The following is a 46,825-nucleotide window of genomic DNA, read 5'->3' on the forward strand; positions in this document are numbered from 1 at the left end:
TTTATAATAGGTGTGTGCTTTAAGCGAAGAGGGTAGCTTCGACCTGCTCGATGCGCTCCTTGAGAGCGGGCTCGAGGGAGAGGCGGCCTTCGATAGCCTTGCAGCCGTGCATGATCGTCGTGTGGTCGTTGCGGTTCAGTAGCTGGGCGATCGTATTGTAGGACGCGCTGGTGTGCTTCTTCACGAGGTACATCGTGACCTGGCGGGGCAGGGCAAGGACGGCCTTACGTGAGGGTGTGCGGAGCTGTGCCTTCTCGACGCCGAAGACGGAGCAGACGGTATCGAGGATGGACTCGGGTGTCACCTCACGGCGCTCGATGGAGACGGTACCCCCGACGATACGGCGCGTGGCCTCGAGGTCTACTGCACCATGATCGGAGAACTGCGAGTGCGTGATGATCGTACGGATAGCCCCCTCGAGCTGACGGACGTTGTCCTGCATGCTCTCGGCGATGAACTCCACGCACTCTTCTCCGAGCTCGACTCCGCTGTCGGCGACACGGCGCTGGAGGATCTTGCGGCGAAGCTCCAGGTCGGGGCGGTCAATGCGTAGCATCATCGCGCTCTGGATACGCGTCATGATACGCGTCTCCATCCCCTTGAGGTCCACAGGAGGGACGTCGCAGGTGACGATGATCTGCTTGCCGAGGAGGTAGAGGTGATTGAAGATATCGAAGAACGCCTGCTGCGTCTTGGTCTTACCGATGAGCCCCTGGATATCGTCAATGATGAGCATATCCATCTGCTGGTAGAAGTCTACGAACATACCACGCTCGGGACCGCGCATCAGGCTGTCACGGACGAACTGCGCTTCGAACTTCGAGCTTGACACGTAGCAGACACGCATCGTGGGGTGGAGCTCCATAGCGCGCTGCCCAATAGCCTGCGAGAGGTGGGTCTTCCCTACGCCACTGGGGCCATAGATGAAGATGAAGTTCAGCGGAGCCTGCCCAGGGCGTGCGGCCGTAGCTTCAGCGATGCGCAGGGCCTCGCGGTTACAAGCACTCTCGTAGAAGGTCTCAAAGCGGAGGTCGGCACTGAGGTGAGACGTATAGTCTTGTGTGCGCGCCAGCTTAGGCTGAGGTGCAGGCTGAGCCGCCTGGGCGGGTGTCAGGTAGATCTCGAGGCCCTGAGGAGAGAGGATCTCGTTCTGAGCTCGTACGAGTAGGGTCTCATAGGTGCGTACGAGTTCCTCGTAGAATGCCTTCGAAGGGACCTCGAGCACGAGCGCTTCGAAACGCCCCTGCTCATCCTCGCGCGTCTCGATGCCGAGCGGGCGGATGGGGGCGAACCAGCGCTGGAGCGTCTGGGGGTCACAGGAGCCGGCTATGATCTGGAGGCATTGCTTCCAGAGCTGCTCCCCTGAAGAAGGAGGAGTTGTCGTTTGCATGAGGGGTTGCCTTGCGTAGTCGTGGACCAAGGGCATTACTATATTTAGGAGCGAAGCGGGGGCATCGGGCGCGGTGATAGGCGCTCGTGCTGCTGGGCCTCAGTTGCTATGGGGTGAGGAGGTTATCCACAAGGTGGTTTTGCCCTTAATGTGCTATACATTAGTCGTATAGTGTGGTATAGGGGGTGTCTTGTGTGACCTCTTATCTGGTGCAAAGTTTGGCAAAAGTGCGGAGAAAAAAAAACGGCCTTAAGGCTTGCTTTTCTCATACTAATTCTATGGGTTTTGTTCTCAAGCGATTACCACCTTCCTGCAGAAGGAGCTTCTGTGATGTCCTCCTAAGCGCTTATAAATCAAGCGATCTATCCGCTATGCACAGAGCTACTCACAGAGTTATCCACATGATGTCGTCGGGGTAAGATGTTGAGGATAAGTCTTCTTCTTCTTTTGGGACAAAAGATTTCCACAGGTGGGTTACTGCTTGCTTTAGGCGGGGGAGTGCAAGCTTTTCCGCGGAAGAGGGGTGGGGAGGAGTGTAGAAGGATGGCTGTGAGGTGTTGAGGATGGGGTGAGTGCGTGCGGAAGAGGGGTGGGGGCGCGGGTGGTATGGCGAGGGTGAGAGCGTGGCAGGTGGGTGACGCAGGTGGCGAGGTGTGGACATCGACTACCGGCGGTAGTGGTAGTCGATGCCGAAGAGGGCGCCGGCGAAGGTCATCACTTCGCCATAGGCAATGAGGACGCTGGAGTGAATCTCTCCAGGTGGGGCGGTGACGAAGGCTGCACCGAGGAGGAGCATGCCGAAGAGGCTGAGCAGGGTGGCGATGACGAGCTGAAGTGTCGCCTTGGATTTATTCGGTTGCATGGCTTATTGGGCTGATGGAGATGTCGTGATATTCCCTCTGGGCATCGAAGCAGGGGCATAGCTTGATCCATTCGTCAGGGGTGATACGGCCGTCGCCGTTGCGGTCGGGGCTGAGGTCACGGTGGCCGAGGATGGTAGCTTGTGGAGCGAGCGTGTGGAGGTGCGCAAGGAGCTGGCGGAGGGCTGTGTGCTGCTCGGTGGTGCGGGTGTCTGCTGGATGCCCCGCCTCATCTAAGCCACCCTCATAGCAGACGCCGTAGCTTGAGCGGTTGTAGCCTCGTGCGTGAGCGCCTATCTGCTCCAGCGGGCGCAGAGGAATGATAGCGCCCGAGCGACGGATGTAGAAGTGATAGCCTGCCGAGCGGAAGCCACGGGCACGATGGTCACGCTCCAGGGCTTCGGGCGAATAAGATTGGCTGGCGCGCGTGGCACTGCAGTGCACGACGATGTAGCGGATGTCGGTGGGTCTCATCGCTTGGTCCTCCTATAAGTAAGGTAGATGGCTCCGAGAAGGAGGGGAAGGGTGACGCCGAGGGCTAAGGGGCGTAAGGGGCTCGCTGGTGCCTTGTACGACGTGATGGTCTTCCCGCTTGCTTGGGTCGTGGAGTGAAGGCTATCTATCTCCCGTAGAGCGCCCGTGGTGGTCGCCTGATGACGCCCGATCTGTCGGAGGTGGTAGTGCGCTACCCAGCCTGCGCCCTTCGTCTTGGAGGAGGCGGTAGTATCAGTGTGCGGAGGGAGGAGCTGCACGATCTCGGTGAGGTCCAGTGTGAGGGTGTCGAGGGCGTGCTCCTGCTGGGTGGTGTGTAGGGTGCGCTGTAGCTCGCTCGTGGTGTGGCTCTCGGTCGTGCTCTCGCGTGTCGTGCGGTGGTGTGAAGCACAGCCATAGAGCCCGATGAGGAGGGCTAAGGTAAGGAGCCTCGGCTGCAGAATGGTGGTGTACATAAGTCAATCAATAAAGAGGAATACAGCCCCTCTCTGGGGGCGCTCCGCCTACCTTGGGGGAGCGATACAAAGGTAGTAGGGCGGGGTGGGGGCGGCGGTCTTTATTGGTCGTCTTCGTCGGTGATGGCTCGTACCTGCGTTCTCCTTCGGTGGTGTGCGTGGCGGAGGAGGGCGAGGGAGGCGGTGCATCGCCTGACTCTGGTTGGGCTGTGCGGGGCGTGCGCGTGGTGTGCAGTCCCTATGAAGGCACTCGATCGTGCTGGCAAGGTAGCGGAGGGAGCCGTGAAGGGGAGTGCCGTAGGGTATAGTATATATAAGGTTACGCGCGCGCGAAAGGGCGTGGCTTTATAGTGGGGAGATATAAGACTCGGGGGCTACACCATCAGCTAAGTGCTGGGTGTAGCCCCCGAGAGGAATGGTTGCCCTATGGGCGGTGTCGCTTACTTCTTAGCGCGGCGAGCACGGATGACGTGGCGAACTTCTTCGAGCTGCTCTACGCGACGCAGACGTTCGGGTTCGCTCTCTACGAAGAGCTCTTCCTTCTCAGCGGGGCGGACGTAAGCGAGGGCTTCACCCTTGCGGATGTTAGCACCCTGAGCAGCGACCTCAGCGAGGCGGCCGGTGAAGTTCGAGATGACGGGCTCGAAGTAGCCTGCAGTCGTCTGGATGTAGCAGAGAGGCTCACCCGTCTTGATGAAGGTGCCGAGGGCTGGAGCCGTAGAGTAGTCTTCGGGGTCTACCTCCCAGATGATCTGACCGGAGGCAGGAGCTTCGATAGGCTCGGTACCCTGGCGCTTGATCTTCACTGCATCTTCGGCACTGTAGCCCTTCTTGACGAGGGCGTCGGTCTTGGCCTTGTCGAGCTCAGCCTGGAAGCGTTCCTTAGCTGCACCGCTCTTGTAGTCGCGGTACTGAGCTTCGTGCATAGCGAATTCGAAGAGTTCTTCGTCGTCTTCGCCGAGCTCCCAGCCGTTCTCCTTCATCTCAGCGCGGAACTTATCCAGCGCATCGGGGTAGTTGAGCTGAGGATCTTCGGTGGTGAACTCGAAGCCCTTTTCCTTCGCCAGGTCGATGATCTCCTGATCGAGCTTGCCGGGCAGACGGCCAGACTTCCCGAGGATCATACCCCACGTGTTGTTGTCGATAGCCTCCCAGCGGCCCTTGCCGATGGTGAGGTTGTAGACGTTCATCAGAGCGACGTTCTTGACGTACTGGCTGAATGGCGTGACGAGTGGGGGATAGCCGAGGCGAGGCCATACGTAGGCGACTTCGTCGAAGAGGCGGACGAGCAGGTCGTCGACGCTCAGCTCGGGTTCGCCCTTCTTACGCAGGTGCATATTGATACCAGCGTGTACGCCCTTGAGGTCAGCCATCATCGAGCCCATCATACCACCAGGCAGACCGCAACCTACGAGGAGCGAAGAGGTCAGCATGTTCGAGGGGTTGATGAAGTAGCCGAGGAAGTCATCGATGAACTCCTGCGTGAGGGCGCGAGCCTTCATGTAGGCGTCCATGTTGATGTCAGCGACCTTGTAGCCAGCGTCGATGAGCATCTCGCGGATGGTGATGACGTCTGGGTGGATCTTACCCCAAGAGAGGGGCTCCATAGCTACGTCGATGACGTCGGCGCCGTTGTCGCAGACCTCGAGCATGGAGGCTACGGAGAAGCCAGGGCCCGAGTGACCGTGGTACTCGATGATGACCTCGGGGTGCTTGGTCTTGATCGCCTTCACCAGACGGCCGAGGAAGCGAGGACGGCCGATACCTGCCATGTCCTTGAGGCAGATCTCGGGGGCGCCAGCTGCGATGAACTGGTCTGCCAGATCAGCGTAGTACTCGACGGTGTGGACGGGGGAGTGGGTGATACAGAGCGTAGCCTGTGGGATCATCCCAGCTTCCTTCGCGTAGTGGATGGAGGGGATGACGTTGCGGGGGTCGTTGAGCCCGTCGAAGATACGGGTGATATCGACACCCTGGGCCTTCTTGACCTTGTACATCAGGCGACGTACGTCAGCAGGGACGGGGAACATACGCAGGCCGTTGAGACCACGGTCCAGCATGTGCGTCTGGATGCCAGCTTCGTTGAGGGGCTTAGTGAAGGCGCGGACGGCCTTGTTGGGGTTCTCCCCGTAGAGGAGGTTGACCTGTTCGAAGGCCCCCCCGTTGGTTTCGACGCGTGCGAAGCAGCCCATCTCGACTAAGACGGGGGCGATACGCTCGAGCTGGTCCTTGCGGGGCTGGTACTTCCCTGAGGACTGCCACATGTCACGGTAGACCAGGCTAAGTTTGATTTCTCTCTGTGCCATAAGGGTGAGTTATTGATAAGGGATTATTTCGTGTATTATTTCTCGTGTGTGGTGGGCCTACGCTGGCTGGTCATATCGAGTGTGTGTAGCCATTGTAGGGCGATGAGGCTGGCGGTCTCGGTGCGCAGGCGGCTCGCTCCAAGGGTGATGGGCTGGCACCCGCGGCGGGTAGCCTCCTCGATCTCCTCGACGGAGAAGTCTCCTTCGGGTCCGACCATCAGGAGCGTCTTCGCCTCGGGGCGGAAGAAGTGATCGATGGTACGGCGCTCGGGGCCGACGGTGCTACGGCAGTGGGCCATAAGCCGAAGGTCATAGTCCGCTGTCATCTCGAGGAGCTGGGCAAAGGGCACGTCGGGGATGAGGCGAGGAAGGAGGGCCTTGTGGGACTGCTTCATCGCGCTCTGGATGATGCGCTCCAGACGCTCGGCGCTGGTATGCTTGCGCTCGGAGTGCTGGGTGCGGATGAGGTAGACTTCATCCAGACCTACCTCGACCATCTTCTCGAGCGTCCACTCGAGGCGGTCGATGTTCTTCGTGGGAGCGACGGCTACGGCCCAGTGCCCTCTCCAGTACTTCTGCCAGGGCTCCTCGCGCTCTATCGAGAGGAGGCAGTGACGGCGGTCTACGCCTGAGACGCGGGTCTCGAAGAGGGTGCCACAGCCATCGGTGACGAGGAACTCATCGCCTACCTTCGCGCGCAGCACACGTATGGCATGCTGGGCTTCTCCCTCGGGAAGCTGGAGCTCCTCACGTAGGGCTGGGGCATAGAAGAGCGGTAGGTCTTTCATCTTTGTGCTCATTGATTTCCTCGTACCAAAGTTACGCTTTTTACCGCGGAATAAAGAAAGAAAACGGCAATTGCACACTATTCATCTCGGTGTGCTAAGGCATCGCACGCCCAGCTCCCCGATATACCTCTCCGAAGTGACACGCAAGCCCTTCACCTCATCGCGAATATTTCTCTTATCCAGCGGAGGAAAAAGTGTCCTTCTCGTGAAGAAAAAAGTGCCTTCACGTAGTGGTTTTTCTCTATCTACGCACGTAGTCTTAAAGACCAGGTACGCAAATCCAAAGATCCACGTACGTAGCTATTAGATCCACGTACGTAGTCCAAACTTATCTACCACTCGTCCACAACTTTTATCCCTACGTGGAGCAACAAACTAATAGGAGGTCACTTCACAAAGCTATATATGAATCAGTCCAATGCTATATAGCTTCGTCGTCGAACCAGTAGTTGTTTGAGGTGTGAACGAATAGTGGTTTGAGTGCAGACCAATTATAGCTCGGAGCAGTGACTGATATAGGTTGCTTTGCCCCCCTCGAGAAGTCGTGTCCACAACTACTCTTCTCGGGGGCTTAGACCTCCGCTGCTGGAGGTGGCGATATGCCCTCATCGACTCGTCGCAAGGGGCTTCTCTCGGGTACCTCCTCGCATTTCGCTATCTTTGCACCTTATAATAAGGTATATAATCAATACGCATAATGGCCCTACAATGTGGTATCGTAGGCTTGCCCAACGTCGGTAAGTCCACCCTCTTCAACTGCCTCTCCAACGCGAAGGCGCAGTCCGCTAACTTCCCCTTCTGCACCATCGAGCCCAACGTCGGGGTCATCACCGTCCCCGATGAGCGCCTGACAAAGCTGGCCGAGATCGTCCAGCCTCAGCGCATCGTCCCCACGACCGTCGAGATCGTCGACATCGCTGGTCTGGTGAAGGGCGCGAGCAAGGGCGAAGGGCTGGGAAATAAGTTCCTGGCCAACATCCGTGAGACGGATGCTATCCTGCACGTGCTGCGCTGCTTCGATGACGACAACATCACGCACGTCGACGGCAGCGTCGACCCCCTGCGCGACAAGTCGATCATCGACACCGAGCTGCAGCTCAAGGACCTTGAGACGGTCGAAGCCCGCCTGCAGAAGGTCTACAAGCAGGCACAGACGGGCGGTGACAAGCAGGCTAAGCTCGCCTGCGACGTCCTGATGCGCTACAAGGAAGCTCTGGAGCAGGGCCTCAATGCCCGTACCGTCAGCTTCGAGACGAAGGATGAGCAGAAGGTCGCTCGTGAGCTCTACCTGCTGACCAGCAAGCCCGTACTCTACGTCTGCAATGTCGATGAGGCCTCCGCTGTCTCGGGCAATGAGTATGTAGAGCGTGTCCGCGAAGCTGTCGCCAGCGAAGGGGCCGAACTCCTCGTCGTCGCTGCGAAGATCGAGAGTGAGATCGCCGAGCTGGAGACCTACGAGGAGCGTCAGATGTTCCTCGCTGAGATCGGTCTCGAGGAGTCGGGCGTGGCGCGTCTGATCAAGGCCGCTTACAAGCTCCTCGATCTGGAGACTTACTTCACCGCTGGGGTGCAGGAGGTACGTGCCTGGACCTACACCAAGGGCAGCAAGGCGCCTCGTGCCGCTGCTGCTATCCACACCGACTTCGAGAAGGGCTTCATCCGTGCCGAGGTCATCAAGTATGAGGACTTCCTCCACTACGGCAGCGAGTCGGCTGTCAAGGAGGCCGGGAAGATGGCTGTCGAAGGCAAGGATTACGTCGTGCAGGATGGGGACATCATGCACTTCCGCTTCAACGTCTGATGCCCCACTACGACATCATCGTCATCGGGGCTGGCCATGCCGGCTGTGAGGCTGCCGCTGCTGCGGCACGCCTCGGCTCTCATACGCTCCTTATCACGCCCGATATGAATAAGATCGGGCAGATGAGCTGCAACCCCGCTGTGGGCGGTATCGCCAAGGGACAGATCGTCCGCGAGATCGATGCCCTCGGGGGGCGCATGGGGCTTATCACCGACCGCACCTCCATCCAGTTCCGCATGCTCAATCGCAGCAAGGGCCCCGCTATGTGGAGCCCTCGCGCACAGAGTGACCGCATGCGCTTCATGGAGGCTTGGCGTGAGGAGCTGGATAGTGAGCCGCTACTCGATCTGTGGCAGGATACCGTCACGCGCCTCACCCTCGAGGAGGGTCGTGTGCGTGGCGTAGAGACCCAGCTGGGCGTGCACTTCTCTGCCGATGCCGTCATCTTGACCGCGGGGACCTTCCTCTCGGGGCTGATGCACTTCGGTGAGCTACAGATCACGGGTGGCCGTATCTCCGAGCCAGCTACCTACGGTATCTCCGAGCAGCTGCAGGAGGCGGGCATCCGCACCGACCGCATGAAGACGGGTACGCCCCCACGTATCGATGCCCGTAGTCTGCACCTCGATGAGATGGGAGTGCAGGAGGGCGAGGACGATCATCATAAGTTCTCCTACCTCGATACGCCTACGCGCTCGACGCTGCGTCAGCTCCCCTGCTATACGCTCTATACCAATGAGGCCTGCCACGCCGTCCTGCGTGAAGCCCTCGATCGCTCACCGCTGTACAATGGCCAGATCCAGAGTATCGGCCCCCGCTATTGCCCGAGCATCGAGACGAAGATCGTCACCTTCGCCGACAAGGACCGTCATCAGCTCTTCCTCGAGCCCGAGGGCGAGCGCACGAATGAGTACTACCTCAATGGCTTCTCCTCCTCACTGCCCTTAGAGGTGCAGCTCGAGGCCCTGCGACAGATCCCCGCACTGCGTGATGTGCGCCTCTATCGCCCAGGCTACGCCATCGAGTACGACTTCTTCGACCCCACACAGCTGCACCATACGCTCGAGAGCAAGGTCATCGCAGGCCTCTTCCTCGCTGGTCAGGTCAACGGGACCACCGGCTACGAAGAAGCCGCAGGCCAAGGGCTCATCGCGGGTATCAATGCTCACCAGCAGGTGCACGACCTCCCTCCCTTCACGCTCAGCCGCTCCGAGGCGTATATCGGGGTGCTCATCGATGACCTCGTCACGAAGGGCGTGGACGAACCCTACCGTATGTTCACCTCGCGCGCCGAGTACCGCATCCTCCTACGACAGGATGATGCAGACGTGCGTCTCACGCCCCGTGCTGCCGAGATCGGCTTAGCTGCGGAGGAGCGTGTGCGCCTTCTCGAGGAGAAGATCCGTCTGCGCGACGAACTCATCGCCTTCATCTCGGGCTACTCCATCCGTCCCGACAAGATCAATCCTCAGCTCGAGGCGCGTGGGCTCGCTCCGCTTCGTCAGGGCTGTAAGCTCATTGATCTCGTCCTGCGCCCCCAGCTGACGCTCTCCGACCTCAGCGAGATGGTGCCCGCCCTCCGCCGTGCCATCGAGGCCATCCCTTCGCGTCGCGAGGAGATCGCCGAGTGTGCTGAGATCCTCATCAAGTACAGCGGCTATATCCAGCGTGAGCGTGAGCAGGCCGAGAAGCTTGAGCGTCTGGAGTACGTCTTTATCCCCGAGGGACTTGACTATGCCGAGATACAAGCGCTGAGCACGGAGGCACGGCAGAAGCTCGACCGTATCCGTCCCCGCACCATCGGCCAAGCAGCGCGCATCCCGGGTATCTCGCCCCACGATGTGAGCGTCCTGCTCGTCCTCTCGGGCCGCTAACCCACCCAACGACACCGCCCACGCTACCCCTCGGTAGCGTGGGCGGTGTCGTCAGAGGCTTGTATCATTTGGTATAAAAGATTATCCCTACATTTATGATATCATATACCAAGCAAGACAGCTATGCAACAAGAAAGGAACCTACAGAATGCACTCTATGAATGGGCAGAGCGTGTAGTCGGTGTGTACAATCCCATCGCTCGAAAAGAAAGAGTGAACTATTACACACAGTCTAATCTAAGTCTGCTCCATTCATCTCCTGAACTTCTATTGCTTGGGATTAACCCTGGATCGGCTGGTCGTGATGGGAAAGAACTCACTGCGAAAGAATTTCTCCAGGGGAATCCAGACTACCACACGAAGGGCTCGTGGACGATGTGGCAAAGACTGTGTCGCCTGTTCGATCAAGGAAATATGCTTGAGATGCTTCAAAAGGAGGAGTCTCTCGTGTGGAGTAATGTCTTTCATCTTAATTCTAAAAAAGAAAGCGGACTAACCAACCCCATGAAAGCCCCCGAGGTGGTGCGGCTAACACGGGATTTAATACAAATACTCCAACCTCAGCGGGTATTATGTCTCGGTGGAGCGAACTGCCTCTATCAGCTTTTTCCCAAGCACGAGACTACTTTAGAAGCTCTGATTCCAGGCCTACTGTGGTATACGAGAATCGGCTCTACTCCTGTCTACGGCATACCCCATACGAGCAGTTGCTATACCAATGAGCAAACAGATCTGTTAGGTAAGGTCTTAGCATTCCTATTCCATGCTTCTGAGGCTGAGCATACAGCAGAGACAATTGAGTCTAAATTCTCTCTGGAGCTCCGAGCCTATCGGGAGCGCATGAAAGGCAGTAGCGCAAAAGTCTTTCTCCTGGAAGTTGGGCGCATCGTCAAAGAGGAGATCGCTTTAGCGTCATCTGATGATAAAAATGTGATCTACCTCAACGATTACCTTCAAGTGCGCATTGCGGAAACGAAAGATCGCTCGCTGAATATTAGCTATCGAAGCGGCTATAACAAAAGTTGCCCTTTAAAGGATGAGGTTGTAGCGTGCTTGGAGCAGAGGGAAGCTTGGGATAAGAGAAAGTACGTTCCATTTAGGAATCCAGGTGCTCCTGCTAATATTTGCCGTCTCAGATTGGATCCAGACCTCAAGAATTATATCTCCAAAGAAAACGGAGCGTATGAACTTGCTCAACTGATTAGGCAAGAGTTAGAGAGCTTGGCGGATGCGCTTGGTGAGATATTCAAGGATTAGCCTCACATAAACAGCAATTGGGGGATAGAACGCTTGGTTCTATCCCCCAATTGCTGTTTAACCAGTCGAGTGCTCCTTGCTTAGATGCTGTATTTCTGGATAAAGCTCCTGACGGTGCGGCCTTCGGTCTCGTCCAAATACTTCCATGCTCGTTCTTTAATCGACTCAGGGATGCCGTAGAGAGCTTCGGCAATACCTCCGGCGATGCAGCCGATGGTGTCACTATCTCCACCGATGCTGATGGCATTGCGAATGGCATCCTCAAAGTCCTTAGCCTGGAGGGCGCAAATGATGGCCTGCGGTACACTATCTTGGCAAATACCGCCATCACCCTTACCATCGATGCCCTGCCACGAATAGCGTCGCTGCAGTTCTTCGACGGACATCGAGAGGTCGTAACCGAAGTCTCGCTCTATCCGTGCTCGAATGTCCGAAGCCGTATGCCCCTGCCGCGCCAAAAAGATACACAGAGCCGTCGCCTGCGCCCCCTTGATGCCCTCTGGATGATTATGCGTACAGCTCGCCGAGACTTTGGCCGCCTCTAAGACCTCACGCTCGGTCTCAAAAGCCCAGCCCACGGGAGCAATGCGCATCGCACTACCATTGCCACAGCTATTATACGGCTCATGGATGCCTTGGCGTGCAACCTTGCTGCTCCATGCCTTAAACATACCACCGTAGCCTCCCATCGGATAGGGGTACTCCAGGGCATAGCGACTATAATAATGGCTCACATCCCCTCCGTGCAAGAGCCAATCAGCAGTCGCGATACACAGGATGGAGTCGTCTGTACGCTCCATCTCAGGCTGAAAGAACTCAAAGTCCTTCGTCTTGATGTTAGCAAACTCGTAGATGCTTCCTACGATGTCTCCAACAATTGATCCTAACATAGCTGTAGCTCTTGTGTGATTTGGGTGAGGTGTTGTTGATACTTTGGGCGTAGCCTCAGCCCCCTTGCCTGAGAGGTTCTCCGAGGTAGATGCATTTGATGACAGAGGTTTATTCGTATGCCGCTCCGTGCAAAGTTAGCGAGTTCTTCTCTTAGCCCTTACCCCTTGGAGCTTCGGCTTAGAGCTTCGTCGTCGTCCTGCCTTCGGCTTTTTCCCCTAATTTTGTAGTGCTGGTCCTCCACGTGGATGCTGTCGCATCCCGATGACACCGACACCTATAATATATATGTGTATGAGACGAACCGATACATCTGCTGCGCTCTTCGAGCGCGCCTCGCAGTATATCCCTGGCGGGGTCAATAGCCCCGTGCGTGCCTTCCGCTCGGTAGGCCTCACCCCCCTCTATATCGATCACGGCAAGGGCGCCCACGTCTTTGACGTCGATGGCAACGAATACATCGACTACATCAGCTCCTGGGGACCCCTACTCCTCGGGCACGCTTACCCTCCCATCCAGGAGGCTATCCGCCGTGAGCTGGAGAAGGGAACAAGCTACGGGGCGTGCAATGCGCGTGAGGTCGAGATGGCTGAGCTTATTTGCACGAAGTTCTTCCCCTCGGTAGAGCGTGTGCGCATGGTGAACTCGGGGACGGAGGCGACGATGAGTGCCGTCCGTCTGGCACGTGGCTTCACGGGTCGCGACAAGATCATCAAGTTCGAGGGCTGCTACCACGGCCATGCCGATACCTTCCTCATCTCGGCAGGCTCGGGGCTGGCTACCTTTGGTCAGACATCGAGCGCTGGTGTGACGAAGCACATCATCGAGGACACGCTGGTAGCTACCTACAATGATATCGAGAGCGTGCGCCGCACCCTCGAGGCGCATCGTGGGAAGGTCGCTGCTATCATCCTCGAGCCGATCATGGGCAATATGGGGCTCATCCCTCCCGCACCAGGCTTCCTCGAGGAGCTGCGCCGTGTGACGGAGGAAGAGGGCGTGCTGCTCATCTTCGACGAAGTCATCAGCGGCTTCCGTGCTGCCCGTGGTGGTGCGCAGGAACTCTATGGTATTCGTCCTGACCTCACCTGCCTCGGGAAGATCATCGGTGGTGGGCTCCCCGTCGGGGCCTTCGGTGGTCGTGCCGACATCATGGATCGCTTGGCTCCTCTCGGCGACGTCTATCAGGCTGGGACGCTCTCGGGCAATCCGCTCGCACTCGCAGCAGGTATCACGATGCTCCAGACACTTGCCGAGCCGGACTTCTATACCCGTCTTGAGGAGAAGGGACAGGCCTTCGAAGCAACGATCCGTCCTATCCTCGACCGCTACACCGACCGCCTCTCATACAATCGTGTGGGCTCGCTCTCGACGATCTTCTTCACACCCGGTGGCGTGCACTCGAATGCCGATGCTAAGCGCTCCGACACGGAGGCTTATGCCCGCTACTTCCGTGGCATGATCGAGCGTGGGATCTACCTGCCCCCCTCGCAGTTTGAGTGTATCTTCCTCTCGATGGCCCACAGCCGTGAGGACTTCGATCGCACCGCTACCGCTATGGATGAGGTGCTTCGTGAGGTCTTAGGCTAACGGCTCTCCCGCCTATTCATCCCTACCTATCCCTATGCAATACCTACAGCTGACTATCAGCTACCACTACGATAGCGCCACCACGTCCCTTCGTGATGAAGATCTTAGCGACTGGCTCATCGCCGAGCTGGGACCCTTGGGCTTCGATAGCTTTGAGCAAGATGCCTACGAGCTGAAGGCCTTTATCCCAACGGAGCAGTACGACGCTGACGCGACCCGCGAGCTCCTCGATGGCTTTCCCGTCGCAGGCTTCTCCTATACGCTTACAGCGGAGGAGCTGCCCGACATCAACTGGAATGAGGAGTGGGAGAAGAATTACTTCCAGCCCATCCTCCTCGGCGATGGCGCGTGCCTAATCCGTGCGCCCTTCCATGATCCACGTCCCGAGGTGCCTCTGGAGATCATCATCAATCCCAAGATGGCCTTCGGTACGGGCAATCACGAGACGACCTCCCTCGTCGGGGAATGGATCCTCTCGCACGACGTCTCGGGACAGCGCGTCCTCGACATGGGCTGCGGTACGGGTATCCTTGGCCTCATTGCTCTCAAGCGTGGCGCGCGTCACCTCACGGCGATCGATATCGACCCTTGGGCTTATGCCAATGTGCAGGAGAATGCCGCACTCTCAGGCGTCACCATCGACGAAATGCTCTGCGGAGATGCAGCCCTCCTCGAGGGACGCGAAGGCTACGACCTCATCTTGGCGAACATCACGCGCAATATCCTGCTCGAGGATATGCCCCGCTACCGCGAGGTGATGCTCCCTGGCGCACGCCTCATCCTCAGCGGCTTCTACGAGGAGGATATACCGCTCCTGCGTGCTCGAGGCGAAGAGCTTGGCCTCACCTTCGTCAGCAGCGAAGTGCGTCAGCGCTGGATCCGTGTCGAGCTGCTCCTCCCTGCTTAGCCCACGAAAGACGAACATTCACACCCTACATTATGATACATAAGAACCTCTTTGGCGCCCTCGCCTTGACTGCGCTCACGCTCACCGCACCCGTGGCAGCGAAGGCCGCTCCACAGCACAACCGCCCCCGCATCGTCGTCACGATGATGGTCGACCAGATGACGTGGGACTACCTCTACCGCTATCAGGCTCGCTTCGTCGAGGGTGGCTTCAAGCGTCTCCTCACGCAGGGCTTCAACTGCGAGAATACCCGCATCAACTACCTCCCTGCCTATACCGCTATCGGGCACAGCTCCGTCCACACCGGTAGTGTCCCCTCGATCCACGGTATCGCAGGGAATGACTTCTTCAAGGATGGCAACCCCATCTACTGTACGCAGGACACGACGGTAAGCTCGGTAGGTGTACCCAACGGCGTCAGCGGGCAGATGTCTCCCCGCAACCTCCTCACGACGACCATCTCCGATGAGCTGCGTATCGCTACGAACTTCCGCTCGAAGACCATCGGTGTAGCTATCAAGGACCGCGCCTCCATCCTCCCCGCAGGCCACACGGCTAACGGTGCTTACTGGCTGGACGACAAGACGGGCAACTTCATCACCAGTACCTACTATATGCAGGACCTGCCCGAGTGGGTGAAGAAGTTCAACGCTCGTGGTCGTGTCGCTGAGCTCCTCAAGGATGGCTGGAATACGCTCTATCCTATCGATACCTATCGTGAGAGCACGGCTGACTCTGTACCCTACGAGCAGCCCTGGGATAAGGACGGCAAGTTCCCCGCTACACTCCCTCTCAACACCGCCGAGCTGGCGAAGGTCAAGGGCCCTGGTGTCATCCGCACTACTCCTATGGGGAATACGCTGACCTTCGAGATGGCTAAGGCTGCTATCGAAGGGGAGAGCCTCGGCTCGCGTGCTGATGAGACGGACTTCCTCGCTATGAGCCATTCGGCTACCGACTATGTGGGGCACCGCTACGGTACCTTCGCTGTCGAGACGGAGGATACCTACCTTCGTCTGGACAAGGACCTCGCTGACTTCTTCCGCTACCTCGATGGGCGCTTCGGTCGTGACGGCTACCTCTTCATCCTCACCGCCGACCACGCTGCTGCGCACAACCTCACCTTCGACCGCGATCACAAGATCCCCGGGCAGGCCTTCCGTAGCGACTTGGCTCGCCGCATCGCCGACTCCGCAGCCTGTGCTTACATCGGCCGTGATGCTCAGGTCATCCGTGGGTATATGAACTATCAGGTCTTCTTCCGTCAGGACCTCATCGACTCGCTTGGCGTCAACCGCCACGGCCTCTATCAGGCTATTTGCAAGGCGCTCAAGGACAAGCTTCCCGGTGTAGCCTATGCTGTGCCTGCCGAAGAAGTGGCTATGGCTACGATCCCCGATGCGATCAAGACGCGTATCATCAACGGCTACCGCAAGGGGCGCAGTGGTGATGTCTTCATCGTACCCGATCCAGGGTGGTACTCGAAGTCTGGCACTTCGCTCCCTCAGGGTACGACGCACGGCGTATGGTCTCCCTACGACACGCACATCCCCCTCATCTTCATGGGGCATGGCGTCCGTGCAGGCCATCTCTATCGTGAGACGTATATCACGGATATCGCTGCTACGCTAGCTGCTCTCCTGAAGACGCAGTATCCCTCGGGTTGCATCGGGCATCCTATCACCGAAGCCTTCGCGCCCGCCGCGACTTCGGCTGCCCCCGCTGCCTCCACGACGCGCCGCAGATAGCCTCTTTTCTCCGGAGTAACCACCTTACATCCGCGCCCGATACCCCAGCTGGTATCGGGCGCGGATGCTTTGTATAGGGGTGCCGATAGACTTTCTCTATGGAGGTGGGAAGTTCGTGGAGCTATATTGAGCTATCTTTGCAATCCATATCTCTATTTATCACAAATGAACAGGAAAGATTACGAAATCATGGCCCCCGTGGGCTCCTATGAGTCGCTCATGGCGGCTATCAACGCGGGTGCTGACTCCATATACTTCGGTATCGAAGGCCTCAACATGCGCTCGAAGAGTGCGAATAACTTCACCACCGAAGACCTCTATAAGATCGCGGCGATCTGCCGTGAGCATGATGTCAAGAGCTATCTCACCGTCAATACCATCATCTACGACGAAGACCTTGAGCTCATGCGCAAGATCATCGACTCGGCGAAGGATGCCGACGTGTCGGCTATCATCGCTGCCGACGTCGCCCCCATGCTCTACGCGCGTAGTATCGGTGTCGAAGTCCACCTCTCCACCCAGCTCAATATCACCAATGTCGAGGCGCTGCGCTTCTACGCGCAGTTCGCTGACGTCGTGGTCTTGGCACGTGAGCTGAATATGGATCAGGTCGCTGCCATCCATAAGGCGATCATCGAAGAGCCCATCGTCGGCCCTGCTGGCGAGCCCATCCGTATCGAGATGTTCGCCCACGGCGCCCTCTGTATGGCGGTCTCGGGTAAGTGCTACCTCAGCCTGCACGAGCAGGGTAAGAGCGCTAACCGTGGCTCTTGCTCGCAGATCTGCCGCCGCTCCTATGAGGTCAAGGATAAGGAGACGGGTATTGAGCTAGAGATCGACAACCAGTACATCATGTCCCCCAAGGATCTGAAGACGATCCACTTCCTCAATAAGATGCTCGATGCTGGTGTGCGCGTCCTCAAGATCGAGGGCCGTGCGCGTGGTCCCGAGTATGTCGATACCGTCGTGCGTGCTTATCGCGAGGCCGTCGATACTTATTGCGCGGGGAACTTCACCACGGACAACGTCGAGAAGTGGGACAACCACCTCGGGCAGGTCTTCAATCGTGGCTTCTGGGACGGCTATTATCTCGGCCAGCGCCTCGGCGAATGGACGTCGAGCTACGGCTCTTCGGCTACGAAGCAGAAGGTCTACGTCGCTAAGACGACGAAGTACTTCGGTAAGGTCGGTGTCGGGGAGTTCGCCGTCGAGAGTGGCGAGCTGAAGGTCGGTGATGAGATCATCATCACGGGCCCTACGACGGGGCTTGTGCGCTTTGTCGTCGAAGAGATCCGCGTGGACATGGAGCCCGTAGAGAAGGCCGTCAAGGGTCAGCTCTGCTCGATCGCTGTGCCTGAGAAGGTGCGCCCAGGCGACCGCCTCTATCTCTTCACCGATCGCAAGGTCACGCAGTAGTCGCTGCCCATTGCTTCATCTCCCGCCCGTATCTGGCGGGCTAATGACACATCCCCTACGGAGCAGCTCCGTGGGGGATGTGTCGTATATGGGGTGGGGTAGTGGCGGTGGGGGGATATTGATCTCTGCGGGGGAGTGGTGTGAACCTATATTGGTCGCTGTGCTGACCAATATTAGGTTGTTGCTCTGCTTTGGGATAAAAGTTGCAGACGAGTGGCAGATAAGTTTGGACTACGTACGTGGCTCTAATATCTACGTACGAAGATATTTGGATTTGCGTGCCTGGTCTTTAAGACTACGTACATAGACAGAGGAAAACCACTACGAGAAGGCGCTTTTTCCTTCATGAGAAGGACACTTTTCCTTCCGCAGGATAAGAGGAATGCTTGCGATAAGGCGAAGGGCTTGTTCGGTCTCTTCGGAGAGGCATATCAGGGAGCTGGGCGTGCGATACCTTAGAGCTCTAAATAGAGGACAGGGCTCTGCGCGACCAGTACTGCTCGCTTTTGCCTCCTCAAAGGTGCTTATGCCTCAGTGCCTTGCAAGGGTGATTTTTCTCCCCGCTTCGGATACTTCCCCCGTCCGCTATACCTCGCTACCCGATCTACACGAATGGTTTTCCTCGCAGCTATGGTGTGGAGAATATCCGGATATACCGCTTGGGAAGCGTAGTCAAGTAGCCTAGATGTACATAGGTAAGGGCGATGAATTTGCTCAGGGTGTTTGGTGGATAAATAATTTGTTATACCTTTGCACTCGCAACTGAATGCTGCTCATGTGGTAGGCGGTTGACATTGGGAGGCCCATTCGTCTATCGGTTAGGACGCAAGATTTTCATTCTTGAAAGGGGGGTTCGATTCCCCCATGGGCTACGATAACAACAAAAAGAAAAGATACAAATGGCAAATCATAAGTCATCCATCAAGAGAATCCGTCAGACCAACGCTCGTCGTCTGCACAACCGCTACTACGCCAAGACGGCTCGTAACGCTGTGCGTCGCTTCCGTGCGCTGACCGATGCTGCTGAAGCTCGCGCAGCTCTGCCCCAGCTCAGCTCGATGCTCGACCGCCTCGCTGGCAAGAAGATCATCCACAAGAACAAGGCTGCAAACCTCAAGAGCAAGCTCGCTAAGCAGATCGCACGCCTCGGCTAAGAGTAGCCACTCTCCCCATCTGCTGTCAAGCACCTCTCTCTGAGAAGATGTGAGACAGAATTCAGGCGGCCCCTTCGTCTATCGGTTAGGACGCAAGATTTTCATTCTTGAAAGGGGGGTTCGATTCCCCCAGGGGCTACCAAGCAAGAAGCACCGACATCCTCCTCGTGAGGTATGTCGGTGCTTCGCTTTTATATACCATGATATGGGCACGATGTGCTTATGATGCAGAGGGCGTGTGACCTCGTTAGGAGCGAGGAGTCCTGCGGTAAAGGGAGTAACCCCCTACATAGCAGGCGGTAAGAGTGCGCTCCGAGGGAAATTCCGTATCTTTGTAGAAGCTCTATGCCCTACCAGCGGCGGGGCTACTACGGCGCCCCCTCGGGGGAGTCGCTTCAAAAAGTATAATCGATAGACGAATGAAATCAAGACGAATATTGTATATCTCGCAGGAGATCTTCCCTTACCTCCCCGAATCCGATATCGCGACGACGGCACGTCAGCTGCCGCAGGGGATTCAGGAGCTGGGCAATGATATCCGCATCTTCATGCCCCGCTTCGGTGTGATCAACGAGCGCCGCAATCAGCTGCATGAAGTCATCCGCCTCTCGGGGATCAACATGATCATCAATAACAATGACCATCCACTGATCATCAAGGTCGCTTCACTGCCGACCGCCCGCCTGCAGGTATACTTCATCGACAATGATGATTTCTTCAAGCGTAAGACCGTCTTCGACGTCGACCCCAAGGTGGGCAACGACAACGACGAGCGCTCGATCTTCTTCGTGCGTGGTGCCCTCGAAGCCATCAAGAAGCTCCGCTGGATACCCGATATCATCCACTGCCACGGTACCTTCACCGCGCTGGGTATGCTCTATCTGAAGAAGTACTATCACGATGATCCCTGCCTGAAGAAGGCCAAGATCATCTACTCGCTCTACGATGAGCCCGCTCCCGTAGAGATCCCCGACACGCTCTTCGAGTGCCTGAAGTTCGACAAGATCAAGCCCGCAGCACTCTCCGTACTCGATGGCAAGACCGACTACGAGGCACTGAACCGCCTGGCCATCCACTACGCCAACGGGGTCGTACAGGGCAGCGCCGAGATCTCGCCCAGCCTCAAGCAGTACATCGACGAGAGTGGGGTGCACTTCCTCCCCTATACTCCTGTCGAAGGGTGCGCAGAGGTGTATAATGAATTCTATAAGAAGATCCTCCCATGATGAAGCTTGCTTCAGCTCTATATGTAGGCCTCCTCTCGCTGAGCCTTGTGACGCTCTCCTCCTCCTGCGCCGAGGACAACCTCTCGGGTATCGGTGAGAGCATCCAGCCTAACCTCGACAAGGTCACCGGGCGTGCGACGACGATCACCTTCGACGCCACCACGGTAGCCACCCCTACACTCTATACCGATGGTACGACTTCGCTCCTCGGTACGCTCATCGACGAGACGGGCTCGACCGTCACGGGTGAGTTCATCAAGCAGATCCGTACTGCCGAAGGGGTTGCCTTTGAGGATGCTGACAACGCCCAGCTGACCATTGACTCGGTCTACTTCCGTATCTATTCGGACCGCACCGAGGGGAATGCAGATGCCCAGATCAAGGTCAACGTCTACAAGCTCGCTCAGCCCGTCACCACGGCTGGTACCTCGAGCCAGACGCTCGGCCAGTACCGCACGGGCGCGACGCTCTTGGGCTCTGCCACCATCCAGCCCAGCGCTGGGACGCTCATCCAGCAGAACTCTACGATGCGCTACTTCACTATCCCTCTGGATGTGAGCCTCGGGAAGCACTTCTTCGATGCGACGCGCTCGGCGACGCTGAAGAGTGCCTTCAACTCGCAGTCGCGCTTTGACCGCGAGATCTTCCCTGGCTTCTACGTAGCACCTGTCACGGGTCGTGGCTTCCTCCTCGAGGTCACGGAGGTCGCTCTCATGATCCACTACAGTGTGCCCAACAAGGAGAAGCCCGCCGAGCGCGTGAAGTACGTGAAGACCTTCGTCGATACGAAGCTTACCTCACGCCTGAATGCCCTGAGCAGTGGCGACGTCTCGAGCCTCACGGCTCCGTCTACGGAGTATAGCTATGTCAAGGGCCCCGCTGGCGTGACGACGAAGTACACGCTCTCGGTGAGCGAGCTGCAGAAGCTCCTCGCTTCCGCGCCTAAGCCCACCACGACGCCTGTGCCCAGCGACTTCATCGGCCGCGCTTGGATGCTCGCTGATGCGAACTTCTCCGTCAAGGTCAATAGCCCTGAAGGGCAGCGCACGAACCAGCCCGACTACCTCCTGCTCCTCCCCTCAGACAAGGTGACGGAGTTCTTCTCGGCCGATGTGCAGGCCGTCCAGTCGGGTAAGTCGTACCTCTCGAAGAAGTACGCCGCCAGCGACAAGGCGTATAAGTTCAACAACATCGCCCGCATCGTCACCGAGCATCTGGCGAAGTACGCCACCTACTCCGCCGCTACGGGCTGGACGATCTCCACGCCACTGGAGCTGAGCCTCGTACCCGTATCGGTGACGTCATCGCGCTCCAACGGCTCTGCAAGCATCGCTGAGCTCATCCGTCCGAGCTTCCTCCGCCTCTCGAAGGCTACCACGGACCTTCAGGTGAGCTTCGTGAGCGTACAGCTCCAGCAGCAGTAAACCCCTATCTGACGCCCACAGAGAACAGGCCTCGTCACCCCGAGAACCCCCTGCTCTCTGTGGGCGTCACTCTATACACTACCTAAGTACCTATACGACTACGTCTATGCAGTCCTCCATCAAGCTCCGCCTGACGGTGATGAACTTCCTCCAGTTTGCAGTCTGGGGGGCCTACCTTACTTCTATGGGGCGCTACCTCGGTACCGCAGGCTTCGGCTCCGAGATCGGGAACTTCTATGCCATGCAAGGTCTCGTGTCGCTCTTCATGCCTGCTCTCATGGGTATCGTCGCAGACCGCTGGATCCCAGCACAGCGCCTCTTAGGGGTCTGCCATATGTTGGCAGGGATGCTGATGCTCGGCGTCTTCCTCTACACGCAGACCGACACGCCCTCTTATCCCACCCTCTTTGCGCTCTACTCGCTGAGTGTCGCCTTCTACATGCCGACGCTGGCACTGAGCAACTCCGTCGCCTACACCTCGCTTGACCAAGCGGGGCTGGATCTGGTGAAGAGCTTCCCTCCGATCCGTGTCTTCGGTACGGTGGGCTTCATCTGCACGATGATCACGGTGAGCCTACTCGGTCTTGAGGCTACGAGTGGGCAGTTCGCTGTCTCGGCTATCATCAGCCTCGTTCTCGCAGTCTACGCGCAGACGCTACCCAACTGCCCCACGGCTCCCAAGGGGCAGAGCAAGAGCCTCGTCGAAGCCCTTGGCCTGCGTGCTTTCGTGCTCTTCAAGCAGCGTAAGATGGCGCTCTTCTTCATCTTCTCGATGCTCCTCGGTGTCAGCCTGCAGATCACCAATGGCTTTGCTAACCCCTTCATCAGCACCTTCGGCGAGATCCCTGCTTATGCTGATACCTTCGGCGTGAAGTACGCGAATATCCTCATCTCCCTCTCGCAGCTCTCCGAGACGCTCTGTATCCTGCTCATCCCCTTCGCGCTGCGTCGCTTCGGTATCCGCCGTGTGATGCTCATCGCTATGGTGGCGTGGGTCCTGCGCTTTGCCCTCCTCGGTCTTGGTAACCCAGGTAGCGGCGTATGGCTCTTCCTGCTGAGTATGATCGTCTACGGGGTGGCCTTCGACTTCTTCAATGTGTCGGGTTCGCTCTTCGTGGACAAGGAGACTGACCCCTCGATTCGCTCCAGTGCGCAGGGGCTCTTCATGATCATGACCAATGGTATCGGTGCGACGCTCGGCTCGCTCGGCGCGCAGGCGGTGATCAATCACTTCGTCTACTCCGAGCACGACACGACGGCGATCCTCGCAGGCTGGAGCATGAGCTGGTATGTCTTCGCTGCCTATGCTGCTGTCGTAGCTGTACTCTTCGCGCTGCTCTTCCGCTACAATACCGTCACCGAGGCGAAGTAGTGCACCCGTCCCCGTCCCTTATCCCTCTTGTAGCCTCACTGAGCCGATGAATATCGCCTTCGATGCCAAGCGCATTACACACAATGCTACCGGCCTCGGGAACTACAGCCGCTTCGTGCTCGACACGCTCACGGAGTTCCGCCCAGAGAATCGCTATCTGCTCTTCTCGCCCTCTACGGGTGACCCCTCGCTCTACAAACGCTTGCTGTCCAATCGCTCGGTGCGGCTCATCACGCCTCATCGTGCACTGGCCTTCGCAGGGGGCAATCTTTGGCGCAACTTCTCCGTGGCCTCACGCTGTCGTACGGAGCAGGTCGACCTCTTCCACGGGCTGACCAATGAGCTTCCCATCGGGCTGTACAATGCCCAGCGCATAGGTACGGTCGTCACCATGCACGACTTGGCCTTCATCCGCTACCCGCAGTTCTACAAGCCCATTGACCGCCTGCTCTACCGCAAGAAGTACGGCGCTTCGGCCCGTCATGCCGACCACGTCATCACCGTGAGCGACCAGACGCGCCGTGATGTCATCGATATCTTCGGCATCGAGGAGGAGCGTGTGACGACCGTCTATCAGGGTTGCTCCGAAGCCTTCGCGGCGGTGACGCCCGAGGATGTCGTAGTGGCACGTCAGGCACTGAACCTCCCCGAGCGCTATATCCTCTTCGTCGGGAGTATCGAGGAGCGTAAGAACCTCGCCCTCATCGTCGAGGCACTTGCCCAGCTTCAGGACAAGGACATCCACCTCGTCGCGGTCGGTCGTAAGACGCCCTATGTAAATACCGTCGTCGACAGCGCCCGCCGCTTGGGAGTCCTCTCCCGCCTGCACCTCATGCACGGCGTCGGCTCGGCGATGCTCCCTGGTATCTATGCCGGAGCGAAGGTCTTCGTCTACCCCTCGCGCTTCGAGGGCTTTGGTATCCCGCTCATCGAAGCTCTGAATGCTGGTGTGCCCGTCATCGGTGCTACAGGCTCTTGTCTGGAGGAAGCTGGTGGCCCCAGCAGCCTCTACACCGACCCCAGTGACGCCACGATGCTCGCCAGCATGATCGACCGCGTCCTCATCGACATCTCCCTGCGTCAGAAGATGATCACCGATGGCCGCGAGTACGTGGAGCGCTTCACGCCGAAGCGCCTGGCTCGGGATCTCTCTGCCGTGTATGAGAACGTCCTCCTCACCTACGAATAATTATCCCACTCAATGAAATACCTCATCGTAGGCCTCGGCAATATCGGGGCTGAATACGATATGACCCGCCACAACATCGGCTTCCGTGTAGCCGACGCCATCGCTGCCCGTCTGGGTGTGCGCTTTGAGACGAAGCGCTATGGCGATGTCGCTATGGGTCGTGCTAAGAGTGCGCAGATCGTCCTGCTCAAGCCCTCTACCTATATGAACCTCAGTGGCGAAGCTGTCCGCTACTGGATGAGCACGGAGAAGATCCCCATCGAGCGCGTGCTGGTCATCGTCGACGACCTCGCTCTGCCCTTCGGTGCGCTCCGTCTCAAGGGCAAGGGAAGTGATGCGGGTCACAACGGGCTGAAGAATATCGCCCAGCTCCTCGGCTCGCAGTCCTATGCCCGTCTGCGCTTCGGTATCGGGAATGACTTCCCACAGGGCGCACAAATAGACTACGTCCTCGGGCGTTTCTCCCCTGAGGAAGAGGCACAGATGCCTGAGCGTCTGGAGACCTTCGTCGACGCCTCCATCGCCTTCTGCCTGGAGGGGATCGCCTCTACGATGAACCGCTTCAACGCCAAGTAATCGCCCCCGTCGTCCAACTATTCATCATCTAAATACAACCTCTTACTCATGAAGCAAGTCATTGCCACCACTAAGGCACCAGCTGCTATCGGCCCTTACAGTCAGGCTATCCTCGTCGGAGATATGCTCTTCGCATCGGGTCAACTCGGTATCGATCCCGCTACGGGCGAGTTCCCCGAAGGCGTCACCGCTCAGACTGAGCAGGTCTTCCACAACATCCACGCGATCCTCGCTGAAGCTGGCTTCACCATCGATCAGGTAGTCAAGACCACGTGCTTCCTCGCTGATATGGGCGACTTCGCTGCTATGAACGCCGTCTATGAGAAGCAGTTCACGGGCGCCTTCCCCGCACGCTCTGCCGTAGCTGTGAAGACGCTACCTAAGAACGGCCTCGTAGAGATCGAGATCATCGCACACCGCGGCTAAGCCACTGCGGCAAGGTCACACACCACACATCAGCCCCACGGCTTCCCTCGCGAAGGGAGGCCGTGGGGCTTCTCTTTTATATACTCCCTACACGCCCGCTGAATGCGACCTTCGGCAGAATCCTGTCCTCTATATTTAGAGTGCTAAGGCATCGCACGCCCAGCTCCCCGATATGCCTCGCCAAAGTGATGTCAAGCCCTTCGTCTTATCACGAATATTCCTCTTATCCAGCGGAGGGAAAAGCGCCCTTCTCGTGAATGAAAAAGCGCCTTCACGTAGTGCTTTTCCTCTGTCTACGCACGTAGTCTTAAAGACCAGGTACGTAAATCCAAATATCCACGCACGTAGATATTAGAGCCACGTGCGTAGCCTAAGCTTATCTGCCACTCGTCCACAACTTTTATCCCTACGCGGAGCAACAACCTGCTATAGGTCACGTCACCAAGCTATATAGCTTTCTTCGCCATCCAATATAGGTCGATACCACCCCCTCGTAGTGTGGAGGGTGCTGAGGAACGGATGATAGTCCGACGGAGGCGCCGTATAGCCCTGCTTATTTCGATTGCAGCGAAGCTCGTGACCAGCCGTGTTTGCTGAGACATCGATCATGCGGGGAGATGTGCAAGTCGCTAAGTTCTTGTTCGTTTGTCTCAGGTCAATGTCGTATCTTTATGGCTATCAAGCCTGAGTTATGAAGCTGATTGATAACATACATACGACACTGGCCGAAGATTTGCGCACTACTCTCACTTCTGGAAGTCGTCTATCTCTTGCGGCGTCTTGCTTTTCGATCTATGCCTATCAAAAGCGTGCGCTGAGCAAGCAGATGCTATTTGCCGATCAGATTAAGAAGCTGAAGGCTTTACTTACAGCAAGAGGTTGAAGATGGACAGACAAGACGTTATCTCGCAACTCGCTCTGAGGGAGCGAATCAATTTTGAGGTAAAAAAGGCTGAGAATAGTATCCCCAAGTCTGTATGGGAGACTTATTCGGCCTTTGCTAATACCATTGGTGGCTACATCCTTCTGGGAATAGCAGAGAAGAAAGAGGAAGAAGGTGACTCTCCCTACCTAATAACGGGGGTAAACGATCCCACAAAACTAAAGAAGGAGCTTTTTGATAGTTTAAATAGCGATAAGGTCAGCACCAATATCCTGACTGATGACGATGTGGAGGTCATCGAATATGAGGAGAAGCTTCTTGTGTCCATACATGTCCCTCAGGCTAATTATAGACAGCGTCCCGTATACATAAATGGAAATCTGAATAAAGGAACTTATAAGCGAAATCATGAAGGTGATTATCATTGCACCGAAGAGGAGGTAAAGGCAATGCTACGTGACTCCAATGATGCGGGCAACGACGGGGTGCTCATAGAGCACTATGATATGGAGGATATAGATATGCTTACGCTACGTGCTTTCCGCAATAGGTTTCGCTCTACCAATCCGGAGCATTTATTCAATGATTATGACGATAAGGAGTTTCTCCGCAATTTAGGAGGATACACTAAAGACAGAGCTACAGGACGAGAGGGGCTGACCTTGGCTGGTCTGCTGATGTTTGGCAAGGGATTGGCGATAAGAGAGCGCTTTGATAATATTCGCTTGGATTATCTGGATCAGACTAATCTACAGCCGGGGGAGCGCTGGAGCGATCGGCTTACCTATGATGGTAGCTGGGAGAATAATCTCTATAACTTCTTTACGCGTGTATTAGCTCGGTTAGTGCAGGACATCAGGCGCCCCTTTGTCCTCAAGGGATACGAGCGAGAAGACGATACCCCGATGCATAAAGCCATCCGCGAAGCTTTGACCAACTTGGTGATTCATGCTGATTATATGATGACTGGTGTGCTCAGGGTGGAGAAGCATGATGATCGCTTCTTCTTCTCTAATCCAGGCACCCTCAAGCTGCCCATTGCGGAGATATATAAAGGGGGCAACTCCAAAGCGCGTAACCCACATATCCAATCCATGCTACGTATGCTGGGGTATGGTGATAATATCGGATCTGGATTCCCTGCTATTGTAGACGCTTGTAAGAAAGAAAACTGGCAGAAGCCTTTACTCTGCGAGTCGAACGAATTACATACCGTCGAGCTGACTATTTCTATGAAGTCAGTCATAGCAGAAGAATGTATCCAGCACTTACGGAAGATCCTGGGAGAGCAAGTGGTACGCCAGCTTGACAGCGAAGAAATCTTCATCCTCTCCGTGGCGTGGATGGATGGCTCTGTGACGAATAGTGTGATACAAACACTCTTAGATAAGAATGCCCTACAAGTGGGCAAGCTCTTGTACTCTTTAGCTGAACGCAAGCTTCTGACCGCACAAAACAAAGGCCGCTGGACTTCGTATGTCCTCAATCGAAACTTGGAAGAAAACTCAAGGAGTAAAAGTCAAGGAGTAAGCACCGAAAACTCAAGGAGTAAAACTCAAGGAGTAGACACCAAAAAGTCAAGGAGTAAAAGCCGGAAAGAAAAGCAAAGGCTGATCCTGGACTTTTGTCAAACGCCACGAACACTCTTGGAAATAGCACAAGAGCTGAACGTGAACGATCGCTATTATATGAAGCGAACCTACATAGATCCCTTGTTAAGCCAAGGACGACTGAGTGCACAGCAGGAAAGTAAAACCGCTCCGACACAGAAATATATCACCATTAAAGCAGTAAATAAGTAAGGTCAAGCCACCGAACACATCTCTTGGGATAGCCAGCATGTACATCCACTGACCTTGCCTTCTCCTGCCACTCTGCCGCCCTCATCTACGGCATCAGCCCCACGGCTTCCCTCTCCCTGAGGGATGCCGTGGGGCTATTCGTATGTTCCTACTTTGCGCCGTCTTCTTCCATCCCTCGTGCTAAGGTTGCTCTGACCAATATAGGCTTATACGGTGTGGGGAGAAGGCGGAGGGAACAGTCTATTATCCGAGCGAGCGGGATTAGCGGGGCAAGCCGTACCTTTGTGACAAATAGAAATAGATCTACTCGTCGCACGATGCGCTCACGAATCCTTTACCTCCTCCGCTTCACCCTCGTGGTGCTGCTGAGCTTCCTCGTCCTCAAGGGATGCTTCCTTCTGCTCGTCCCAGCCGAAGGGGCACTGAGTATGGGGGATATCTTCGCTGTACTCTATCATGGGCTGAGCTTGGACTTCTCCGTGCTGGGCTACCTACTCGTCATACCCCTCTTGACGACGGCAGTGAGCTGCTTCTTCCGCGCCTTCCCCGCCCGTCGCGCCCTCCGAGCTTATCACATCCTCACGGCTGCCCTCATCAGCATCGTGGGCATCACCGATGTGCGGCTCTATCCCTTCTGGGGCTTCAAGCTCGATGCCTCGATCTTCCTCTATCTGGACCAGCCAGGCGAAGCCTTCGCGAGTGTCAGCCTTCCCTTCATTCTCCTCTCCCTCTTTCTCGTCATCGTCATCGGCCTATCTGTCGGCTTCGCCCTCGACCGCACGACGGAGGTGCGCTGGCCCCAGCTTCGCCGTGGCGGACTCTACGCCCTGCCCTTCGTCCTCCTCTTAGGCCCGACCTTCCTCATGATCCGTGGGGGCGTGAGTCAAGCGACAGCCAATGTCGGGCAGGTCTACTTCAGTGACCGCCAGTACCTCAATCACGCTGCCGTCAATCCGCTCTTCAGCCTCTTCTCCTCGCTCGGGAAGGCCGAGGACTATGATGCCGAGTATAATGCCTTCGATGAGAAGACGCTCGGTGAGCTGACCGAAGACCTCTTCCCCGCCGAGTCCCTTGAGGGCGATACGCTCCTCACGACTCGCAGGCCGAATATCGTCCTGCTCGTCCTCGAGAGCTACGGTGCTCGCTATACGGGTGTCTTGGGTGAGAATCCCGAGGTCAGCCCGCACTTCGATAGCCTGGCTCGTGAGGGTGTCCTCTTCTCGCGCTGCTATGCCAATAGCTACCGCACCGACCGCGGGCTCATCTCGATCCTCAGCGGCTACACGAGCTTCCCCACGCACTCGGTGATGAAGCTCCCAGCGAAGAGCCGTACCCTGCCCTCCATCGCGGGGAGCCTGCGTGAGGCGGGCTATGTGACGAGCTTCCTCTACGGGGGCGATGCGAACTTCACTGGTCTGAAGGGCTACCTCCTCGGCTCGGGCTATCAGCAGGTCACCGACGACCACACGCTCCCTCGTAGCCTCCCGCGGACGAACTGGGGTGTGCCCGACGGCCCTGCCTTCGACGTCCTCTATGATGAGATCGTCCGTATGCCTGCGGACCGCCCGTGGTACAAGACGATGCTCACGCTCAGCAGTCACGAGCCGTTTGACGTGCCGTACAAGCGCCTGCCCTCGCCCGTGTCGAATGCCTTTGCCTATCTCGATGAGTCGCTGGGACGCTTCGTTGCTCGTCTCAAGGCGACCCCGCAGTGGAAGGACTTACTCATCATCTGTGTGGCGGATCACGGCTATTCGGAGCTCGGCTCGGACGATCGCAATAGCACGGCTGTGCACCACATCCCGCTGCTCTGGATCGGTGGTGCGGTGCGCTCGCCCCGTGTCGTCGATGCGCTGATGACGCAGTCCGACCTCTCGGCGACGCTCCTGGCGCAGCTCGGGCTCAGCTACCGCTCGTTCACCTTTGCCCGCAATGTCCTTGCACCGAACTATACCTATCCCTTCGCCTACTACACGTTCAATGATGGCTTTGGCTTCATCGACAGCACGGGCGTCACGGTGATGGACAATGTCAGCGGCCATGGTATCGAGGTGACTCCCGCGCCCTCGGAGCACCGCACAGCCCTCGGTCGTGCGCTCCTCCAGCTGACGCACGACGACCTCGCCCGCAGGTAAAGGCATCTCCTTCACGAGGTGGATAGGTTAACGAAATGCCGTTTTCGTTAACCTATCGTAGCGGATATGTTAAGCAAATCGGCATATCGTTAACCTATCCCCTCCATAAAGCAGCCCGCCCCCGTCCACTACTTATGCTGGACGGGGGCGGGCTGCGCTTTGTGGAGCTGGGCTTACTTCTTCTTGCGCTCGCGCCAGCTCTTGATGATGGGATAGAAGACCGTGACGCCCGAGCAGACGAGCATGAGGATCGTCAAGCCATCGAGGCGCAGGCCAGAGGAGATGATCCAGATGACCAGCGCCAGCCAGAGGATGGTGATGACGACCATCTGCGTCGGGGTCAGGGGACGACGGTAGGCCATAGCGATCAGCTCTTAGCAGCGAAGGAGCTCTGCAGCTTCGCGGGCGAAGTAGGTGAGGATGAGGTCGGCACCAGCGCGCTTGATCGAGAGCAGGCTCTCCATCATGATGCGCTCGCGGTCGATCCAGCCATTGAGACCAGCGGCCTGGATCATGGCATATTCGCCACTGACCTGATAGGCAGCCAAGGGTAGGTCGTAGCGGTCGCGTGCCCAGCGGATGACGTCGAGGTAGGGCAGGGCGGGCTTGACCATGATGATGTCAGCACCTTCGGCGATGTCGCCTTCGATCTCACGCATGGCCTCACGGATGTTCGCAGGGTCCATCTGGTAGCTACGGCGGTCACCGAAGCTGGGGGCGGAGTCGGCAGCATCACGGAAGGGACCGTAGAAGGCGGAGCTGAACTTCGCAGCGTACGACATGATGGGGAGTTGCTCGTAGCCAGCTTCGTCGAGAGCCTGACGCATGGCGGCGATACGGCCGTCCATCATATCGGAGGGCGCGACGATGTCGGCACCGGCCTCGGCGAAGGAGACAGCCTGACGGCAGAGATAGGGGAGCGTGGCATCATTGTCCACGGTATAGTGATCGTGGAGGATACCGCAGTGGCCGTGGTCGGTGTACTCGCACATGCAGATATCTGCGATGACGATGAGGTCGGGCAGGGCGGCCTTGAGCGCGCGGATACCCTGCTGTACGATGCCGTTGTGTGAATAGGCTTCGCTACCGGTGTGGTCCTTGTGCTCGGGAATACCGAAGAGCATCACCGAGAGTACGCCTACACTGTAGAGGCCTTCGCACTCCTTGACGAGCTCATCGACCGAGAGGCGGTACTGCCCAGGCATGGTCTTGATCTCCTCGCGGATGCCACTGCCGTGGACGACGAAGAGGGGAGCGATGAAGTCCGCGGGCTCGAGAGCGGTCTCACGAACGAGCGCACGGAGGTTGGGAGTCATGCGTAGGCGACGCAGACGACTGATTGGATACATAGGGCTTATGGTTGATTAGGAATACTATCTGTGGTGTGTGCTGCCGTACCGTCTACGAAGTAGGGGCTGAGGCGGATGCTATCCTCGCGGGAGAAAGGTCCAGCAGAGCGCAGGACTGCCCAGCTAAGACGCTTGCCGTGGCGTAGGATGAGCTTGCGCAGGGTGGCACTCTGCTCTCGGGAGAGGTAGGGATGCCAGGGGAGGGAGTCGGCACGGAGCTGGGGGAGAGCGAAGCGCTTCGGCGGTGTCTTGATGACGAACCACGGGCGCAGGGCGAGGAACTTATCCTCATCCATACCGTAGACCTCCTGCAGCTGTAAGACGGTGTAGTAGCCACCGAGTCGCTCACGTAGAGCGAGGATACGATGGGCGTAGGCAGGGCCGATGCCTGGGACACGCAGGAGCGTCAGCGAGTCGATACGGTTGAGGTCAAGGCTGACGTAGTGGGCGAACTTCTCCCCTCGTGCTGCAGCTCCTGCTGGCGGGCCGACATAGTGTGGATCACGTATGAGGCTATCGCGGTGGGGCTGCTGTCCTGCGGGAGCGTTGCTCTCGGAGGTGCTTCCCGCTTCGGTCGGCTGCATAGGCTGTAGGGCAGGCGAGCTGTGCGGGGCGAAGGCGTAGAGTGCTAGCCCCGAGAGGGTGATGAGCGAGAGGATGAGTAAGAATAGGCGCTCACTGCGGCTCGTGGTGGTCTTCCTCTGACGCATCGCTGGGGTGGTTTAGCCGACGTGCTCCTCGGTGGGGGCTTCGGTGCGGGTGTGTATGGCCTCGATACGGCCGTCGCGCAGCACGATCATACGGTCGGCTTGGGCGGCAAAGTCGGGGTCGTGGGTGACGATGACGAAGGTCTGGCCGAGTTCGTCACGCAGATCGAAGAAGAGCTGGTGAAGGCTCTGCTTATTCGCCGTGTCAAGGCTCCCCGATGGTTCGTCGGCGAATATGACCGCAGGCGAATTGATGAGGGCGCGGGCTACGGCGACACGCTGGCTCTCACCACCCGACAGCTCGGCAGGCTTGTGCGAGGCACGCTCCGCAAGGCCGAGACGCTCGAGGAGGCCGACGGCACGCTCACGTACCTTCGAGCGGGACTCTCCTGCGATGAGGGCGGGGAGCATAACGTTCTCCAGTGCAGTGAACTCCGGCAGGAGCTGGTGCGCCTGGAAGATGAAGCCTATCTGGCGGTTGCGGAGCTCGGCTTGACGGCGGGCGCTGAGGCGGGTGACTTCCTCTCCGCAGATCTTCAGCGAAGCACCTTCGGCAGGGGCTTCGAGTGTGCCGAGGATCTGGAGTAGGGTCGTCTTCCCTGCACCGCTGGCTCCGACGATGGAGATGATCTCTCGGGGCGCGACGGTGAGGTCGATACCCTTGAGGACCTCGAGTGAGCCGAAGCTCTTATGGATATGCGTAGCCTCGATGATCATAGGCTGGTAGGCTCAGTAGTGGGGTGATGCTGGATATGCTGGATGACGTAGGCCGCCAGATGACAGCCGAAGAGCGCGGGCATATAGGAGACAGTGCCAGCGGTAGAGCGCTTACACTGCTCGCCCTCGATCTCCTTGACAGCGTCAGAGTCCGGTAGCTCCGTGGAGAAGACCACGGGGAGTCCCTTGTGGATGCCAAGCTTACGCAGGCGCTTACGCAGGCGCTTGCGCAGGGCACGTGCCAGCGTACAGTTGTAGCTCTTATTCAGGTCGGCCTGATGGATCTGCGTCGGATCACTCTTGGCGCCTGCACCCATAGAGCTGATGATCGGCAGGCCGCGCTCTATGGACTTGGCGATGAGGTGCACCTTCGGGCTCAGCGAGTCGATGGCGTCGATGACGTAGTCGTAGCGGTGACGGTCGAGGAGCTCGATCATGTTCTCATCCTTGAGGAAGGCCTCGATGACCTCCAGCTGGATGTGGGGGTTGATGGCGCGAAGGCGTGCGGCCAGGACGCTGGCTTTCGCCTCGCCGATGGTCTCGGTGGTGGCTACGAGCTGGCGGTTGATGTTCGAGGGCTGCACGATGTCGGCGTCGACGATAGTCATACGGCCGATACCTGCACGGGCGATGAGTTCGGCTGCGAAGCCACCGACACCGCCGAGACCGACGATGAGGACGTGACACTGGGCGAGCTCGCTCACGCGATCGTCACCGAAGAGGAGGCGGGTACGCTCGGTCCACACCTCGGGAGGAGTCTGTTGCTGGGGTTGGTTCATTGGATGCCTCGGTCGTTGAGGGCTTGCTGGTAGCGCTTAGCATTCAGCATGTGTACGGCGAAGGAGGAGGCGAAGTTGTGGTAGCCTGAGAAGTCCTCCTTAGCACACATATAGAGGTAGTCGTGGCTCTCGGCAGCGAGGACGCTGTCGATGGTGCTCGTGCGGGGCTGGACGATGGGCGTCGGGGGAAGGCCCGTGACCTTGTAAGTATTGTAGGGGGAGTTCACCATGAGGTGCTCACCACGGATGCGCTTGAGGTCGAAGTTGCCGAGGGCGTACTTGACCGTGGGGTCAGACTGCAGGCGCATCTCCTTGCGCAGGCGGTTGAGATAGAGCCCAGCGATACGGCGGTACTCATCGCGCTTGCCTGATTCGCTCTCGACGATGGAGGCGAGTGTCGTCACCTCAAGGGGATTGAGCCCGAGGCGCTCTGCCTCTTCGGTACGCTTACCCTTCCAGAAGAGCTGGTAGTGGGCATGGAGGCTGTCGAGGACTTCACGCCCTGAGGCGGCCCAGCGCAGGGTGTGGGGCTCGCGGATGACCTTGGAGTAGAAGGCTCCTGGCTTCGTGCCATACTGCGCCATGAGGGCGGAGTCAGCGAGGAGCGTGCGGAGCGTGTCGGCCTTCACCCAGAGGTGCTGGGCGAGGAAGTCCACGAGCTCAGAGTCCTTGCGTACGGAGGGAGGCGTGAGCTTCAGCGGGCTGTCCTTCCCCTCCTTGAGGAGGGTGATGAGCTCCTGCATCGTCGTGGAGCGGAGGACGGCGTACCGACCTGGGCGCAGCGCGTCGCCCGTCTCGCTAAGCCCCTGCACTGCCGCAAGGCGGTCAAAGACACGGGGGAAGCGCAGCCAGAGCTTCTTCTGCATCTGCTCACGTAGCTCGGAGTACTTGCTCCCTGGGGCTACGAGGAGGTAGGTCGTGTCGGTGACGGGGCGACCTGCAGGTGTGGTATAGAGATAGCCACCAGCGAGGGCTGCTGCGGCTACGATGATGAGGATCAGGATGACGAAGACGCGCGCGCCTCGGCCACGACTGCGGTGGGGCGAGGAGAAAGAGCGTCGGCCATTGAGCCGCTGGTAGTGGGCTACTGAATGCTTACTCATACGGAGTGGGATGTCGGATTAGCGGAAGATATCGGCGGGCTCAGCGAGGCGCTTCAGCTCGCTACCGCGGATAGCATAGAAGGAGGGCAGGCTCTGGGTATTGTAGTCCTGAGCTGCGGTATGGTTGAGGTCTTGGACGCAGATCCAGGGCAGAGCGCGTGAAGCATTCTTCCACAGATAGGCATCTTGGTCTTCGGAGACTTCGAAGATGATGAGCTCGGGGTGGGTGGACTGCAGGGCGCGCAGCTCGGCGACGAGGGCGGGTGACCAATCGCCAGCGTAGGCGGTGAAGCAGACGAGGACGGGGTGACCCTTAGCGACCTCCGCATTGAGGGAGCGCATCTGCCCCTTCTGATCACGCAGGCGGATCTCGGGGAAGGCGACGACCTCCACGGGGGCAGCCGTCATCGTTGTATCGGGATGGGCCTCACGCTGACGGGCACGTGCCATAGCGATGGAGCGCAGAGCAGCCTGCTTCAGGAGCGGTGTGTAGGGGGCATTGGGGTGGAAGGCATCGTAGGCCGTGGCGACAGCTGCGAAGGCACGGTCATCGCCAGGATGGTCTATGGAGAAGTACGTCCCGCCAAGGTAGCTCTGGAAGAGGGCGTAGTAGGCGGCAGCGCCTTTGGGGTCGCTGAAGATGTATTTGCTCGTGAGGGTGTTCTTCAGCTGCGTGGAGAGCGAGTCGATACGTGCCAGAGCTACGCCACGCTCGAGGGTGCCATTATTGAGCTGTGTGAGGATCGCCTCGATGGCCTTGTCGGTGGCGGTGCGCAGCTGACCGATCTCACGGATCTGCTTATTGGCCTCGTCGCCCGACTCGATCTTGTAGGTCGAGAAGAGGTCCTTGCCCGAAGCCGAGAGGGTGAGGTGCGTGACGGAGTCGGCTGCGAAGGGGATGAAGCTCTCCCCGAGGCGCAGGCGGTAGAAGGCGGGATAGCTATGTGCCTCGCGACGGAAGCGGAAGCGACCCTTCTCGTCGAGGGTCACGGAGTCGATGAGCTGAGGTTCGTCGGTGTCGGTCGTCTCGAGGTAGAGCGTCTTGCCTGCGGCATCGGTGATGGTGCCTTCGGCGGTGAACTCATTGCCTCCGCTCTTGGAGCAGGAGCCGAGAGCGAGGGAGCCGAGGAGAAGGAGGGAGAGGCGGAGCTTCGTCTTATTCATTGTCTGCCGTGTGAGGTATGTGATAGATGGGGCTATTAGCATGTGGGGGCGTCCCAGTGCTCGCCGGTGGCGAGGAGCATCTCCTCAGCGCGGGCGACCTCGGCGAAGAGCTCTTCGCGTGTGGCAGCCTTGAGCATGGCGATGCGTACGGGGCGGAAGTTATCGATACCCTTGAAGATCGGGCTGGCAGCTATATGGCGACGGCTGTGGAGGATGCCACGGCGCTCGTCGAGCTTGCGGATGTTGTTGTCGACGAGCTGGCGAAGTACGTCGACGTAGAAGGCCTTCGGGTGGCGGGGAGCAGGCTCGCCCGTCTGGAGGTAGTGCTTCATCTCCTCGAAGATCCAGGGCTGGCCGATGGTGGCACGCCCGACCATCACAGCATCTACGCCGTAGGTGTCGAAGGCACGCTTTACCTCTTCGCCCGTGGTGATGTCACCATTGCCGATGATAGGGATGTGCATACGGGGATTCTCCTTCACCTTGCCGATGAGCGTCCAGTCGGCAGAGCCGGTGTACATCTGGGCGCGGGTACGGCCGTGGATGGTGAGGGCTTGGATGCCCACGTCCTGGAGGGCTTCGGCGAGCTCGACGATGATCTTACTATCGTTGTCCCAGCCGAGGCGGGTCTTTACGGTGACGGGGATCTTCACGGCCTTGACGATCTCGCTGACGATGCGGAGCATGACGTCGGGGCAGCGAAGCATACCGCTACCAGCACCCTTGCCAGCGACACGCTTGACGGGGCAGCCGAAGTTCAGGTCCAGCACCTCGGGTCCAGCGGCCTCGGCGATGCGGGCTGCTTCGACCATAGGCTCGACCTCGCGGCCGTAGATCTGGATGGCTACGGGGCGCTCTTCGGCGCTGATCTCGAGCTTGCGCGTCGTGCCAGCGACCTGACGGATGAGGGCGTCAGCACTGAGGAACTCGGTGTAGACCATGTCTGCACCGAAGCGGCGACAGAGGAGACGGAAGGCGGCATCCGTCACATCCTCCATGGGGGCCAGTAGTAGGGGGCGCTCCCCGAGATCGACCGTACCTATTTTCATTCGCTTATCTGGGCTATGTATTGGGAGGCCGTCGTGAGGGCCTCGTGGATATTGGGGCAGATGTAGGTATCGCCGATGAGGTCGGCGATACCTGTGGCACGCAGGGTCTCATGGACGCTGGGGCGCACGCCCGAGAGGACGAGCTGGATGCCCTCAGCCTGTGAGGTCTCGATGAGAATGCGGAGGTTGCGCACGGCCGTCGAGTCCATGAAGGGCACCTGACGCATACGCAGGATGCGCACCTTCGGGCGCGCCTTGGTGGCGAGGACGATCTCCTCGAAGCGGTTCGCGATACCGAAGAAGAAGGGTCCTTCGATCTCGTAGACCTCGACGCCCTTCGGCAGGTCGAGGGCTTCCTCACGACCTGCGAGCTGGCCGTCATCCTCGGAGCTATGCACGTGGAGCTTGTCGCGGGAGACGACGATGCGCGTGGACTCGATGATACGGCGCATGAAGAGGAGCATGGAGAGTAGGAGACCCAGCTCGATAGCTATGGTGAGGTCGAAGAGGACGGTGAGGAAGAAGGTGACAGCGAGTACCGCGATATCGCTCTTCGGGCCACGTAGCGAGGCGCGTACCGAGCGCCATCCGCTCATGTTGTACGAGATGACGACGAGCACCCCAGAGAGGCAGGCCATAGGGATGTAGGCCATCAGGGGCATGAGGAAGAGGAAGATCAGTAGGAGGACCAGAGCGTGGGTGATGCCTGCGATGGGCGTGCGGGCGCCGTTGTTGATGTTGGTCATCGTACGAGCGATAGCTCCCGTGACGGGGATCCCACCGAAGAAGGGCACGATGATGTTCGCTACTCCCTGCGCCATCAGCTCGGTATTCGAGCGGTGGCGCTCACCGATGACCCCGTCAGCGACGCTGGCAGAGAGGAGGGACTCGATAGCGCCGAGGAGGGCGATGGTGAAGGCGGGGCCGATGAGGTGCTGCATCGTCGCCCAGCTCAGCTCGGGCACGACGAGGTCGGGGATCTTCGAGGAGATCGTATAGCGGTCGCCGATGGTGTCGAGGCCCGTGACGCCAGCATACTCCTTGAGGAGGTAGCAGACGATGGTCATCACGATGATGGCGACGAGGGAGCCAGGGACGACCTTCGTCAGGCGTGGGGTGAGCTGGATGAGGAGGATGCTCCCCAGACCGATGGCGAGCGTAGGCAGGTGGACGGAGCCGAGCGAGGAGAGGAGGACGCCCCACTTCGGTACAAACTCCTTCGGTAGACCCGTCAGCCCGAGGCCGAGGAGGTCATTGACCTGCGTGGTGAAGATGGTCACAGCGATACCTGCCGTGAAGCCTAAGATAATCGGATAGGGGATGAACTTGATGAGCGATCCGAGCTTCAGTGCGCCCATCAGCAGGAGGAGGATACCCGCCATCAGTGTGGCGATGAGTAGTCCGCCCTGACCGTACTCGCCGATGATGCCGAGGACGATGATGATGAAGGCCCCCGTAGGCCCCCCGATCTGTACGGAGCTACCCCCGAGAGCCGAGACGATGAGCCCCCCGAGGACGGCGGTCACGAGCCCCACTTCGGGCGATACCCCGCTGGCGATAGCGAAGGCGATGGCCATAGGTAGGGCGACGATCCCCACGATGAGCCCCGCTAAGAGGTCACGAGTGAGGCCCTGCCGCGTGTAGCCCTTGAGGCTATCGATGAGCATGGGGCGGAAGTTCAAGCGCTGCATGTCGAGTAAAAAGTAGGTTTTCTTCCTATACGATTAAATAGCTGTTAGGTTACAAAGATAAGGAAAAGCCCCCGTGCCTCTGGGGGCGCTGACCTTGTAGGCAGGGCTTTCGCATCGAAATCCTCCCGTGCCGTTCGCGTCTATACGCCGCATCGTCTGCGCGTGTATTCCTCTTGCTCATCGCGACCTCTGCATATCCTCTTGCCCATTAACGGGGGAAAGGGTCAAAGACAAGACAGGAGAAGGCGATTGCCTTCTCCTGCTATTTTGATGGAGGTAGCCCCGTGTCAAGGTGGGCTTCCGTATGCTTTGCCCGAGGCTGTATAAGGAGCTTTCTCTACTTCTTCACGCGTCGTAGCGTGCAGACCTCAGCGTCGTAGGGGACAGAGAGATAATCAGGTATGATCACAGGACGATCGATTCCGACCAAGTGGCTTCGGCGTACTACTATCGTATCGTGTGCCGCATTCAAGCAGAGAAGTACATTGGCAAGTTCCTGATAAGGCTTGTCAGCTTTACCATAGAAGAAAGGTATTCTGTAAACATCTAATTGTAGAGAGCTCTTCTCTCTGTCCCAGATAAATCCCCCGCCTCGAATAAAGGAGGTCCCAGGCAGGAAAGAGTCCGTAGGGGTGATACATGCTTTACCATTCTTTGTGATTGATAGCTCCAGCCCGAGAGCATCGTACCAGTAGGAATCGTAATAGTTTGCCTTTTTCTGCACGATGATATGGGCACGCCACTGGTGGTCGCCAAAGCCCGTGCCTTCCCATTCTCCTACGAACTTATCGAGGTCATGGTGTCGGTCCTCAAAGTAGTAGCCTTCAGGGTTGCCACGGTTGTTGTCCGACACGCGCTTGAAGTCTCGTAAGTCCACGACTTGCGTCTGAGCAGAGACCCTCGCTCCAGAGAGGAGCAGTATGAGGGATAGAAGTTTGATTAGCTTGATCATCTTGATAGCTTGTTTTTTTGCCATGTTACTTGCACTCATGGCGGTCATAGAATACCGTGGGATTACGTTGCCTTATATACCAAATTCTTCCGTCTTCAGGATTGTTGTCATAAACAGAATAGCCCTCTGGAGTGTCCTTTGTGAGATCAAAGAACATTAGCCCAAAGGCCTCCTTAAGCGAGGGGTAGAGGACGTTTAATTGATCCAGAATATATTGCTCTTCCAGAATAAGTAGCCGCTTCTCTCTTTTCCCTTTTTCTTCTATGCCTACGGGCGTGTCTCGTATTTCTGATGATATCCAATCGGACTGCATTTGACTAAGTTTTTTAAAGGTGCGTTCATCCGTTGATAATTTCTTGTTTAAGGCGCCAAATAAGTCTTGCAGCTCATCGTAGTTTCGAATCTTTCTATTGATTGTTAAGATATACACCCCATGCTTACTGACGACACCTGTGTAGTATTTGCTTAAATCCAACTCTGCTGGATTTGTGCCCCAATCTTTGGGTATCTCCTTGCGGACAGCTTTGAAAACTCGGCCAATAAAGTTGTGTATGTCTTTTAGGGAGAAGCACTGATTAAGGTAATACTCCTCATCTTGAGAAGCTACGTGCGTATGCATCATGCCAACAATATCGTCCTTGGGCTCAGCGATCTCATCCTCATTCTCCCCGATAATGTCTTTAAAAGTCCCATCTCTAAGTTGTACGAAGCCTCGCTCTATGCGAGTTTCCCAGCTCTTATTACTCTTCACATAATCAAAGAGGCTCTTGATATGACTATTCATTTGGGGTTCCTGGATCTTCATTCGATAGTCTCCACATGGAGGTGGCTGAATGGGACCAATAGGAGTAGGCGGTTCATCAGGGATAGTAGGGGCGTATCGAATACATTTATACTGCTCTGGGGCTATACGTGGATTCCCTGAATCTGCACCACTAAAGCGTCCCCAAAAGCCCGCAGGAGCCCCGGAGAAGCGACCTCTAGGTCTGTCAAAGCCTTGAAATTCAAAGACTGGAACACAATTCTCTGGGTGGAATCGAGTGCTCGATCCTCCATCAACGACATTCATATCATCATCATAGAGATTTCCCACGGTAAAGCTGTGAGCACGAGTACACTCATAAAGCTTCCCATTTATTACTTTACGAAAGCTCCGCGCTCCTGGCGGTGGAGTATAGTACACACCACTTTTGGCAACATGTCCTAGTCCCTTTTGTGTAAGGTAGTCAAAGAGCCATAAGTGATCGTCGTAAACCTCTGCTCGGTTTAGGAACTCAGATGCAATCTGAGTCCCACGGTCAAGGTAAATTACCCAAATCCAATTGATCTCATTCTCCCCTTGAATATGGATTGGAATGTAAACTATCTCATTAACACCAACCTCACCTACATGTGAGATGCCCTGCCATACTAAACGAGCCTTAACCTGAGAAAGGTGAGCCGCCATGCCTTTAGCTTCTGGCAGTTGCTTTATTGACTCCATTATTGTTTGTACAGTCTGATCGCTACCTATATAGTTAAACGTCTGTGCGACCAACTGATCAGGGGAGAGCTTCGACGCTGGTTGAGTTTCAATATCTGTATCACTTCGGCATCCAGCAAAGAGGATGGAAACAAGAAGGAGCGATGTGTAAATGAGTCGCCAATTAGGAAGGCAATAACTCATGGTAGTAAATCTGCGCATAGTGAGCATAGTATAGTGTGTTACTTCGTGTGTCAATCTCCATCTAACTAGCTCATGATGTTTCATGGGACATGGCTCTATGGAGGTTTCGATAGCAAATGTAGTTGATTAGAATCATACAAACAAGAGGACGGATATTATCGGATATTGGTCAGTGGAGGAATCCTGTCCTAATTGTCCTGAAGACCTCTGCATAGCTGTGGGGAAGATCTATTGGCTATAGGTTCCCCTCCATCTTTATAAGCTTGCTTGGAGTCTACCAGAGGGAAGTAAAGACGAGGGGACTCGGACTGAATGTTGCTATAGCTTCGGTGCTTGCTTCTTCGGGAAGAAAAGCCGGTAGCAATAGTGGAATAACCTTCTCTGTGCGCGGGGAAGAGTTGCGGACGAGCAGTAGAAAATCTTGGTCTACGTGCGTGGCTCTAAAATCTACGTACGTGGATCATAGAGATTACGTGCCGAGTCCTTAGGACTACGTACGTGGACAGAGGAAATGGCGTAGAGGAAGGGGCTTTTTCTTCGTGGAGGAGGAAGCTTTTCCTCCCGCAGGATGAGAGAAATCCCCGCGATAGGCGAGGGGCTCGGACTATGGCGGGGAAGAAGGACGCTGCGCTGGGGCGGGCAGGTGTGTCGTGGCTTAGCTCGGTGTCGCGCCTTCGCCTGTCTGGAGCTTCTTGCGGTACTCGGTGGGCGTGAGGCCCGTCTGCTGCTTGACGAACTTGCCGAAGCAGGCGAGGCTCGAGAAGCCCTGCTGGAAGGCGATCTCCTTGGCGGTCTTCGTCGAGTAGCGTAGCTCCTGCGTGATGGCGCGCATCATGTACTGATGGATGAAGTGGATGGGCGTCTCTCCCGTCTGCTCCTTGATGACGCGTGAGAGGTGCTTCGGCGTGAGGTTCATCAGGGTCGCGACCTCCGAGACCGAGCGCAGGTGTCCACGTCGCATAGCCAGCAGATCAAAGAAAAGGCGCATCTGCTGGTTGGCACGGGTCAGGTCTTGCGGGGTCGCTTGGCGGATCTCTTCGCTGACCTCACGGATGAAGGAGTAGAGGAGCGCCTGGATATGGATGTGCAGGAGTTCGTCACGGAAGAGGGGATTGTCCGAGTGGCAGAGGGTGTGGATCTGCTGGTGGTAGATCTTGCTGAGCTCTATCGCATCCTCGCTCAGCGTGTAGATGGGCGACCTACGCACATAGTCCGCGATGGGCCATATCAGGGTATTCAGTGTCTCCGTGCTCTGGATGATTTCCCAAGAGAGTCCCATGAGGACCAGATCGGCATCGCTTGAGGCGAGGCATTCCTCGATGAGGGATCCCTCTTGGTAGCTAAGCCTCTGCCCCTGCTTCAGGCGATACTGCAGGCCGTTGACCGTGATCAGTGCTGTCCCTTGGCGGCAGTAGATCGCCATGCCGAAGCGCATGCGTGCGCCTATCATACGCTCGGGGAGCGTGTGTAGGCTATTGGCAAAGAGGAGCTTGTCGTGGCAGTAGTCTATGCCAGGATCTCCCTTGAAGTCATTGGTCGTCCACTCGTGCGGCTGCATGCTGTCTTGCTGATGTATCTGGGGCTGTACTTATGGGTGTAAAGGTAGGGGATATATGTGATACTCGGGTGTTGTCTAAATGTCGCATGGGGTAGGTAAAGCTTTTCCTTTCTTCGCATCGAGGGGAAGGTGGGGGAGAAAAAGCGACTATTTGCCCCCTCCGTGCAAAGGGGTAGTGCTCCTTCCCCGCGCGAGTGCGCACGCATACAGCTTGCATATATGGGCGAAAATGACGAAAATTGTAGTCTAAAAGCAGGCTATGCGAGGTAGGGTGGAGAGGTCCTTTGCCCTACCTCCCATTGCACCCCATAGCAAGACAAATAAGATGATAGAAGAGAAGTTCCAGGCCGTCGTCCTGGGCGCTGGCGAAAGCGGTGTCGGCGCAGCCCTATTATACCAGAGTCGTGGTATATCCGTCATGGTCTCGGACTACGGGCATATCGCCCCGAAGTACAAGCAGGAGCTCGAAGCCAATGGCATCCCTTACGAAGAGGGTAGCCACACCACCGAGCTCATCCTGCGTGCCGAGGAGATCGTCAAGAGCCCTGGTATCCCCGAGAAGGCACCTATTATGGTGGCTATCCGTGAGCGTGGCATCCCCGTCATCTCCGAGATCGAGCTGGCAGGTCGCTACCTCAAGGGTAAGGTCATCGGTATCACGGGGAGCAATGGGAAGACCACGACGACGATGTGGCTGCACCACATCCTCACCGAGGCGGGTATGAAGCCCGCACTGGCTGGGAACGTAGGCTTCAGCCTCGCCCGTCAGGTGATCCCCGACGAGCAGCCCGACTACTTCGTCGTCGAGCTGAGTAGCTTCCAGCTGGATGATATGTACAAGTTCCGCGTGCATATCGCCCTCCTGATGAACATCACACCCGACCACCTCGACCGCTATCACTACAACTTCGAGGAGTATGCTATGGCGAAGATGCGCATCCTGCAGAACCAGACCGCAGAGGATGCCTTCATCTATTGGGGTGAAGATGAGTTCGTCTCTCGCTACGTCATGAGCCACCAGCCCATGCCGATGCAGACGCTCTCCTTCCTGACCTATCCGCAGGTAGGCTCTGCTGCTGACAAGTCGGACGACAATATGATGCGCCTGCACTTCGACGGGAAGAGCTTTGAGTTCCCCATCGATCAGCTCGCACTCCAGGGGCCGCACAACCTGCAGAATGCTATGGCCGCCTCGATCGCAGCCCTGCGTCTCGGCGTCTCGCATGACGTCCTCAGGCGTGCGCTCAGCGACTTCGTGAACGTCCCCCACCGCCTCGAGAAGGTCGGGGTACTCGATGGCGTGCGCTATATCAACGACTCCAAGGCCACGAACGTCAGCTCTACCTACTACGCCCTGCGCACGATGACCACGCCCTACGTGCTCATCCTCGGCGGCGAAGACAAGGGGAATGACTACATGGATATCACCGAGCTCATCACCTCTGGGGCGCGTGGGCTCGTCTTCCTCACGACCGACGTGCTGAAGCTGTACAAGAGCTTCCACGGCAAGGTGCCTCAGATCGCCTCGGCTCTCTCCATGGAGGAGGCTATCGCCCACGCTCGCGAGATGGCTCAGCCAGGCGACACCGTCCTGCTCTCTCCCGCCTGTGCGAGCTTTGACCTCTTCACCAGCTACATCCATCGAGGCGACCGCTTCCGCGAAGTGGTACAGGGCCTGATCCAAGCTGAGGAGAAGCATGCCTAACGATCAGACGACCTCCCTCCAGCCGAAGGACTCGTGGCTGCGCCGCATCTTCGCGGGCAACGGCCTCATGTGGGCACTCTACTTCGTGCTCGTCTTGGTCTCGCTCTACACCGTATCGAGCGCGCTGAGCTCGGAGATCTATAAGAGCCTCTCCGTCGGGCGACTGAATCCCATCCTCAAGCATGCGCTCATGCTCGCTATCGGTATCTGCTCGGCTATCTTGCTGAGCAGATGCTCCGGGCGCTTCTATCGCTATACCCTGCCACCGCTCTCGGCGCTCCTCATGGTGGGGCTCTTCTTCGCGCAGCTCCTCTTAGGGCAGAGCACCAATGGGGCAGAGCGCTGGATCGACTTGGGCTTCATCACCATCCAGCCCGCCGAATTCCTACGTGTCTATATCGTCATCTGGGGTGCGTATGTCGCGGGTAAGGATGTCGTGGAAGACCCGAGGAAGGAGCCTCGCTACTGGGCATACTGGGGATGGATCTTCATCCTCTCGATTATGGTGCTCTTGAGCAACCTGTCGACCTTCCTCATCATCTTCTCTTTCCTCTACCTCTACTCGTGGGTACTCAAGGCACCTAAGCGCTTCATGTACCGCATCACGGCTATCGGTGCCATAGCGGTGGTCTTGGGTGGCGCCTACCTTTACTTAGCGCCCGAGAGCATGCTGCCTGGTCGTGCCGTCACGTGGCACAACCGTCTGCATGGCGCCGTCAAGGAGCGCGAAGACCGCTTCGCTATCACCGACGAGAACCGTCAGGAGCAGATGGGCCGTATGGCTATCGCCAACTCCAAGCTCGTCGGTCGTGGCCCTGGGAATAGCAAGCTGCGTGACTCCCTCTCGCAGGCCTACTCCGACTACCTCTACGCCATCATCATCGAGGAGTACGGCATCCTCGGTCTGCTCTTCATCCCATCGCTCTATCTGGTGTGGATGCTCATCGGCTATCGTGAGGCACGCAAGCAGACGAACGTCTTCCGTAGCAACCTCATCAAGGGCTTTGGCATCCTCTATCCGCTGCAGGCGCTGGTGAATATGATCGTCGCCTCGGGGATCATCACCACAGGGCAGACGCTCCCGCTCATCAGCTACGGGGGGTCGTCGATCCTGGCGACAAGCATGGCCTTCGGCATTATGATCGGCGCCTCGCGCGTCGATAAGCCCAAGCGTGAGCCCCACACGGAGGAGGCGGAGTTCACTGAGGTCACCGCGACCGAGGAGGTCGTGGAAGAGCCTCTTCTCGATACCGACACACAAGACTACGTATAGAAATATGATCCAGCGAGCTATCATCAGCGGCGGTGGCACAGGGGGGCATATCTTCCCTGCCGTATCCATCGCCGAAGCCCTTCGCCGGCGCTACCCCGAGATCGATATCCTCTTCATCGGTGCCGAAGGGCGCATGGAGATGGAGCGTGTGCCCCAGGCGGGCTTCCCCATCCGCGGTCTGAAGATCCGCGGCCTTGACCGCAAGCGCCTCTGGCGCAATGTGGGAGTCGTGCGAGACTTCCTGCGTGCGCTCATCACGGCGCGCGATATCATCCGTGACTTCCGCCCCGAGATCGTCATCGGCGTCGGGGGCTATGCCAGCGCACCTACGCTGAAGGCTGCACAGAGCCTTGGCATCCCCACGCTCATCCAGGAGCAGAACTCTTATGCCGGCGTGACGAATAAGTTCCTCGCTCGTCGTGCCGACCGCATCTGCGTAGCGTACCCCGAGATGGAGCGCTTCTTCCCGAAGGAGAAGATCGTGCTGACGGGGAATCCCCTGCGTCCTGCTATCGAGTATATGCAGGACGGGCTGCGCGAAGAAGCGCTGCGTCACTTCGGCTTGCCAGCTGATACGAAGCGTGTCGTCGTCGTCATCGGCGGGAGTCTCGGTGCTCTGAGTATCAACGAGAGTATCGGTTCGCGCCTCGCTGAGTGGGCTCAGTCGGGTGTCGCCCTCATCTGGCAGACGGGTAAGGGCTTCGAAGCCAAGGCGCAGGAGCTGCTGAAGGCGTATGACTTCCCCGTCTACTCATCGGCCTTCATCCAGCGTATGGATCTGGCTTATGCCGTGGCAGACGTCGTGGTGTCGCGTGCTGGTGCCAGCTCGATCTCCGAGCTGTGCTTCCTCGGCAAGCCTACCATCCTCGTGCCTTCGCCTAACGTCGCCGAAGACCACCAGACGAAGAACGCGCTGGCGCTCTCGACGCGCTCGGCTGCGCTCCTCATCCCCGACGACAAGGCACGCGAAGAGCTGACGCCTCGTGCCATCGCCCTCGTGCAGGACGCTGCGCAGTGCGCTTCGCTCTCCGAAGAGATCCGTAAGCTCGCCCTCACCGAGGCTGCTGACCGCATCGTCGACGAGGCTGAGCGCCTTGTGGCCTTCGCCCCCAAGCGATAGACATCGTACTATAATAGCATATAAAAGAGCAGC

Annotated in this window: 39 protein-coding genes and 2 tRNA genes; 22 read left to right on the forward strand and 19 right to left on the reverse strand. The window is 57.6% G+C overall.

What is annotated here, in order from left to right:
- Window positions 1-19 precede the first annotated feature (19 nt).
- The 6 genes from dnaA to HMPREF1323_RS03710 all read right to left on the reverse strand — a co-directional run bounded on the left by dnaA (window position 20) and on the right by HMPREF1323_RS03710 (window position 6,303).
- On the reverse strand, window positions 20-1,390 hold the full coding sequence (dnaA, locus tag HMPREF1323_RS03685) for a chromosomal replication initiator protein DnaA (protein WP_009432850.1): 1,371 nt from the start codon (window positions 1,388-1,390) through the stop codon (window positions 20-22).
- 664 nt (window positions 1,391-2,054) lie between these two features.
- Window positions 2,055-2,252 carry a hypothetical protein gene (locus HMPREF1323_RS03690; protein WP_009432862.1) on the reverse strand — a complete coding sequence of 66 codons (198 nt, stop codon included), beginning with the start codon at window positions 2,250-2,252 and terminating at the stop codon, window positions 2,055-2,057.
- A complete protein-coding gene (locus tag HMPREF1323_RS03695) occupies window positions 2,239-2,724 on the reverse strand; it encodes an N-acetylmuramoyl-L-alanine amidase (protein ID WP_009432830.1) in 486 nt (161 codons plus the stop codon). The genes HMPREF1323_RS03690 and HMPREF1323_RS03695 overlap by 14 nt, the downstream gene beginning before the upstream one ends.
- Window positions 2,721-3,197 (reverse strand): hypothetical protein, encoded by a 477-nt coding sequence (locus tag HMPREF1323_RS08970; protein WP_009432840.1) that lies wholly within the window; start codon window positions 3,195-3,197, stop codon window positions 2,721-2,723. Before HMPREF1323_RS08970 ends, HMPREF1323_RS03695 begins: the two co-directional genes overlap by 4 nt.
- Window positions 3,198-3,637: 440 nt before the next feature.
- Window positions 3,638-5,503 (reverse strand): oxaloacetate decarboxylase, encoded by a 1,866-nt coding sequence (locus HMPREF1323_RS03705; protein WP_009432845.1) that lies wholly within the window; start codon window positions 5,501-5,503, stop codon window positions 3,638-3,640.
- Between the two features lie 35 nt (window positions 5,504-5,538).
- The gene (locus tag HMPREF1323_RS03710; RefSeq protein ID WP_232203981.1) at window positions 5,539-6,303 is read right to left on the reverse strand and encodes an RsmE family RNA methyltransferase; all 765 of its coding nucleotides are present in this window, start codon (window positions 6,301-6,303) and stop codon (window positions 5,539-5,541) included.
- A 685-nt stretch (window positions 6,304-6,988) separates the two neighbouring features.
- Between HMPREF1323_RS03710 and ychF the strand changes: the two genes are divergently transcribed.
- From ychF to HMPREF1323_RS03725, 3 genes are all read left to right on the forward strand, one after another.
- Window positions 6,989-8,092, forward strand: a complete 1,104-nt coding sequence (gene ychF, locus HMPREF1323_RS03715) for a redox-regulated ATPase YchF (protein ID WP_009432847.1) — start codon at window positions 6,989-6,991, stop codon at window positions 8,090-8,092.
- Entirely contained in the window at window positions 8,092-9,966 is a 1,875-nt protein-coding gene (mnmG, locus tag HMPREF1323_RS03720; protein ID WP_009432829.1) for a tRNA uridine-5-carboxymethylaminomethyl(34) synthesis enzyme MnmG, read from the forward strand. Before ychF ends, mnmG begins: the two co-directional genes overlap by 1 nt.
- Window positions 9,967-10,089: 123 nt before the next feature.
- Window positions 10,090-11,223: a hypothetical protein gene (locus HMPREF1323_RS03725; protein ID WP_009432860.1), complete on the forward strand. Its 1,134-nt coding sequence runs from the start codon at window positions 10,090-10,092 to the stop codon at window positions 11,221-11,223.
- A gap of 80 nt (window positions 11,224-11,303) precedes the next feature.
- Here HMPREF1323_RS03725 and HMPREF1323_RS03730 read toward each other — a convergent pair whose 3' ends face one another.
- On the reverse strand, window positions 11,304-12,113 hold the full coding sequence (locus tag HMPREF1323_RS03730) for an ADP-ribosylglycohydrolase family protein (RefSeq protein WP_009432834.1): 810 nt from the start codon (window positions 12,111-12,113) through the stop codon (window positions 11,304-11,306).
- A gap of 292 nt (window positions 12,114-12,405) precedes the next feature.
- On the opposite strand from HMPREF1323_RS03730, the gene hemL reads away from it, so the two are divergent.
- The 16 genes from hemL to HMPREF1323_RS03810 all read left to right on the forward strand — a co-directional run bounded on the left by hemL (window position 12,406) and on the right by HMPREF1323_RS03810 (window position 29,959).
- Window positions 12,406-13,701, forward strand: coding sequence for a glutamate-1-semialdehyde 2,1-aminomutase (hemL, locus tag HMPREF1323_RS03735; RefSeq protein WP_009432854.1), 1,296 nt, complete (start codon window positions 12,406-12,408; stop codon window positions 13,699-13,701).
- A 34-nt stretch (window positions 13,702-13,735) separates the two neighbouring features.
- A complete protein-coding gene (prmA, locus tag HMPREF1323_RS03740) occupies window positions 13,736-14,608 on the forward strand; it encodes a 50S ribosomal protein L11 methyltransferase (RefSeq protein WP_009432843.1) in 873 nt (290 codons plus the stop codon).
- A 32-nt stretch (window positions 14,609-14,640) separates the two neighbouring features.
- Complete coding sequence (pafA, locus tag HMPREF1323_RS03745; protein ID WP_009432833.1) at window positions 14,641-16,356, forward strand: alkaline phosphatase PafA; 1,716 nt, start codon at window positions 14,641-14,643, stop codon at window positions 16,354-16,356.
- Window positions 16,357-16,521: 165 nt separating this feature from the next.
- The gene (locus HMPREF1323_RS03750) at window positions 16,522-17,772 is read left to right on the forward strand and encodes a U32 family peptidase (RefSeq protein ID WP_044124014.1); all 1,251 of its coding nucleotides are present in this window, start codon (window positions 16,522-16,524) and stop codon (window positions 17,770-17,772) included.
- 800 nt (window positions 17,773-18,572) lie between these two features.
- Window positions 18,573-18,644: transfer RNA gene (locus HMPREF1323_RS03755), tRNA-Glu, on the forward strand.
- Between the two features lie 27 nt (window positions 18,645-18,671).
- Window positions 18,672-18,926 (forward strand): 30S ribosomal protein S20, encoded by a 255-nt coding sequence (rpsT, locus tag HMPREF1323_RS03760; RefSeq protein ID WP_009432837.1) that lies wholly within the window; start codon window positions 18,672-18,674, stop codon window positions 18,924-18,926.
- A 67-nt stretch (window positions 18,927-18,993) separates the two neighbouring features.
- Window positions 18,994-19,068: transfer RNA gene (locus tag HMPREF1323_RS03765), tRNA-Glu, on the forward strand.
- A gap of 277 nt (window positions 19,069-19,345) precedes the next feature.
- Complete coding sequence (locus HMPREF1323_RS03770) at window positions 19,346-20,152, forward strand: glycogen/starch synthase (protein WP_044114894.1); 807 nt, start codon at window positions 19,346-19,348, stop codon at window positions 20,150-20,152.
- On the forward strand, window positions 20,149-21,576 hold the full coding sequence (locus tag HMPREF1323_RS03775; protein WP_009432828.1) for a DUF4270 family protein: 1,428 nt from the start codon (window positions 20,149-20,151) through the stop codon (window positions 21,574-21,576). Before HMPREF1323_RS03770 ends, HMPREF1323_RS03775 begins: the two co-directional genes overlap by 4 nt.
- A 106-nt stretch (window positions 21,577-21,682) precedes the next feature.
- On the forward strand, window positions 21,683-22,948 hold the full coding sequence (locus HMPREF1323_RS03780) for an MFS transporter (protein ID WP_009432827.1): 1,266 nt from the start codon (window positions 21,683-21,685) through the stop codon (window positions 22,946-22,948).
- 46 nt (window positions 22,949-22,994) lie between these two features.
- Complete coding sequence (locus HMPREF1323_RS03785) at window positions 22,995-24,137, forward strand: glycosyltransferase family 4 protein (RefSeq protein ID WP_009432832.1); 1,143 nt, start codon at window positions 22,995-22,997, stop codon at window positions 24,135-24,137.
- 12 nt (window positions 24,138-24,149) lie between these two features.
- Complete coding sequence (gene pth, locus HMPREF1323_RS03790) at window positions 24,150-24,713, forward strand: aminoacyl-tRNA hydrolase (RefSeq protein ID WP_009432836.1); 564 nt, start codon at window positions 24,150-24,152, stop codon at window positions 24,711-24,713.
- Between the two features lie 48 nt (window positions 24,714-24,761).
- Complete coding sequence (locus HMPREF1323_RS03795) at window positions 24,762-25,139, forward strand: RidA family protein (RefSeq protein WP_009432842.1); 378 nt, start codon at window positions 24,762-24,764, stop codon at window positions 25,137-25,139.
- Window positions 25,140-25,830: 691 nt separating this feature from the next.
- Window positions 25,831-26,022: a hypothetical protein gene (locus HMPREF1323_RS03800; RefSeq protein WP_009432858.1), complete on the forward strand. Its 192-nt coding sequence runs from the start codon at window positions 25,831-25,833 to the stop codon at window positions 26,020-26,022.
- 2 nt (window positions 26,023-26,024) lie between these two features.
- Window positions 26,025-27,824 carry an RNA-binding domain-containing protein gene (locus HMPREF1323_RS03805; RefSeq protein ID WP_009432861.1) on the forward strand — a complete coding sequence of 600 codons (1,800 nt, stop codon included), beginning with the start codon at window positions 26,025-26,027 and terminating at the stop codon, window positions 27,822-27,824.
- A 317-nt stretch (window positions 27,825-28,141) separates the two neighbouring features.
- Window positions 28,142-29,959 carry an LTA synthase family protein gene (locus tag HMPREF1323_RS03810; protein WP_009432852.1) on the forward strand — a complete coding sequence of 606 codons (1,818 nt, stop codon included), beginning with the start codon at window positions 28,142-28,144 and terminating at the stop codon, window positions 29,957-29,959.
- Window positions 29,960-30,132: 173 nt separating this feature from the next.
- On the opposite strand, the gene HMPREF1323_RS03815 is transcribed toward HMPREF1323_RS03810, so the two are convergent.
- The 12 genes from HMPREF1323_RS03815 to HMPREF1323_RS03870 form a co-directional block, all read right to left on the reverse strand.
- Window positions 30,133-30,321, reverse strand: a complete 189-nt coding sequence (locus tag HMPREF1323_RS03815) for a hypothetical protein (protein ID WP_009432826.1) — start codon at window positions 30,319-30,321, stop codon at window positions 30,133-30,135.
- Window positions 30,322-30,333: 12 nt separating this feature from the next.
- Window positions 30,334-31,308, reverse strand: a complete 975-nt coding sequence (gene hemB / locus HMPREF1323_RS03820) for a porphobilinogen synthase (RefSeq protein WP_009432863.1) — start codon at window positions 31,306-31,308, stop codon at window positions 30,334-30,336.
- A gap of 5 nt (window positions 31,309-31,313) precedes the next feature.
- Entirely contained in the window at window positions 31,314-32,018 is a 705-nt protein-coding gene (locus tag HMPREF1323_RS03825) for a ComEA family DNA-binding protein (protein ID WP_009432831.1), read from the reverse strand.
- Between the two features lie 12 nt (window positions 32,019-32,030).
- Window positions 32,031-32,732, reverse strand: a complete 702-nt coding sequence (locus HMPREF1323_RS03830; RefSeq protein WP_009432841.1) for an ABC transporter ATP-binding protein — start codon at window positions 32,730-32,732, stop codon at window positions 32,031-32,033.
- Window positions 32,729-33,511, reverse strand: a complete 783-nt coding sequence (locus tag HMPREF1323_RS03835; RefSeq protein ID WP_009432839.1) for a tRNA threonylcarbamoyladenosine dehydratase — start codon at window positions 33,509-33,511, stop codon at window positions 32,729-32,731. Before HMPREF1323_RS03835 ends, HMPREF1323_RS03830 begins: the two co-directional genes overlap by 4 nt.
- Entirely contained in the window at window positions 33,508-34,614 is a 1,107-nt protein-coding gene (gene mltG, locus HMPREF1323_RS03840; RefSeq protein WP_009432846.1) for an endolytic transglycosylase MltG, read from the reverse strand. Before mltG ends, HMPREF1323_RS03835 begins: the two co-directional genes overlap by 4 nt.
- A gap of 18 nt (window positions 34,615-34,632) precedes the next feature.
- On the reverse strand, window positions 34,633-35,778 hold the full coding sequence (locus tag HMPREF1323_RS03845) for a DUF4369 domain-containing protein (RefSeq protein WP_009432855.1): 1,146 nt from the start codon (window positions 35,776-35,778) through the stop codon (window positions 34,633-34,635).
- A 35-nt stretch (window positions 35,779-35,813) separates the two neighbouring features.
- The gene (dusB, locus tag HMPREF1323_RS03850) at window positions 35,814-36,827 is read right to left on the reverse strand and encodes a tRNA dihydrouridine synthase DusB (RefSeq protein WP_009432856.1); all 1,014 of its coding nucleotides are present in this window, start codon (window positions 36,825-36,827) and stop codon (window positions 35,814-35,816) included.
- On the reverse strand, window positions 36,824-38,518 hold the full coding sequence (locus tag HMPREF1323_RS03855) for a SulP family inorganic anion transporter (RefSeq protein WP_009432835.1): 1,695 nt from the start codon (window positions 38,516-38,518) through the stop codon (window positions 36,824-36,826). The genes dusB and HMPREF1323_RS03855 overlap by 4 nt, the downstream gene beginning before the upstream one ends.
- 337 nt (window positions 38,519-38,855) lie before the next feature.
- The gene (locus HMPREF1323_RS03860; protein WP_198004366.1) at window positions 38,856-39,470 is read right to left on the reverse strand and encodes a hypothetical protein; all 615 of its coding nucleotides are present in this window, start codon (window positions 39,468-39,470) and stop codon (window positions 38,856-38,858) included.
- Window positions 39,471-39,495: 25 nt separating this feature from the next.
- Entirely contained in the window at window positions 39,496-40,953 is a 1,458-nt protein-coding gene (locus HMPREF1323_RS09175; RefSeq protein ID WP_198004367.1) for a hypothetical protein, read from the reverse strand.
- 838 nt (window positions 40,954-41,791) lie between these two features.
- Window positions 41,792-42,694 (reverse strand): helix-turn-helix domain-containing protein, encoded by a 903-nt coding sequence (locus tag HMPREF1323_RS03870; protein ID WP_009432859.1) that lies wholly within the window; start codon window positions 42,692-42,694, stop codon window positions 41,792-41,794.
- Window positions 42,695-43,019: 325 nt separating this feature from the next.
- Between HMPREF1323_RS03870 and murD the strand changes: the two genes are divergently transcribed.
- From murD to murG, 3 genes are read left to right on the forward strand one after another with little or no spacing between them, the layout of a single operon-like run.
- The gene (murD, locus tag HMPREF1323_RS03875) at window positions 43,020-44,399 is read left to right on the forward strand and encodes a UDP-N-acetylmuramoyl-L-alanine--D-glutamate ligase (RefSeq protein ID WP_044114872.1); all 1,380 of its coding nucleotides are present in this window, start codon (window positions 43,020-43,022) and stop codon (window positions 44,397-44,399) included.
- The gene (locus HMPREF1323_RS03880; RefSeq protein ID WP_009432844.1) at window positions 44,392-45,672 is read left to right on the forward strand and encodes an FtsW/RodA/SpoVE family cell cycle protein; all 1,281 of its coding nucleotides are present in this window, start codon (window positions 44,392-44,394) and stop codon (window positions 45,670-45,672) included. The genes murD and HMPREF1323_RS03880 overlap by 8 nt, the downstream gene beginning before the upstream one ends.
- Window positions 45,673-45,676: 4 nt before the next feature.
- On the forward strand, window positions 45,677-46,792 hold the full coding sequence (murG, locus tag HMPREF1323_RS03885) for an undecaprenyldiphospho-muramoylpentapeptide beta-N-acetylglucosaminyltransferase (RefSeq protein ID WP_009432851.1): 1,116 nt from the start codon (window positions 45,677-45,679) through the stop codon (window positions 46,790-46,792).
- Window positions 46,793-46,825: the final 33 nt, after the last annotated feature.

It is taken from the genome of Porphyromonas sp. oral taxon 279 str. F0450 (genome assembly GCF_000292995.1).
In the GTDB taxonomy this organism is placed as follows: domain Bacteria; phylum Bacteroidota; class Bacteroidia; order Bacteroidales; family Porphyromonadaceae; genus Porphyromonas; species Porphyromonas pasteri.

Excerpts from the sequence above, each read along its gene's own strand:
- HMPREF1323_RS03845 (WP_009432855.1), bottom strand. The coding sequence starts at position 35,778 with ATGAATAAGACGAAGCTCCGCCTCTCCCTCCTTCTCCTCGGCTCCCTC.
- HMPREF1323_RS09175 (WP_198004367.1), bottom strand. The coding sequence starts at position 40,953 with ATGGAGTCAATAAAGCAACTGCCAGAAGCTAAAGGCATGGCGGCTCAC.
- dusB (WP_009432856.1), bottom strand. The coding sequence starts at position 36,827 with ATGAAAATAGGTACGGTCGATCTCGGGGAGCGCCCCCTACTACTGGCC.
- HMPREF1323_RS03835 (WP_009432839.1), bottom strand. The coding sequence starts at position 33,511 with ATGAACCAACCCCAGCAACAGACTCCTCCCGAGGTGTGGACCGAGCGT.
- HMPREF1323_RS03860 (WP_198004366.1), bottom strand. The coding sequence starts at position 39,470 with ATGATCAAGCTAATCAAACTTCTATCCCTCATACTGCTCCTCTCTGGA.
- HMPREF1323_RS03725 (WP_009432860.1), top strand. The coding sequence starts at position 10,090 with ATGCAACAAGAAAGGAACCTACAGAATGCACTCTATGAATGGGCAGAG.
- HMPREF1323_RS03730 (WP_009432834.1), bottom strand. The coding sequence starts at position 12,113 with ATGTTAGGATCAATTGTTGGAGACATCGTAGGAAGCATCTACGAGTTT.
- pafA (WP_009432833.1), top strand. The coding sequence starts at position 14,641 with ATGATACATAAGAACCTCTTTGGCGCCCTCGCCTTGACTGCGCTCACG.
- HMPREF1323_RS03690 (WP_009432862.1), bottom strand. The coding sequence starts at position 2,252 with ATGCAACCGAATAAATCCAAGGCGACACTTCAGCTCGTCATCGCCACC.
- HMPREF1323_RS03705 (WP_009432845.1), bottom strand. The coding sequence starts at position 5,503 with ATGGCACAGAGAGAAATCAAACTTAGCCTGGTCTACCGTGACATGTGG.
- HMPREF1323_RS03810 (WP_009432852.1), top strand. The coding sequence starts at position 28,142 with ATGCGCTCACGAATCCTTTACCTCCTCCGCTTCACCCTCGTGGTGCTG.
- HMPREF1323_RS03805 (WP_009432861.1), top strand. The coding sequence starts at position 26,025 with ATGGACAGACAAGACGTTATCTCGCAACTCGCTCTGAGGGAGCGAATC.
- hemB (WP_009432863.1), bottom strand. The coding sequence starts at position 31,308 with ATGTATCCAATCAGTCGTCTGCGTCGCCTACGCATGACTCCCAACCTC.
- HMPREF1323_RS03870 (WP_009432859.1), bottom strand. The coding sequence starts at position 42,694 with ATGCAGCCGCACGAGTGGACGACCAATGACTTCAAGGGAGATCCTGGC.
- prmA (WP_009432843.1), top strand. The coding sequence starts at position 13,736 with ATGCAATACCTACAGCTGACTATCAGCTACCACTACGATAGCGCCACC.
- mnmG (WP_009432829.1), top strand. The coding sequence starts at position 8,092 with ATGCCCCACTACGACATCATCGTCATCGGGGCTGGCCATGCCGGCTGT.
- HMPREF1323_RS03780 (WP_009432827.1), top strand. The coding sequence starts at position 21,683 with ATGCAGTCCTCCATCAAGCTCCGCCTGACGGTGATGAACTTCCTCCAG.
- HMPREF1323_RS03795 (WP_009432842.1), top strand. The coding sequence starts at position 24,762 with ATGAAGCAAGTCATTGCCACCACTAAGGCACCAGCTGCTATCGGCCCT.
- HMPREF1323_RS03880 (WP_009432844.1), top strand. The coding sequence starts at position 44,392 with ATGCCTAACGATCAGACGACCTCCCTCCAGCCGAAGGACTCGTGGCTG.
- hemL (WP_009432854.1), top strand. The coding sequence starts at position 12,406 with ATGAGACGAACCGATACATCTGCTGCGCTCTTCGAGCGCGCCTCGCAG.
- HMPREF1323_RS03785 (WP_009432832.1), top strand. The coding sequence starts at position 22,995 with ATGAATATCGCCTTCGATGCCAAGCGCATTACACACAATGCTACCGGC.
- HMPREF1323_RS03830 (WP_009432841.1), bottom strand. The coding sequence starts at position 32,732 with ATGATCATCGAGGCTACGCATATCCATAAGAGCTTCGGCTCACTCGAG.
- HMPREF1323_RS03710 (WP_232203981.1), bottom strand. The coding sequence starts at position 6,303 with ATGAGCACAAAGATGAAAGACCTACCGCTCTTCTATGCCCCAGCCCTA.
- murD (WP_044114872.1), top strand. The coding sequence starts at position 43,020 with ATGATAGAAGAGAAGTTCCAGGCCGTCGTCCTGGGCGCTGGCGAAAGC.
- HMPREF1323_RS03800 (WP_009432858.1), top strand. The coding sequence starts at position 25,831 with ATGAAGCTGATTGATAACATACATACGACACTGGCCGAAGATTTGCGC.
- mltG (WP_009432846.1), bottom strand. The coding sequence starts at position 34,614 with ATGAGTAAGCATTCAGTAGCCCACTACCAGCGGCTCAATGGCCGACGC.
- HMPREF1323_RS03770 (WP_044114894.1), top strand. The coding sequence starts at position 19,346 with ATGAAATCAAGACGAATATTGTATATCTCGCAGGAGATCTTCCCTTAC.
- dnaA (WP_009432850.1), bottom strand. The coding sequence starts at position 1,390 with ATGCAAACGACAACTCCTCCTTCTTCAGGGGAGCAGCTCTGGAAGCAA.
- ychF (WP_009432847.1), top strand. The coding sequence starts at position 6,989 with ATGGCCCTACAATGTGGTATCGTAGGCTTGCCCAACGTCGGTAAGTCC.
- HMPREF1323_RS03825 (WP_009432831.1), bottom strand. The coding sequence starts at position 32,018 with ATGCGTCAGAGGAAGACCACCACGAGCCGCAGTGAGCGCCTATTCTTA.
- rpsT (WP_009432837.1), top strand. The coding sequence starts at position 18,672 with ATGGCAAATCATAAGTCATCCATCAAGAGAATCCGTCAGACCAACGCT.
- HMPREF1323_RS08970 (WP_009432840.1), bottom strand. The coding sequence starts at position 3,197 with ATGTACACCACCATTCTGCAGCCGAGGCTCCTTACCTTAGCCCTCCTC.
- HMPREF1323_RS03855 (WP_009432835.1), bottom strand. The coding sequence starts at position 38,518 with ATGCAGCGCTTGAACTTCCGCCCCATGCTCATCGATAGCCTCAAGGGC.
- HMPREF1323_RS03750 (WP_044124014.1), top strand. The coding sequence starts at position 16,522 with ATGAACAGGAAAGATTACGAAATCATGGCCCCCGTGGGCTCCTATGAG.
- HMPREF1323_RS03775 (WP_009432828.1), top strand. The coding sequence starts at position 20,149 with ATGATGAAGCTTGCTTCAGCTCTATATGTAGGCCTCCTCTCGCTGAGC.
- pth (WP_009432836.1), top strand. The coding sequence starts at position 24,150 with ATGAAATACCTCATCGTAGGCCTCGGCAATATCGGGGCTGAATACGAT.
- HMPREF1323_RS03815 (WP_009432826.1), bottom strand. The coding sequence starts at position 30,321 with ATGGCCTACCGTCGTCCCCTGACCCCGACGCAGATGGTCGTCATCACC.
- HMPREF1323_RS03695 (WP_009432830.1), bottom strand. The coding sequence starts at position 2,724 with ATGAGACCCACCGACATCCGCTACATCGTCGTGCACTGCAGTGCCACG.
- murG (WP_009432851.1), top strand. The coding sequence starts at position 45,677 with ATGATCCAGCGAGCTATCATCAGCGGCGGTGGCACAGGGGGGCATATC.